The 57,671-nt window shown below is 69.8% G+C and carries 47 protein-coding genes (2 of these 47 cut by a window edge); 28 read left to right on the forward strand and 19 right to left on the reverse strand.

Annotated elements, in window-relative coordinates:
• Positions 1-418 carry the beginning of an ABC transporter substrate-binding protein gene (locus QIS96_RS05960; protein WP_282541309.1) on the reverse strand. 932 nt of this gene lie to the left of the window's left edge, so 418 of the gene's 1,350 nt are visible here — the first part of the coding sequence; the start codon lies at positions 416-418; the stop codon falls past the left edge of the window.
• Positions 419-871: 453 nt separating this feature from the next.
• Positions 872-1,777, reverse strand: a complete 906-nt coding sequence (locus tag QIS96_RS05965) for a LysR family transcriptional regulator (RefSeq protein WP_282541310.1) — start codon at positions 1,775-1,777, stop codon at positions 872-874.
• 126 nt (positions 1,778-1,903) lie between these two features.
• Here QIS96_RS05965 and QIS96_RS05970 point away from each other — a divergent pair, with 126 nt between their 5' ends.
• From QIS96_RS05970 to QIS96_RS06000, 7 genes are all read left to right on the forward strand, one after another.
• Positions 1,904-2,815 (forward strand): pseudouridine-5'-phosphate glycosidase, encoded by a 912-nt coding sequence (locus QIS96_RS05970; protein WP_282541311.1) that lies wholly within the window; start codon positions 1,904-1,906, stop codon positions 2,813-2,815.
• 20 nt (positions 2,816-2,835) lie between these two features.
• Positions 2,836-3,717 carry a carbohydrate kinase family protein gene (locus QIS96_RS05975; RefSeq protein ID WP_282541312.1) on the forward strand — a complete coding sequence of 294 codons (882 nt, stop codon included), beginning with the start codon at positions 2,836-2,838 and terminating at the stop codon, positions 3,715-3,717.
• A gap of 172 nt (positions 3,718-3,889) precedes the next feature.
• Positions 3,890-5,269, forward strand: a complete 1,380-nt coding sequence (locus QIS96_RS05980; RefSeq protein WP_282541313.1) for an MFS transporter — start codon at positions 3,890-3,892, stop codon at positions 5,267-5,269.
• Positions 5,270-5,307: 38 nt separating this feature from the next.
• Complete coding sequence (locus QIS96_RS05985; protein ID WP_282541314.1) at positions 5,308-5,916, forward strand: phosphoribosylanthranilate isomerase; 609 nt, start codon at positions 5,308-5,310, stop codon at positions 5,914-5,916.
• A gap of 154 nt (positions 5,917-6,070) precedes the next feature.
• Complete coding sequence (locus QIS96_RS05990) at positions 6,071-6,874, forward strand: DUF1868 domain-containing protein (RefSeq protein WP_282541315.1); 804 nt, start codon at positions 6,071-6,073, stop codon at positions 6,872-6,874.
• Positions 6,875-7,241: 367 nt separating this feature from the next.
• Complete coding sequence (locus QIS96_RS05995; protein WP_282541316.1) at positions 7,242-9,008, forward strand: sodium:solute symporter family transporter; 1,767 nt, start codon at positions 7,242-7,244, stop codon at positions 9,006-9,008.
• A gap of 16 nt (positions 9,009-9,024) precedes the next feature.
• A complete protein-coding gene (locus QIS96_RS06000) occupies positions 9,025-9,156 on the forward strand; it encodes a putative transporter small subunit (RefSeq protein WP_282541317.1) in 132 nt (43 codons plus the stop codon).
• Positions 9,157-9,277: 121 nt separating this feature from the next.
• On the opposite strand, the gene speB is transcribed toward QIS96_RS06000, so the two are convergent.
• Positions 9,278-10,276, reverse strand: a complete 999-nt coding sequence (gene speB / locus QIS96_RS06005; protein WP_282541318.1) for an agmatinase — start codon at positions 10,274-10,276, stop codon at positions 9,278-9,280.
• A gap of 12 nt (positions 10,277-10,288) precedes the next feature.
• A complete protein-coding gene (locus QIS96_RS06010) occupies positions 10,289-11,656 on the reverse strand; it encodes an MFS transporter (RefSeq protein WP_282541319.1) in 1,368 nt (455 codons plus the stop codon).
• A 163-nt stretch (positions 11,657-11,819) separates the two neighbouring features.
• On the opposite strand from QIS96_RS06010, the gene QIS96_RS06015 reads away from it, so the two are divergent.
• Positions 11,820-13,295, forward strand: a complete 1,476-nt coding sequence (locus tag QIS96_RS06015; RefSeq protein ID WP_282541320.1) for a PucR family transcriptional regulator — start codon at positions 11,820-11,822, stop codon at positions 13,293-13,295.
• A gap of 51 nt (positions 13,296-13,346) precedes the next feature.
• Here QIS96_RS06015 and QIS96_RS06020 read toward each other — a convergent pair whose 3' ends face one another.
• Both QIS96_RS06020 and QIS96_RS06025 read right to left on the reverse strand, forming a co-directional pair.
• Positions 13,347-14,681: an MFS transporter gene (locus tag QIS96_RS06020; RefSeq protein WP_282541321.1), complete on the reverse strand. Its 1,335-nt coding sequence runs from the start codon at positions 14,679-14,681 to the stop codon at positions 13,347-13,349.
• Between the two features lie 227 nt (positions 14,682-14,908).
• On the reverse strand, positions 14,909-15,718 hold the full coding sequence (locus QIS96_RS06025) for a GntR family transcriptional regulator (RefSeq protein WP_282541322.1): 810 nt from the start codon (positions 15,716-15,718) through the stop codon (positions 14,909-14,911).
• A gap of 256 nt (positions 15,719-15,974) precedes the next feature.
• On the opposite strand from QIS96_RS06025, the gene QIS96_RS06030 reads away from it, so the two are divergent.
• Together QIS96_RS06030 and QIS96_RS06035 are read left to right on the forward strand one after the other, a co-directional pair.
• Entirely contained in the window at positions 15,975-17,318 is a 1,344-nt protein-coding gene (locus QIS96_RS06030) for an MFS transporter (RefSeq protein WP_282541323.1), read from the forward strand.
• 51 nt (positions 17,319-17,369) lie between these two features.
• Positions 17,370-18,377: an arginase family protein gene (locus tag QIS96_RS06035; RefSeq protein ID WP_282541324.1), complete on the forward strand. Its 1,008-nt coding sequence runs from the start codon at positions 17,370-17,372 to the stop codon at positions 18,375-18,377.
• Between the two features lie 78 nt (positions 18,378-18,455).
• On the opposite strand, the gene QIS96_RS06040 is transcribed toward QIS96_RS06035, so the two are convergent.
• Both QIS96_RS06040 and QIS96_RS06045 read right to left on the reverse strand, forming a co-directional pair.
• Complete coding sequence (locus QIS96_RS06040) at positions 18,456-19,757, reverse strand: MFS transporter (RefSeq protein WP_282541325.1); 1,302 nt, start codon at positions 19,755-19,757, stop codon at positions 18,456-18,458.
• Complete coding sequence (locus QIS96_RS06045; protein ID WP_282541326.1) at positions 19,750-21,012, reverse strand: M20 metallopeptidase family protein; 1,263 nt, start codon at positions 21,010-21,012, stop codon at positions 19,750-19,752. The genes QIS96_RS06040 and QIS96_RS06045 overlap by 8 nt, the downstream gene beginning before the upstream one ends.
• Positions 21,013-21,140: 128 nt before the next feature.
• Between QIS96_RS06045 and QIS96_RS06050 the strand changes: the two genes are divergently transcribed.
• Entirely contained in the window at positions 21,141-22,151 is a 1,011-nt protein-coding gene (locus QIS96_RS06050) for an Lrp/AsnC family transcriptional regulator (protein WP_282541327.1), read from the forward strand.
• Between the two features lie 21 nt (positions 22,152-22,172).
• On the opposite strand, the gene QIS96_RS06055 is transcribed toward QIS96_RS06050, so the two are convergent.
• The 5 genes from QIS96_RS06055 to benA form a co-directional block, all read right to left on the reverse strand.
• A complete protein-coding gene (locus tag QIS96_RS06055; RefSeq protein ID WP_282541328.1) occupies positions 22,173-24,974 on the reverse strand; it encodes a helix-turn-helix transcriptional regulator in 2,802 nt (933 codons plus the stop codon).
• Between the two features lie 277 nt (positions 24,975-25,251).
• On the reverse strand, positions 25,252-26,037 hold the full coding sequence (gene benD, locus QIS96_RS06060) for a benzoate diol dehydrogenase BenD (RefSeq protein ID WP_282541329.1): 786 nt from the start codon (positions 26,035-26,037) through the stop codon (positions 25,252-25,254).
• Positions 26,034-27,089, reverse strand: coding sequence for a benzoate 1,2-dioxygenase electron transfer component BenC (benC, locus tag QIS96_RS06065; RefSeq protein ID WP_282541330.1), 1,056 nt, complete (start codon positions 27,087-27,089; stop codon positions 26,034-26,036). Before benC ends, benD begins: the two co-directional genes overlap by 4 nt.
• 1 nt (position 27,090) lies before the next feature.
• On the reverse strand, positions 27,091-27,606 hold the full coding sequence (gene benB, locus QIS96_RS06070) for a benzoate 1,2-dioxygenase small subunit (RefSeq protein ID WP_282541331.1): 516 nt from the start codon (positions 27,604-27,606) through the stop codon (positions 27,091-27,093).
• Positions 27,603-28,955: a benzoate 1,2-dioxygenase large subunit gene (gene benA / locus QIS96_RS06075; protein ID WP_282541332.1), complete on the reverse strand. Its 1,353-nt coding sequence runs from the start codon at positions 28,953-28,955 to the stop codon at positions 27,603-27,605. Before benA ends, benB begins: the two co-directional genes overlap by 4 nt.
• 239 nt (positions 28,956-29,194) lie before the next feature.
• On the opposite strand from benA, the gene QIS96_RS06080 reads away from it, so the two are divergent.
• From QIS96_RS06080 to larC, 6 genes are all read left to right on the forward strand, one after another.
• A complete protein-coding gene (locus tag QIS96_RS06080; RefSeq protein WP_282541333.1) occupies positions 29,195-30,103 on the forward strand; it encodes a LysR substrate-binding domain-containing protein in 909 nt (302 codons plus the stop codon).
• On the forward strand, positions 30,100-31,200 hold the full coding sequence (locus QIS96_RS06085; protein WP_282541334.1) for a mandelate racemase/muconate lactonizing enzyme family protein: 1,101 nt from the start codon (positions 30,100-30,102) through the stop codon (positions 31,198-31,200). The genes QIS96_RS06080 and QIS96_RS06085 overlap by 4 nt, the downstream gene beginning before the upstream one ends.
• Before the next feature lie 36 nt (positions 31,201-31,236).
• A complete protein-coding gene (gene catA, locus QIS96_RS06090) occupies positions 31,237-32,091 on the forward strand; it encodes a catechol 1,2-dioxygenase (protein ID WP_282541335.1) in 855 nt (284 codons plus the stop codon).
• Positions 32,092-32,097: 6 nt separating this feature from the next.
• On the forward strand, positions 32,098-32,394 hold the full coding sequence (gene catC, locus QIS96_RS06095) for a muconolactone Delta-isomerase (protein WP_282541336.1): 297 nt from the start codon (positions 32,098-32,100) through the stop codon (positions 32,392-32,394).
• Positions 32,395-32,665: 271 nt separating this feature from the next.
• Positions 32,666-33,490 carry an alpha/beta fold hydrolase gene (locus QIS96_RS06100; protein ID WP_282541337.1) on the forward strand — a complete coding sequence of 275 codons (825 nt, stop codon included), beginning with the start codon at positions 32,666-32,668 and terminating at the stop codon, positions 33,488-33,490.
• A 66-nt stretch (positions 33,491-33,556) separates the two neighbouring features.
• The gene (gene larC, locus QIS96_RS06105; protein WP_282541338.1) at positions 33,557-34,828 is read left to right on the forward strand and encodes a nickel pincer cofactor biosynthesis protein LarC; all 1,272 of its coding nucleotides are present in this window, start codon (positions 33,557-33,559) and stop codon (positions 34,826-34,828) included.
• 147 nt (positions 34,829-34,975) lie between these two features.
• Here the strand turns inward: larC and uidB are convergent, their stop codons facing one another.
• Both uidB and uidA read right to left on the reverse strand, forming a co-directional pair.
• Positions 34,976-36,394, reverse strand: a complete 1,419-nt coding sequence (uidB, locus tag QIS96_RS06110; protein WP_282541339.1) for a glucuronide transporter — start codon at positions 36,392-36,394, stop codon at positions 34,976-34,978.
• A 136-nt stretch (positions 36,395-36,530) separates the two neighbouring features.
• The gene (uidA, locus tag QIS96_RS06115) at positions 36,531-38,315 is read right to left on the reverse strand and encodes a beta-glucuronidase (protein WP_282541340.1); all 1,785 of its coding nucleotides are present in this window, start codon (positions 38,313-38,315) and stop codon (positions 36,531-36,533) included.
• Between the two features lie 205 nt (positions 38,316-38,520).
• On the opposite strand from uidA, the gene QIS96_RS06120 reads away from it, so the two are divergent.
• Entirely contained in the window at positions 38,521-39,582 is a 1,062-nt protein-coding gene (locus QIS96_RS06120) for a LacI family DNA-binding transcriptional regulator (RefSeq protein WP_282541341.1), read from the forward strand.
• Between the two features lie 44 nt (positions 39,583-39,626).
• Here QIS96_RS06120 and QIS96_RS06125 read toward each other — a convergent pair whose 3' ends face one another.
• Complete coding sequence (locus QIS96_RS06125) at positions 39,627-40,955, reverse strand: lactate racemase domain-containing protein (RefSeq protein WP_282541342.1); 1,329 nt, start codon at positions 40,953-40,955, stop codon at positions 39,627-39,629.
• Between the two features lie 99 nt (positions 40,956-41,054).
• Between QIS96_RS06125 and uxaC the strand changes: the two genes are divergently transcribed.
• The 4 genes from uxaC (at position 41,055) to gndA (ending at position 46,939) form a co-directional block, all read left to right on the forward strand.
• Complete coding sequence (gene uxaC, locus QIS96_RS06130) at positions 41,055-42,476, forward strand: glucuronate isomerase (RefSeq protein ID WP_282541343.1); 1,422 nt, start codon at positions 41,055-41,057, stop codon at positions 42,474-42,476.
• Positions 42,473-43,882 carry a mannitol dehydrogenase family protein gene (locus tag QIS96_RS06135; RefSeq protein WP_282541344.1) on the forward strand — a complete coding sequence of 470 codons (1,410 nt, stop codon included), beginning with the start codon at positions 42,473-42,475 and terminating at the stop codon, positions 43,880-43,882. Before uxaC ends, QIS96_RS06135 begins: the two co-directional genes overlap by 4 nt.
• Complete coding sequence (locus tag QIS96_RS06140) at positions 43,879-45,408, forward strand: gluconokinase (RefSeq protein ID WP_282541345.1); 1,530 nt, start codon at positions 43,879-43,881, stop codon at positions 45,406-45,408. The genes QIS96_RS06135 and QIS96_RS06140 overlap by 4 nt, the downstream gene beginning before the upstream one ends.
• Positions 45,409-45,499: 91 nt before the next feature.
• Entirely contained in the window at positions 45,500-46,939 is a 1,440-nt protein-coding gene (gene gndA / locus QIS96_RS06145; RefSeq protein WP_282541346.1) for an NADP-dependent phosphogluconate dehydrogenase, read from the forward strand.
• Positions 46,940-47,157: 218 nt separating this feature from the next.
• Here the strand turns inward: gndA and QIS96_RS06150 are convergent, their stop codons facing one another.
• The 3 genes from QIS96_RS06150 to QIS96_RS06160 all read right to left on the reverse strand — a co-directional run bounded on the left by QIS96_RS06150 (position 47,158) and on the right by QIS96_RS06160 (position 50,737).
• Entirely contained in the window at positions 47,158-48,183 is a 1,026-nt protein-coding gene (locus QIS96_RS06150; RefSeq protein ID WP_282541347.1) for an L-idonate 5-dehydrogenase, read from the reverse strand.
• 19 nt (positions 48,184-48,202) lie between these two features.
• Complete coding sequence (locus tag QIS96_RS06155) at positions 48,203-49,597, reverse strand: Nramp family divalent metal transporter (protein ID WP_282541348.1); 1,395 nt, start codon at positions 49,595-49,597, stop codon at positions 48,203-48,205.
• 216 nt (positions 49,598-49,813) lie between these two features.
• Positions 49,814-50,737, reverse strand: coding sequence for an AEC family transporter (locus QIS96_RS06160; RefSeq protein WP_282541349.1), 924 nt, complete (start codon positions 50,735-50,737; stop codon positions 49,814-49,816).
• Positions 50,738-51,121: 384 nt separating this feature from the next.
• Between QIS96_RS06160 and QIS96_RS06165 the strand changes: the two genes are divergently transcribed.
• The 6 genes from QIS96_RS06165 to larB form a co-directional block, all read left to right on the forward strand.
• Positions 51,122-53,236, forward strand: coding sequence for a glycoside hydrolase family 3 protein (locus QIS96_RS06165; RefSeq protein WP_282541350.1), 2,115 nt, complete (start codon positions 51,122-51,124; stop codon positions 53,234-53,236).
• Between the two features lie 315 nt (positions 53,237-53,551).
• Positions 53,552-54,571 (forward strand): TRAP transporter substrate-binding protein, encoded by a 1,020-nt coding sequence (locus QIS96_RS06170; RefSeq protein WP_282541351.1) that lies wholly within the window; start codon positions 53,552-53,554, stop codon positions 54,569-54,571.
• Between the two features lie 34 nt (positions 54,572-54,605).
• The gene (locus QIS96_RS06175; RefSeq protein WP_282541352.1) at positions 54,606-55,112 is read left to right on the forward strand and encodes a TRAP transporter small permease; all 507 of its coding nucleotides are present in this window, start codon (positions 54,606-54,608) and stop codon (positions 55,110-55,112) included.
• A 9-nt stretch (positions 55,113-55,121) separates the two neighbouring features.
• Positions 55,122-56,435: a TRAP transporter large permease gene (locus tag QIS96_RS06180; protein ID WP_282541353.1), complete on the forward strand. Its 1,314-nt coding sequence runs from the start codon at positions 55,122-55,124 to the stop codon at positions 56,433-56,435.
• 150 nt (positions 56,436-56,585) lie between these two features.
• On the forward strand, positions 56,586-57,452 hold the full coding sequence (gene larE / locus QIS96_RS06185) for an ATP-dependent sacrificial sulfur transferase LarE (RefSeq protein ID WP_282541354.1): 867 nt from the start codon (positions 56,586-56,588) through the stop codon (positions 57,450-57,452).
• Positions 57,449-57,671 carry the start of a nickel pincer cofactor biosynthesis protein LarB gene (larB, locus tag QIS96_RS06190; protein ID WP_282541355.1) on the forward strand. The gene runs 458 nt beyond the window's last position, so only the first 223 of its 681 coding nucleotides appear in the window; it begins with the start codon at positions 57,449-57,451; the stop codon falls past the right edge of the window. Before larE ends, larB begins: the two co-directional genes overlap by 4 nt.

Consider the following 57,671-nt stretch of genomic DNA (forward strand, 5'->3'; position numbering starts at 1 on the left):
AGAGCGCCTTGTCGTAGTTGTGCGCCATCTTGTCGGCGCCGTACCGGGACAGGTCCACGAGGCCGTTCTGCAGCAGGTACTCCGGCACCGCCATCATTTCGATCTGCGCGATGTCAGGCCCACCACCGGCGGCGAGGGCGGCGTGGAGCTTCTGGTAGCCGCCTTCGTTTCCGCTCGGGATCCACGTCGCCTTCACCTGGATGTGCGGCTGCTTCGCGTTCCAGATGTCGAGGACCTTCTGCAGGTCCTTCACCCACGACCAGTACGTCAGCGTGACCGTCTCTCCGGGCGCGGCGGCGGGGAGTGCCGGGGCCTTGTTGACGGAGACGGCCCCGGGGCTCGCGCACCCGGCGACGGCGGTCGCAAGCGCGCCACCCGCGCCCAGGCCCAGCAGTCGCCTCCTCGTGAGTGGTGCCATTCAGCTCTTCCTTCCAGCTTCCAGGTTGATCCGGTGCTCCTGCCGCACGATTCGTTCGCCGCACGGTGTCGGATGAGGCGGTACGGAAGGCGAGGGCCGTCCGCTCTGCTGCATGGGGCGATCGCCCGGCGGTGACCGGGACGCCGGCATCGGCAGCGGCTCAGCGGCAAGGGTGGTTGCTGCGAGGCCTACGGGAGAGCGGGTCCCAGGCACGGATAACGCGCGAGACCCAACAGAAACTCCCCTGACCAATCAAAAACAAACAGCATCGATCATGCCGTGGAGTCTGAACCGGCGTACAGGTGATGTCAAGGGAGTGCCGGCGAGAGCGCATGCCGAAGCAACCACGCCGACGCGACGGCCAGTTGGCACACCGGCGCCGAGCTGACGGATGCGCACATGCGGTGGCGCGCACCCATCCCGGCTGAAGCGCTTCAGCGGCGAACCGGCACGCTACGCCGGGATGCTCAGGTTCCGGGCCTCGTCGAGAATCAGGTCGCGCAGGACCGCGGCAGACGGTCGCGGATCATCGCTACGCCACTGCAGCTCCAGGGGAAGCGTCGCCGGCCGGCTCAGCGGCAGAGCGCGCAGTTCGCCGGACAGATGCCCCACGGTGGACCGCGGAATCAGCGAGAACGCTCGCGACTGAGTCAGCAGGTACAGCCGCGAGCCCACGATTCGAGGCGGTCCGGGGTGAACTTCGGGTACCAGTCCGCGAGTTGCGCAGATGTCCAGGACGTGGTCGTAGTACGCGGGGCTCTGTTCTCGCGGCCACAGGAGCAGCGGCACCTCACGCAGCTGCCCGAGGTCGATCCGATCCAGGTGGGCCAGAGGGTGAGCGCGGCCGATGACCGCGAAGACCTCCTCGTCCACGACGGTCTTCCGCCGGAACCCCGCGATGTCGTCGAGGAAACGGCCGATGCCGATGTCGCCCTGGCCCGCCGCGAGTTGCTCGGACACGCCACCGGTTTCCACCGCCACGTCATCGATGGTCACGCCGGGCAGTTCTTGTTCCGCGCGGCTGATGACCGCGGGCAGAAGCCTGTTGACGACACTGGGCGAGGCGATCACCCGCACGGAACCCGCCCTGGATTCGTCGTACAGGCGAACCTTGTCCATGAGCCGTCTTGCCTGGTCGAGCAGTTCACGGCCCTCGGCGACCATGGCCACGCCCGCGGGGGTGAGCGAGACGGACCGCCGCGAGCGGTCGAAGAGGGGCAGCCCCAGCGCCCGCTCCAGTCTGCCGATCTCCTGACTCACCGTCGGCTGCGAGATGTGCAGCGCCTCGGCGGCCCGGCCGAAGTGGAGCTCATCAGCCACGGCGACGAAGATCTCGACCTGCCGCAGCGTGATTCTCATAGGCGAAGGCTATCAGTGGCCGATAACTTGCTTCTCGATGTAACCGTGGCGAACCCCTAACTTCATCGGCAGACAGCCGCCCCGTCCCCGGGTCAGGCACGTGGCCAGAGAAGGAAGTTGCACAACATGAGCACGTCCGCGATACACGTCTCCGACGAGGTCCAGGAAGCCGTACGAGACGGACGACCGGTGGTGGCGCTGGAGTCCACGATCTTCACGCACGGTCTGCCCCGTCCACGGAACCTGGAGGTGGCTCTGGAAGCAGAGGACAACCTCCGCTCGCAGGGCGTGGTCCCGGCCACGATCGGTGTGTTCTCCGGCGTACCCACGGTCGGGCTGAGCACCGAGGAGATCACCAAGCTCTCCCACGAGGAGGACAGCGCCAAGGTCAGCCTGCGGGACCTGCCCGTTGCGAGTGCGCTCGGCCTGCACGGCGGCACAACTGTCGCTGCCACCGCGTTCCTTGCCCACCACGCCGGCATCAAGGTGTTCTCCACCGGCGGCCTGGGCGGGGTGCACCACGGTGCGGCGCAGACCTTCGACGAATCCGCCGATATGACCACCCTGGCCGAAACCCCGATTCTGGTCGTCAGCGCCGGGGTGAAGTCGATCCTGGACGTGGCCGCAACGCTGGAGCGGTTCGAGACCCTGAACATCCCCGTGCTCGGCTTCGGCACGACCAAGTACCCGGGTTTCTACGTGACGGATTCCGGTCACACGATCGGCTACTCGGTCTCGACGCCGGAGGAGGCCGCGACCCTCATCGACGCGCGGGACGCGCTGGGCCTCCCGCAGGCCCTGCTGCTGGCCAACCCGGTCGCCGAGGACAAGCAGCTGCCGCCGTCGGAGCTGGACGCCATCCTCGCCCGAGCCTGGGCGGAGGCAGAGACGGCAGGCATCACGGGCAACGACACCACCCCGTTCCTGCTGGACTTCATCCAGCGGGACACCGGTGGCCGCAGCCTGGACGTCAACATCGAGGTCTACCGCGGCAACGTCGCCCTCGGCGGTCGTATCGCCGCTGCCCTCGCACACTGACTCGGACGAGAGGGAGCGCCGTGCTGGGAATCATGGGAGATCTCGTCGAAGACGTCGTGGTGTGGATGGCCGAGCCGGTACAGCACGGCACCGACACCGACGTGCAAATCTTCCGGACGCGAGGGGGCAGTGGTGCGAACGTCGCGAGTTTCGCCGCTCGACTCGGGCCCACCCGGTTCATCGGCTGTGTGGGCGATGACCACTTGGGCCGTTCGCTCGTCGCGGACCTCGAATCGGACGGCGTCGAGGTATGCGTGCAACGCCGCGGCGACACCGGCACGATCGTCGTTCTGATCGACCGCAGCGGAGAGCGAACCATGCTGCCGCAGCGCGCCGCCTGCACCCTGCTCGACAACGTGCCCGAAGCCTGGCTCGACGGCCTTGACCTTCTGCATGTGCCCGCCTACACCTTCGATGGCCGGCCGGTCGGGCAGACCGCGGTGGACGTGGTACGCCGGGCCAAGCGGCATGGCGCAATGATCTCGATCGACGCGTCCTCCACCGGCATGCTCGCCCGCTTCGGACTGCCCGCGTTCTTCGAGCTGTTGAGGGATCTGAACCCGGATTTCCTCATCGCGAACGAAGACGAGGCGGAGTTTCTCGGACTCTCGAAGGCGGGCGAGCCGGGCCGGAATCTGGTTCTGCTCCCGGACACCGTGGTCGTCGCGAAGGCAGGGCCCGACCCGACGACCGTCCACCAGCCGGGAGCGGGCCGATTCACGGTGCCGGTACCCGCGGTGACGGACATCCGCGACCTGACCGGCGCGGGCGACGCGTTCGCAGCCGGCTTCCTGTCGGCCTTCTTGAAGTCGAAGGATCTGCACAGCGCATGCGTCGGCGGTCACGAAGCTGCGGCGCGTGTTCTTGCCTCCCCGGGGGCTTCCCTCAAGGCCACCTCGTAAGGAATCCCTGGTACGGAGAACCAGCCGGTTTCCGCTGACTCCTCTGCGCAGGCGTTGATTCCGAACGATTTCACGTGCAAAAAGTGAGGAGTTGCCGATGAGTCCGTCGGTACACCAACAGGTCGCGACGGTGGGCGTCGAGCCCGCGCCGCGCCGCCGGATCGTGTCTCTCATGGTCGCCCTGCTGGCGGCGTGCACCGCCTTTCAGCTCAACGCCAGCATGCTCAGTCCGGTTCTGGTGGTCATCGGCAGGGAACTGCAGGCCGATGAAGTGACGGTGGGGCTGTCACAGACCGCCTTCTTCACCAGCACGGCACTGTTCGGGTTGTTCCTTCCGCGGTTCAGTGACATCGTCGGGCGCCGCCGGATCATGCTCCTGATGCTGACCGTCATGACCGGCGGGGCGGTGCTCGCCGCCCTGGCGCCCAACATGCCGGTGCTGATCGCCGCCCGCGCGATTCAGGGCGTGTCCGGTGCGGTCGTCGCCGTGTGCCTGATGATCCTGCGAAGCGAGATCAGGGACGCCCGGCGCTACGGGGCACTGATGGGCGTCGTGACCGCGGTGAACGGCGGCATCGCCGGCATCGACGCCCTCGCCGGTGGATTCCTGGCCACGCACTTCGGTTTCCGTCCTGTCTTCTGGGTCATCGTGGTCGTCGGCGCAGCGGCGGCGCTCTTCGCCTTCCGGTACATCCCGGAATCTCGACCGTCACACGGCGTCCGTATGGACTGGTCCGGAACAGCCGCACTCACGCTGTGCATCCTGCTGCTCCAACTGGCCGTCAACGAGATGGGCAAGGGCGCTCTGGCCGACTGGTTCCTCACAGCGGCACTCATCGCCGGTGGGGTGATGACCGCGGTCCTGTTCTGGACCATCGAGAAGTCCGTGGCCCAGCCGCTCGCCTCGCCGGCCCTGCTGAAGCAACGTGCGACGTGGGCGACTGTGCTCACCACGGTACTGACGATGGCCGGTGTCTTCGCCACGGTCAACGGACTGGTGATGTCCCTGGCCCAGAACACTCAGGTCGGATTCCGCCTCGAGGCCGACAGTGCCTCTCTGCTGCTGCTCACTCCCTACGCTCTCCTGGGCTGGCTCGCCGGGCCCTTCGCCGGGCGCCTGGCCTCGACCCTCGGCTACACGACGATTCTGCGAACCGGTCTGCTCGCCAGTGCTGGTGGCATCGTCGTCATGGCGATGTTCGGCACCGACAACCTCCCGATACTCGTCGCGGGCACCGTGTTCCTGGGCCTGACGTACGCAGGCATGGCGAACATCATGCTCAACGGCCTGGGTGTGGTGCTTTCACCGACGAGCAACCCTGGATTCCTTCCGGGCCTGAACTCGGCCGGGTTCGGCCTCGGCGCGGGGTTGAGCTTCGCCGTCCTGCCGGCTGTCCAGGCAGCTTCGCAGACGGCGGAGACCGGCTATGAACTCGGAATGCTCGCGGGCGGCGGTCTCACGGGACTTGCGTTTCTCATGTCCTTGCTGATCCCCAAGCCGGTGGGAGCCGAAGTGCGACACTCTTCGGCGTCACCACCCCCACACGCCTGAACTGCCTGAGAGTTCGAGCCGCCTGAGAGGAAAGCGCGTTGCGCCCGACGTACATCAAAATCTGTGGCCTCCGCACCGCCGAGACCGTGGAAGCAGCAGTCGGGGCCGGTGTCGACGCCGTCGGGTTCGTCTTCGCGCCGGGCAGCCCGCGGCTGATCGACGCCGGCGCGGCCCGGACGCTGGCTGCACGAGTCCCGGCGCAGGTCGAGACCGTTGGCGTGTTCCGCGCGCAGCCCATCGACGAGGTGCTGGAGACGGCCTCACGTGTCGGGCTGACGACCGTCCAACTCCACGGAGGCGAGGACGAGATGTCCTTCGAGCGGATCCGGGCGGAGGGGTTCCGGACGATCCGCGCGCTGGACATCGCCACGTATCTCGAGCGGCCGGACCCGAACCCCGCTGACCGGCTGCTGATCGACGCCATCGAACCGGGCGGCGGGAAACGCTTCGACACCAGGCTGCTGCAGGCGCGGCCGCCGGAGGGTTGCTGGCTTCTCGCCGGCGGTCTGGACCCGGACAATGTCGCCGCCGCCGTGCGCGCGGCCCGTCCGAGCGGAGTCGATGTCTCCAGTGGCGTGGAGTCCTCACGGGGCGTCAAGAGCGTCGAGTCGATCCGCGCCTTCGTATCCGCTGTGCGCGCGGTGTGACGTCGATGGGCACGAGTGCGGCCGTGGCTTCCGGACCCGCGCGTCTCGCGCGCTGCTCACTCGCTTCGCCGCGCAATTGGCTTCCGTCCACTCGGTGTTCAGGACGGACGGATACGTTCCGCTTATTCTCAGCCCCCTTCTCAACTGGAGCGACGTGTCCATCCTCAACCGCCGCAGCGTTCTCTTCGGCGCTGCCGGTACCGCCGCCGGCCTCACCTTCGCCCCGACCGCGAACGCCACCCCGGCAACCGCCGACCGGAGCCCCGGGCGACGGGAGCCGCTGGCGGCCGGCCCGGGTAAGAAGTGGGACCTCGACGGCAACGCGCAGCGTTTCCGCGGCAACACGTTCGTGTGCCCCGTACCGCAGGACTCCGCCTTCTTCGAGGCTGAGACCGAAGCAATGAAACTCATGCGGCGGTCGTCTCTGGCCGATCAGTACGCGTGCCTGCCACACCAGAGCATGCACATGACCGTGTTCGACGCGACCACGCAGGACGCGATCACCAAGAACCAGCTGCCGGGCTGGCTGGCCGACTGCAAGGACGTCTCCGAGATCTCGCAGCGAATCCTGGCGCGGCTGCAGCAGTCGGAATTGACGCCTGTGGGGCCGATCAGGATGAAGGTCAAGGGATTCCGCCCCTTCGACGCCAACTTCACCATGGACCTCACCCCGGCGGACGACGCGACCTTCAACACGCTGTGGACCACCCGCCGTGAATTGAGCGCGCTGCTCGACATCCGCGCCTCGAACTTCGACACCTATCAGTTCCACTCGACCATCGGCTACCGTCTGGTCAAGCCGCTGGACTCGGACGTTCCTCCCATGGAGCGGCTCGCGGCAGAGTGCACCGCACTGTTCACCGGCGACGCCGCGACCGTGACCATGGAGCACCCGGCGTTCAACCTCTTCGACGACATGCTGGCGTTCCCGCAGCTCTGGCTGCTGCCGAAGGCCTGACGCGAAGAGAGGCCCTCCCTCGCTCTCCCGCCCCGGTCACGGAACGTCAGGTCCGTGACCGGGGCGAGACGTGCCTCGTGCCCCACCGAAAGGTAAAGGCCCGGCAAACTCGGACCTTAAGTGCCTCACGGTGCGAAACGCCCGCCATTAGTAGGTGGCCGTTGAAACTGTTAACCTGCCGAAGGTTTGCGGGCTCGAATCGCCCGCCTTTTGTGAAATTTCCCGGCGCAGCGATGACGCTGCCGTGTCCGGGTCGGAGCAATTTCTGCCGCGCGCTGTGACGAGACGCGCCCCACGGGTCCCCGGTCGGCATGCCGGGTGATGTGGCTGATGCGGCGGCTCCGCGAGTCGTGAGGAGGTGGTGCGTGTGGACGGGACGGAAACGTTCCAGTTCAGCGCCTTGGTGGTGGTAGGTCTGCTCGTCTTCTTCTACGGGGGGTCCTTCTGGATGTCGACCCGTATCGGCAAGAAGGACGAGAACGCCGATGGGTACATGACCGGCGGGAACAACATCGGTTTCGGCATGTCCGCCGCCAGCATGACGGCCACCTGGATCTGGGCGGCCTCGATGTACGCGTCCGCGACGTCGGGGTACACGTACGGCATTTCAGGCCCCATCCACTACGGGCTCTGGGGCGCCCTGATGATCCTCTTCATCTACCCCTTCGGTAAGCGCATCCGCTCCGTCGCCCCGAAGGCGCACACGCTGGCCGAGGTCATGTACGCCCGGCACGGCCGCTCCAGCCAGCTCATGCTCGCCGGCTCCAACGTCGTCGGCAGCCTCATCAGCCTGATGTCCAACTTCATCGCCGGCGGTGTGCTGATCTCGCTGCTGTCACCGTTCAACTTCGTGCAGGGCGTCTTCGCCGTGGCCGCGGGCACCCTTCTCTACGCCGTGTGGTCGGGCTTCCGCGCCTCCGTGCTGACCGACTTCGTGCAGGTCCTCGCGATGCTCGGCGCGGTGGTCGTGATCGTCCCGGTCATCTTCTTCGCGTCCGGCTTCCCGGCGGCGTTCGAGACGGGTGCGCACCAACTGACCGCGCAGCAGGGCGACTTCTTCTCCAGCGAGGCGTTCATGAACCAGGGCGCCCCCTACATCGCCGCGGTGCTCGCGTACGCCATCGGCAACCAGACCATCGCGCAGCGGCTCTTCGCAGTGAAGGAGAGCCTGATCAAGCCGACCTTCATCACCGCGACCATCGGCTACGGCGCCATGGTCATCGGCGTCGGCATGCTCGGTGTGCTCGCCCTGTACCTCGGCTACGACCCGGGCAGCGACCTGAACAACCTGATCCCCGGCATGGCCGCGACCTACCTGCCGCCCGCGTTGCTCGCACTGTTCTTCATCATGATCATCGGCGCGCTGTCCTCCACCGCGGACGCCGACCTCTGCGCCCTGTCCTCGATCACGATGACCGACTTCTACGGCCAGGCCGCCGCCGGCAAGGAGAAGGCCAACCCCAGGACGATGCTGCTGGTCGGGCGCATCACCATGGTGGTGGCCACCGCAGCGGCCGTCGCCTTCGCCAGCATGCGGCTGAGCATCCTCGACCTGCTGGTGTTCGTCGGCGCGCTGTGGGGAGCCCTCGTCTTCCCGGTGCTGGCGAGCTTCTACTGGGAGAAGGTCACCAGCAAGGCGTTCACCAGCTCGGTGATCGCAGCGCTCGTGGTCTTCCTGCCGGTCCGTTTCGGCTGGATCCCGACGGACGGTGCGTTCGGCATCTTCGTGGACGTGGTGTCGGTCATCGGCATCGGTGTCGTCCTCGGTTTGATGACGTTCGGCTTCTTCGGCATCAAGGCAGCGAAGGTCGTCGGTGTGCTGGCCGCAGTGCTCGCCGCGCCGTTCGCCATCGGGCACCTGCACGAGCACGCGACGCTGTGCGGCTCCCTCGTGGCCTACGCCGTGAGCACCGTCGTCTGCTGGGCGATGTCCGTGCGGAGCGGCAAGACCTTCGACTTCTCCGTCATCGCCCAGCGCACCGGTGACTTCGACGACGCCTCAGCGCACGCGGCCGCCGTCTCCGCCGACGACGGAGACAACGGTGGCGACGGTGGCGACGACGGCAAGGCGGGCGTCCCGCAGCAGGCCGTCTCCACCGACGAACGGCCCGCGTCCGCCGCAAGCGCCAAGTGAACGAACAGGAGGCACAGTGAACACCCTCGCTCTGAGCGTGTACATCCTGATCTGGCCCGTCATCGTGGCCGGAGTGCTGTACACGATCTGCCGCGGTTTCGTCCGTGAGTGGCTGGAGGCCCGCCGTAAGGGACAGCGTCTGATCTGAGTGCGTGCATGCCGCGCCCGCCCGACAACGGGTATCGCCACCGCAGTTGGCGATACCCGTTGTTGTTTCGCTGACGGTGCCGCTCGCGGCGCCCCGTCACCTGCGCCGCCGACCGCTCACGTCAACCGTGCGTCGCGGACACCGGTACGGGGACGGCCGCCTGATTCTTCGTCATGAGCGTGATGAGGTCGAACACCACGGTGGCGGCGGCGAGGCAGGTGATTTCGGCGTGGTCGTACGCCGGTGCGACCTCGACCACGTCACCGCCGACGATGTCGAGTCCGTCGAGGCTGCGGAGCAGGCGCAGCAGCTCCCGGCTGTTGAACCCGCCCATCTCCGGAGTGCCCGTCCCAGGAGCGAAGGCCGGGTCGAGCACGTCGATGTCGATCGAGATGTACACCGGCGCGTCGCCCACGCGTCGTCGTACGGCATCCGCCGCGCCGTCGATCCCGATCACGTCGAGATCCCCGGCACGGATGGCGCGGAAGCCGAAGGCCTTGTCGTTCACGAGATCCAGCTGGTCGTAGAGCGGCCCGCGGATACCGAGGTGGATGGACTTGTCCTCGGCGAGCAGCCCTTCCTCGAAGGCGCGGCGGAACACCGTGCCGTGGGTGACCGGAGAGTTGAAGTAGGTGTCCCAGGTGTCGAGGTGGGCGTCGAAATGGACCAGGGCGAGCGGACCGTGCTGGTCCCGCGCCGCGCGGAGCATGGGCAGCGCGATGGTGTGGTCGCCGCCGATGGCCACGATGCGCCGGTCGGAGCGGCCCGCGACGTCGCGGGCACAGCGCTCGATCTGGGCGACCGCCTCATCGATGCTGAAGGGCGTACAGGGGACGTCACCGGCATCGACGGCCTGGACGGTTTCCAGCGGCGCGGTGTCGAGTTCGACGTGGAACCTCGGCCGCAGGTGGCGCGAGGCCTGACGCACGCCCATCGGTCCGAAGCGCGCGCCCGGCCGGTACGACGTACCTCCGTCGAACGGCACGCCCAGGACCGCGATGTCGTAGTCGTCGACCGAGCCGATGTCGGGAATCCGGGCGAAGGTGCCCAGGCCGGCGAAGCGCGGGACCTTCGTGGCGTCCTGTGAGCCGATCGGAGTGGGCCGGTTGTCGTGGTGCATCACGGTCTCCCTTCAGTTCGTGGTGGTGGTGGGGGTGAGGGCCGGGTCGGCGGGCTTGACCGGGCGCTCGGCTCCCGCGGCGGTGTCGCTGAGTGACCGGTTCCGGGTCTCGACGCCCCAGGCCAGCGTGGCCAGCAGCCCGACGACCGACACGACCGCCCCGATGAGCAGCGGCAGATTCCGGCTCTCGGCCAGGGCGAACGGCATCAGGTAGGTGGCCGCTGCCGCCCCGATGCGGGAGAGCGCGGTCCCCACACCGACGGCGGTGGCGCGGACCTCGGTCGGGAAGAGTTCGTTGGGGTAGACCACCTCGAGGAAGCTGGAGCCGCCCGAGGCGAGCGCGAAGACACAGACCGCGGCGAAGGAGACCCAGCTCGGCAGACCGGGCATCAGGCCGGGGACAGCCAGGGCGACCGCGATGATCCCGAAGGACCAGAGCAGCAACGCCCGTCGGCCGATGCGCTCGACCAGCCAGAGTCCGGGAATGCCGCCGATGACGAACAGCGCGGCGAGGAAGACCTCCGCGGCGGTACCGCTGATTCCCATGCCCGCCAGCAGGTCGGGGGCGAACGAGTAGAGAGCGAACAGCGGGATCACCTGCGCGGTCCAGAAGACGCCGACGAACAAGGTGCGCCGGAGATACGGGGCGCGGAACACCGTGCTGTAGCCGGCCTCGGCGACCGCTGGTTCCTCGGCCACGTCCGCCACGCCGTACCGCGGACCGAACACCTTCTTGACCGCCCGGTCGGCCTCCTCCGTACGGCCCTTGCTGAGCAGCCAGCGTGGCGACTCCGGCGTGCCGAGCCGCAGGAACAGGGTCATCACGGCGAACACCGCGGGGCTGGCGAGCATGAAGCGCCAGGCGTCCGCACCGAGTCCTTCGATGCTCACGCCCACGACGTACGCGGCGGCGGCGCCGAGCGCCCAGACCACGAAGGTGGCACCGAGCAGCCGGCCGCGGAACCGGCGCGGGAGATACTCCGCCAGCAACGACGTGGCGATCGGATAGTCGGCGCCGATGGCCGCGCCGAGGAGGAAGCGCAGCAGCGTGAGCTGCCAGACCTCGGTCGCGAAGGCGGACAGCACCGAGAACAGCGCCAGCGCCGCGAGGTCGGCGATGTACATGATGTGCCGGCCGATCTTGTCGGTGACGTATCCGAAGACCGCCCCGCCGAAGAAGATGCCGACCAGGCTGGCGGCCGCGACCAGGCCCTTGTCGCCGGCGGTCATGTCAAGGGCCGGCGTGAGTGTCGTGAAGGCGACACCGATGATCGCGATCGCGTACCCGTCGATGAACGGTCCGCCCGACGAGTAGGCGGTCAGTTTCTTGTGGAAGCGCGTGAGCGGTGCGTCGTCGATGAGATTCGATCGAGCAGTCATGGAGGAGTCCCTGGCTCGCGGTGGCCATGCCGAGGTGCTGCACCAGGTGTACGTCGGTTTCACTCACGTCGTGCAGCTGCACAGCGCTCAAAGTTCCCCGGCCGGCTTGTCCATTCGCTCAACACTCCTGTACGGACGGTCAGGCTCGGCCTATCGTCGTCCCATGCCGATAGCGGTGGGTGAGTTGCTGGAGATGCCGCACCTGCGGCTGCAACTCCACTCGGGGGCCGGGGCGTTGGACCGGACCGTCGCGTGGACGCATACAACGGACCTGCCCGAGCCGTGGCGTTGGGTCGCGGGCGGCGAGCTCCTCATGACGAACGGCATGCCGATTCCGCGGAGCGCGTCCGGCCAGGAGGAGTTGGTCCGGCAGCTGGTCGAGCACGGTGCCGCGGCGCTGGCCATCGGCGAGCGGATGTACGCCCCGCCGCTGACCAGGCGGCTGGCGCGGACGAGCGAGGAACTGGGCTTCCCGGTGCTCTGGATCGCTTACCCCATGCCGTTCGTCGCGATCTCCCGCGCGGTCGCCGAGGCGACACTCCTGGAACAGTCCCAGCGCCTGATCCGCACCGAGCGGATCTACCAGGCGCTGCAACAGATCTCCTCGCAGACCGCCGGTCTCAGGATGTTGACCGGTGCGCTCTCCCGCGAGCTCGGCTGCGAGGTCCGGGTGTGCGACCGGGCGACCGGCTGCGACTGGTACCCGGGCGTCGCACCGCTCTCCGCGCGGATCCGCACCGCCCTGACCGGGCGTCACGGAAAGCTGCGCGCCGGCGTCGTCGCAGCCCCGCTGGGCGGGGACCGTCGGGCGCTCCTGGTCGATGTACCGACGCACCCGGACGCGGTGCTCGTCGCCCTTCCCGAGCCCACCGAACAACCGGACGCGCTGCTGCTCCAGCACGCCGCGACCGTGTGTGCCCTGGCGCTCTCCCAGGCCCGCTTGACCATCGAGCACGACCGCAGGACCGGTGCGGAGCTGCTGCTCCAGATCCTCGATGCCCAGCTGGCCCCGGCCGTGGCCGAGCGGCAGCTGACAGGGCTCGGCCTCGCACTCGATGAGGTGGTGTGCGTGGTGGCACGGAACGACGAACCGGACCTGCTCAGAAACATGCACCTGAACCTGTGGCGGGCGGCCGTCGAGCACACCACGGTGCACCGCGGCGGGGGCACCTCGCTCACGCTGCTGCCCGAGGCTGCCGTGCCGGTGCTGGTCCAGGCGCTCGGGCCAGGCGGCCGGGCGGGTGTCAGCGATCCGGCAGTCCGTGCCGACCGCATCAACGACGCTGTACGAGAGGCGACTTGGGCGCTCGACACTGCCGAGGACGAGGGCGTGCCACTGCTGCGTTACGCCGATGCCGATCCGCTCCTCGGCCCGCGCAACCCCGTCGAGGCACGCGCCCTCGCCGATCGCGTACTCGGTCGTGTGCTCGCACTGCCGTCCGCGCAGGCCGACGAACTGCTGACGACCCTGCGGACGTTCCTCGCAGAGGGCAGGTCCTGGCAGCGCACGGCCGAGGCCCTGCACGTGCACCGGCAGACCGTGCGCTACCGCATTCGGCGCATCGAGGGCCTGACCGGGAAGCGGATCTCCGACACCGGTGATCTGGCCGCGCTCTGGCTCGCGGTGAAGGCCGTCTGAAGGCTCGCCTTCCGGCGACCGCGGGGGTAGTGCGCCCCACGGCCGTGGGGCTCAGAGTCCGTTCCCTGCGCCGTCCGCGCTGCGGCGACGTTCGCTCCAGTGGTTCGTCAGGCCGGCCAGGATCAGCGCCGCGGCGGTGGCGGCGGACAGCAAGAACCCGGCTGTCGAGCCATGGGCCTGGCTGATGCTTCCGCCGAGGGCGGTCCACAGCGCCTGGCCGACGACGAGGGCGCAGGCGAGCGTCGTCATGAGGGTGGCTGTCCTGCCCTGCGGGGTACGACGGCCGGCGATGACGAACAACGTCACAATCACGCCGCCGACCCCGCATCCCGCACAGGCCAGGGCCACCGTGACCGTCACGACCGAGGTTGCGGCGACGAGCGCGCCCGAGGCAGCGAGGACGATCGCAGCGCACAGCAGCCAGCGGGTCCGCAGGGACAACCTCTCCGGGACGAAGACGATCAGGATCGCGGTGGCGACCGAGCCGATGCTCATCCCTCCGTAGACGATCCCTGTCGACAGCTCCATGCCGCGATCCCGCATGAACAGGGTGAGCGCCGTCAAGGTCGACCCGAAGAACGCCCCGACCAGAAACATGCCCAGCGGGAGGATCATGATCCGAGGACGGAGGAGGCTCCGCGCGGCTGCCGGGACCGGTCCTGCTGCCGCCTCATGGTGCTGTGGCAGAGCCGCCGTCCGGTGAAAGGCGAACGCCACCACGAACACGGCGGCGATCAGGCCCGCGGCGAGCAGCGGGGCCCCGGCGCCGAAAGCCGTGGCCAGCAGGCCGATCACCACGGGGCCCAGCACGAACGCCGATTCGTCCGCCACGGACTCGTAACTCATGACAAGTGACAGGAGCGGGTCGCGCCGGCCGTCGGCGGGAGTTCGGGCGGTCACGTGAGTGATCAGGCGTGTCCGCGACAGCGGCGCGACCTGCGGGGCGCTCGCACCGACGAGGAATCCGACGGCGGCCACCCAGATGATCGACACCGCCGAGTACGTCATCAGTACGAAGCCGACCAGAGCGGCGACATTGACGCCGGAACCGATCAGCAGGACCCGGCGCTGACCGTACCGGTCGGCGAAGGAGCCGGTCATCGGGCCGAAGACCGCCGTGCCGATGCCCGTCATCGCTGACACCGCACCGCTCTGGGCGAGTGAACCCCGCACGTCCGAGACCAGCGTGAGTGTCCCGACCACGGTCATGGCGAACGGCAGCCGGCTGACGAACGCGAGGGGGAAGAATCCGTATCCGACGAGATCCAGCAGGGCGCGGCCCCTGGACCGGGATCCCCCGCTCGGGACGGGACTCGGGGTGGGCGACGGGGCTCCGGTCGTGCTGCGGCCGTCGCGCGCGGCGGACTCCGGCCAGGAAGTGCTCAAGGTCGACTCGCTATCGGATCGTCGGGCGTCGGGAGGGCGCACGCTGACGTGCTCCGACCGCACCACCGGCAGCCCGGCACCGCACGACTGTGCGGCGGCCCCGTACGACGCTATGAGCAGCGCCGATTCGGCATCAACAAGCAAAAGGCGAGCGGCTCATAGCCTGTGCCTATGTCCCTGCCTTCACCCCTCCGTGGGGTGGGCGAGCCCGCTGGGGAGCGGCCCGGTCACGGGAGGCGCAGGAGGCGTTCCAGCAGCTCGGCGTCGTAGCGGGCGACGAAGGCGTCGACCTCTTCGAGGAGCCGGTCGAGGTGGGCCCGCATGAGGTCGGCGGCTCGCTCTGCATCGCGCCCGGCCATGGCCTCGATGATCGAGTCGTGTTCGGCCACGCTCACGGCGCTGTGGTGGTGCGCTTCCAGGATGACGTCCAGCGCAGCCTCGACGTGGTCATGGCTGTCGTCGAGCACGATGGCGATCATCGCCTGCACCAGAGGGTTCTGCGCCGGAGCCGCCAGCAGGCGGTGGAACGTGAGCGCGATGTCCCTGGGGGGCCGTTCCTTGGCCCTGGCCCGCTCGTGATGCTCGGCCACCACCTTGCGCAGAGCAGTGAGTTGGGCGTCGGAGATGTGCGCGGTGGCGTCCCGTACGGCCTCGGGTTCGATGGCCCGCCGGGCCTTGAGCAGATTGAGTACGTCCTGGGCGGTGTGCACCTCGGACGCCGACACCAGGCTCGCGCTCCTCGAGGTACGCCGCAGGCGCTCGACAGCTCGGCTTCCCGCGGGGGTGAGGACCCGCCCCTTGCCCCCCACCTGCAGCGTCAGGCCCTCCGCATCGAGCTGGCGCAGTCGCCGCGCCACGGTGGATTCCGACAGGCGCTGTCCCTGGCCGACCAGTGCGGCACTGATCTGCCGGGCGCCCACGGGGATACCGGCCTCGTCGATGGCGATGAGCAGTGCGTCGCCGACGGCGTCGGCCGGCCGGCCCGGCACCGCGCGTACGTCACCTGCGTCACGTACTGCACGTACTGCTTCGTTCACAGCGCTCCTCGCGGGGCGGCGGTGTTCGGCGAACCGCCGCCAAGTTCTCCAGGGTCCTGGATGAAGTCTGCCATGCATGAGGGTCCACCATCACAAACGACCTAGGTCCGTCACTATTGACGGACCCCTGTCGTCGGCGGCACACTCCTCGCAATCGATGAGCCGCCGGCTCTGCGCGGAGACGCAACCGGGTGATCGTCCGGCGTCGGCACGGCACACGTGGCGGCTCGGGCTCAGGTCTCCAGGAGGAGATGCGATGACCGCTTCCGCCGGGGCTGCCGCCCCACCGAAGGAGCGCCGCTCCCGCGTCAGATGGGTCATGATCTGGCTGGCCTTCGCCGGCCTGACCATCGCCTATGTGGACCGGGCCAACCTTTCGGTCGCGCTTCCGTACATGACCGAAGAACTCCATATCGACCCCGCGCTCTCGGGCCTGTTGCTCGGCGCGTTCTTCTGGACGTACTCGCTGTTCCAGATACCCATGGGCTGGCTCGTCGACCGCTTCGGCAGCCGGGTCCTGTACGCGGCAGCCGTCGCCTGGTGGTCGCTGATCACCGTCGCCATGGCGGCCGTACGCGGGGCCGGTTCGCTGATCGGCGCCCGGCTGCTGCTCGGAGTCGGCGAAGCGGCCGCGTTCCCGGCGTGCACGAAGGTCGTGGAGCGGTGGTTCCCCCGTCAGGAGCGGGGCACGGCGTCGGGCATCTACGACAGCGGGGCGCGCGGCGGCACCCTCCTGGCCACCCCCTTGGTGACCGCGCTGATCGCGGCGGTCGGGTGGCGTGGCTCGTTCATCATCACCGGTGCGCTCGGCCTGATCTGGGTGGTGTTCTGGCTGAAGATGTACCGCGATCCGCGCCAGCATCCGAAGGTCAACGAGGCGGAGCTCGCCTACATCGAGGCAGGCCAGAAACAGGACGCTGACGCACCGGACGACGCACCACAGCTGCGCTGGCGCGACCTGTTGCGGTACCGGACGGTCTGGGGGATGGCGCTGGGCTTCTCCTGCCAGTCCTTCGTCATCTACTTCTTCATCACCTGGTTCCCGTCGTACCTCGTCGAGGCACGCGGCTTCTCCCTGCTCACGCTGGGTGTGTTCGGCATGATCCCCGCGATCGTCGCCTTCCTCGGCAACTTCGCGGGCGGCTGGGCCTCGGACGCACTCGTCCGGCGCGGCCACACCCTGACGTTCGCCCGCAAGTCCTGCATCATCGCCGGGATGCTGGTGTCCTCGCTCATCGGCCTGGCCGCCGTGGTCGACAGCAGCATGGTGGCCCTGGCGTTGCTGTCACTGTCCTTCGGCGGGGTCACCTTCGCCACGTCGAGCATCGTGACGCTGCCCGCCGACATCGCGCCGCTCTCCACACGGTCGTGGGCGTCCACCATCCAGGGCGTCCAGAACTCCGTGTCCAATCTCGCGGGCGTCGCCAGCCCGTTCGTCATCGGCCTGATCTACAGCAGCACCGGCTCCTTCGTCGGCGGGCTGCTCGCCGCTGCCGGCGTAGCCATCGTCGGCTGCCTCATCTACCTCTTCATGGTCGGAGAGATCGAGCCACTCGACATCAAGGCCCAGCCGGACACGGCCGCAGCGTCTGTCCACTGAAACCACTCACTCGCTCACACCCACCGCTGACAAGCGCAACGGAGAAACACCGTGTCCGAAGCCAAGCTCAACCTTCCTTTCACCGGCATCCCGTCCTTCATGCGGGCGCCGATCGTCGGTGACCTCGACGAACTCGACGCCGACATCGCCATCCTGGGAGTGCCCAGCGATGAGGGCTCGCCCTGGTACCCCGGCGCCCGCATGGCACCGCGCCAGGTCCGGGAGATGTCCGTCCGGTACGCGGAGTACGGTCCCACGCAGCGGCACGGTGGCTACTACGACCTCGACGAGGACCGCCGTTACCTGGTGCACGAGACCAAGAACAACCGCATCGCCGACTGCGGCGACGTCGACATCGTCTACACCAACCCCGAGCAGACCATGGACAACGTCACCCGCTCGATCCGCAAGATCCTCGACGCGGGCGCGTTGCCGGTCGTCTACGGCGGCGACCACGCCATCTCCTACGGCGTCGTCCGCGCCTACCAACAGCCCGTCATCCTGCTGCACTTCGACGCGCACCTCGACTTCCGGCCGTTCGTGCACGGTGCCCAGTACGGCAACGGCAGTCCGGTGCGCAAGATGTCCTCCCTGAACCAGGTCGGCCAGATGGTGCAGGTCGGTATGCGCAGCATGCGGATGAGCCAGGACGACCTCGCCGACGCCCGACGTCACGGCAATGACGTCATCACCATGAAGCAGTACCGCCGGCACGGGCTTGAGCGCCTGCTCGACAAGATCCCTGCGGGAGCCGCCGTCTACGTCAGCATGGACATCGACGTCCTCGACATGCCGCTCGTCCCGGGATGCGCGTCGGCGGAGCCCGACGGGTTCGGCTACGAAGAGATGAAGCAGACACTCTTCGGCATCGCTCGGCACGCCGATGTCGTCGGCTTCGACATCGTCGAGATCAACCCGATGATCGATGTCCGGTCCAACAACACCTCACTGCTCGGGGCCCAGTTGGGCGTGGAGTTCATGGCCCGGGTGGCTGACAGTGAGCCGTATCTGCGCAGGAACGGCCGGCTCCCGGCTGCCGACCCGGCGCACGCGGCCTAGGCCCTGTCGTCAATCTCCCGCCTGCCCCGCAGCTGCGGGACGGGCGGGTGGGCGTACGCCCTGCGGTGCGAGCCGTGTTCACCGCAGGGTGCGGCCTCTGGTTTCGGGGAGGGTGGCGACCACCGCGGACGTGATCAGGAGCAGGACGACGACGTACCCGGTGAAGTAGGCGTCACCGAGTTCGGCGCCCATCCAGGTCTGCAGGTACGGTGCGGTCCCGCCGAAGGCGGCGACGCAGAAGGCGTAGGGGACGGCGACGCCGACGGTGCGGATGTGGGTGGGGAAGAGTTCCGCGTAGACCGCGGGGACGATCGAAGCGCCGGCCGCAACGAAGATCATCGCCACAGTCATGGCTGCGCCGAGCTGCCAGGCGTGCGGGCCGATGAAGGCGTTGAGGGGGAAGATCACCGCTGCCATGCCGATGCTGCCGATGAGCAGCACGGGTTTGCGGCCGATGCGGTCCGACAGCGCGCCCCACAGCGGCAGGGCGACGAGGAAGACGGCGTTGGCGGCGAGCCCGGCCCACAGGGCGCCGGCCGGGTCGAGGTGGCGGCTGCTGATGGCGTACTGCGGTGCGTAGACCGCCCAGGCGTAGTACGCGACGGTGAGACCGACCGTCATGCCGATGACCTGGAGGGCTTGTCTGCGGTGGGCCACGATGGCCGGCCACATCCTCGGCCGGTCGGCTCCCGTGTCGTCGGCGGTCTCCTCGAAGGCCTCCGTCTCGGGCATCCGCCGCCGCATGACGAGGGCGTAGAGACCGAAGAGACCGCCGAGGAGGAAGGGCACACGCCAGCCCCAGGCGTCCATCTGCCCGGGGGCGAGCAGCGAGGTCATGACGGCGCCGAGCGCGGTGCCCGCCATGATGCCGATGGTGCCGGAGACGTAGATGAGACTGGCCCACAGTCCGCGCCGCTCGGTCGGCGCCGTCTCCGAGATGTAGGTCTGCGCCGCGGGGAGTTCACCGCCGTGCGCGAGGCCCTGGACGAGCCGGGCGACCAGCAGGATGAGCGAGGCCGCCGCGCCCGCGACGCCGTATGTGGGCGAGATGCCGATCAGGATGCTGCCCGCCGCGGCGCCGCCGACCGAGAGGGTCATGGCGTAGCGCCGGCCCTTGCGGTCCGCGATCCAGCCGAAGAGGAAGCCGCCCAGCGGCCGCGCGGCGAATCCGACCGCGAAGACCGCGAGGGTGGCCAGGATCGCCGACAAGCCGTCCGACTTGCTGAAGAACTGGGCGGCGAGAAACGGGGAGAAGATCGCGTAGATGTTCCAGTCGAACCACTCAAGGGCGTTGCCGACGCCGGTGCCGACGACCGTCTTCAGGCGGCTCTGCCGGGCCACCGGCCGCTGTGCGGTCACGGTGTCCTTGATATCAGCCATGAGCGTCTCCGGTCCGCGTCGAGGTGCTGGCCGGAACTGCCGAGCCGGTGCCGTTCATCAGGCGCTGCACGGCGAGTTCCGCGTAGAGGGCGGCGCCGTCGGCGAGCACGGCGTCGTCGTACCGGGCGTACGGGGAGTGGTTGAAGGGGGCGCGGGCCGGGTCGAGACCGGTCGGGACCGCCCCGAGGCCGACGAAGCTGCCGGGCACCGCCCCGAGCACGCGCGAGAAGTCCTCCGAGCCGCCGAGGGGATGTTCCATGGAGCGGTACCGGTCGGCGCCGAAGAGTTCGCCGACGGTCCGTTGGACGTGCGCGGTCTCGTCGGCGTCGGTGACGGTCAGCGGGTACTCCGCCACGTAGTCGACGTCGACCCCGACACCGTACGCCGCGGCGATCCCGCGCAGCAGACGCGGGGCGGCCTCCATCATGCGCTCGCGGGCGGCTGCGGAGAACGTGCGGACCGTGGCTTCGAAGGTCGCGGTCTCGGGGATGACGTTGCGCCGGGTGCCGGCGTGCAGGGAGCCGACTGTCACCACGACCGGGTCGAAGATGTCGAACTCCCGGGTCACCATCGCCTGCAACTGGGTCACCATCGCGCTGACCGCGGTCACCGGGTCCTTGGCCAGGTGCGGCGTGGAGCCGTGTCCGCCCGCCCCGACGACCGTCACGTACAGGGCGTCCGAGGCGGACATGACCGTCCCCGGCCGGGAGACGAACTGCCCCTGCGGGACCAGCCCGGAGAAGACGTGCAGGGCGTACGCCGCATCGACCGGCCGGCCCGCGGCCTGCAGGACCCCCTCGTCGAGCATGACGCCCGCGCCGTCCCATCCCTCCTCTCCGGGCTGGAACATCAGCACGACGTCTCCGTGCAGCTTGTCCCGGTGCTGGACGAGCAGACGGGCGGCGCCGACGAGCATGGAGGTGTGCAGGTCGTGGCCGCAGGCGTGCATGGCGCCCTCGACCTTGGAGGCGTAGGGCAGGCCGTCGGCCTCCTGTACGGGCAGCGCGTCCATGTCGCCGCGGAGCAGGACGACCGGAGCGTCGGGTGCGCTGCCGCTCGCGGTGCCGCGCAGGACCGCGGTGACCGAGGTCGTGCCGGTGCCGGTGCTGATCTCCAGCGGCAGCCCCTGAAGGGCGGTCAGCACTTTCTCCTGGGTGCGAGGCAGGTCCAGGCCGATCTCCGGCTCGGCGTGCAGAGCGTGGCGCAGCGCGGCGAGTTCGCCGGCCATCGCGTGCGCGTCTTCCAGCACAGTCATCTCGCAGACACCTCCGGTTGTGATGTGAGTCATGCCGTTGATGAGTGGTTGACAGTGTGGGAGCGTGATTACATCTACGGCCCAGATCGATTGATTCGCTCAAGAAGTCCACTGAGAACCGAGGATCCGTGACATCAGGACTCGATGAGCAGGACCTTGCGCTCATCAACACGCTGCAGATCTCCCCACGGATCGGCTGGGCTGAGGCCGCTCGCGTGCTCGGCTCGACGCCGGGCACCCTGGCCGCGCGCTGGCAGCGGCTGAGCGAGGAGGGCCTCGCCTGGGTCACCGCGCACCCCGACGCCTCCCGGAATCTGGTCGTCGCCTTCGTCGAGGTGGACTGCTCCCCCGGTGCCCGCGCCGCCGTCGTGCGCGCGCTGTGCCAGGACCCGCGGGCCGTCACGATCGAGGAGTCGGCCCGTGGGCGCGATCTGCTGCTGACGGTCATGACGCCGGACCTGCCCGCGCTGACGGCCTTCGTGCTCGACGACCTGCCCCAGGTGGAGGGCGTGCAGCGCTATCGCACGTATCTGGCGAAGGAGGTGCACCAGCAGGGCAGCGACTGGCGGCTCGACGCGCTCGACCGGCAGCAGCTCGTGGCGCTGGAGACCACGGCCCGGCGCCATCGCCCCGAGAACCGGGTGGAACCGCCGCCCGGCGCCTGGCCCCTTGTCGAAGCCCTCGCCGCGGACGGCCGGCGTACCGCGGCGGACCTGGCGAGGATCACCGGGCGCAATCCGGCGACGGTACGCCGACAGCTGGCCCGGCTGCTCGCATCGCAGCTGCTGTCCTTCCGCTGCGAGGTCGCGCAGGTGCAGTCGCACTGGCCCATCTGCTGCACCTGGCTGGCCCGCGTCCCGGCGCTGGAGCACGAGCGCACGGTGGCCGCTCTGCGGACCCTGCCCGAGCTTCGGCTGTGCGTCTCGACCACCGGCGACACCAACATGATGTTCATCGTGTGGACCCGCTCGCTGGCGGATCTGCTGCGCCTGGAGCGTCTGCTCGGGGACCGGCTGCCGTGGCTGAACCTCGTGGACAGCGCGGTGTCGTTGCGTTCGGCGAAGCGGATGGGCTGGCTGCTCGACGCGAGCGGTCGCACCACCGGTGAAGTCGTCGTGCCCAGCGCACTGCATCCCTGAGCGAAGCTCGCCCGGAGCGGCTCAGCGGTCGGGCTCCGTCGGCAACTCCCGGAAACGGGCCGCCAGTTCACTGCGGGAGCGGATGCCCAGCTTGGAGTAGACGTGCGTCAGGTGGTACTGGACGGTCTTGACGGAGATGAACAGCTCCAGGGCCGCCTGCTGATTGGTCGCGCCCGCCGACACGAGGCGGGCGACGGCCTGTTCCTGCGGCGTGAGGCGGGCCATGCCGGGGCGCGCGGTGCGCAGGCCGCCGGCCTTCAGTTCGCGATCGCAGCGTTCGACGTAGGCACGAGCGCGGAGCGCGGCGTAGGCGTCGCGGGCGTTCTTCAGGACGGTGTCGGCCTCACGGCGTTTCCCGGCACGGCGCAGTGTCTGGCCGTAGGCGAAGTTGACCCGGGCGCGGTCGTACGGCAGGGGAAGGTGTTCGAGGTGGGCGAGGGCCTGCTCGAAGACCTCGCGTGCGGGGTCGATGTCGCCTCGGGCGGCGGTGAGCCGCCCGCGGGCCACCCCGAGCCGGGCCATGGCGGCGCGCCGTGTGCGTCGGGCGGCCAGTTCCTCGTGCGGGGCGAGGAACGCGTCGGCCTCGTCGAGTCGGCCCGTCATCACCAGGGCGTTGGCGTACACGTCCGGCCACGGCCAGAAGCCGGGCTCGTCGACCGAAAGGCGCTGCGGGAAGTGCACGACCGGTGACAGCGCCTCCACCACGCGTTCGTAGTCGCCACGCGCCTCGGCGACCTGGGCACGGGCCAGGCAGGACGGGATCAGCATGACCTCGTAGTGGTGCGGGGCCGCGAGGGCCTCACCCACGTGGCGCTCGGCCGCCTCCCAGTCCCCCCGCAGGGCGTGGATCTGCGCTCCGGTCCAGTGGACCAGCGGGCGGGACAGTTCGATCCGTACGTCGACCAGGCGGACAGCAGCCCGCTGCACGGTCTCCAAAGCCTCCGGCCAGGCGCCGAGCGCGAACTGCGTACGGGCCAGCCACGCTTGTGCCCACAGGGAGATGCGGGTGGAGCCCATCCGGTAGCCGGTGGGCACGGCCGCTTCGAGTCGCCGGCGGGCGGCCTCCGGGGCGTCCAGGGCGAGGTCCACCCAGCCGCGGCCGAGCTGGAAGCGCTGGGGCTGCGCCCCGCTGGGGAGTTTGGCGGCGGCCGACTCGTAGGCGGCGAGGGCTTGTTCGGGGCGCCCCGCCATGGCCAGTCCGAGCCCGAGCACGGCTTCCGACTCGACGGCCGAGGGGTCGTCGGGGTCCGCGAGGTCGATGGCCCGGCGGGCCCAGGTCACCACGTCGTGGCCGTCGAACCGGCCCAGCGCGTGCAGGACACGCCGCTGGCAGATCCTGGCCATCAGATCGGCGTGCCTCGCCGGATCGCACCGCTCCCAGGCCTGGGCCAGGAAGGACTCGGCCTCGGCCGGGCGGCCGCGCACGATGGCCAGATAGCCGAGGACCACGTCCCGCAGGATGCCCGCGGGAAAGCTCTCCAGTTCCGCGGCGAAGGCGGTTGCCTGCGGCACGTCACCGGCCCCGGTCATCGCGTCGACGGCCCGCAGCAGCCGGTCTTCGCGTACGGCTCGCGAGGTGCTGAGGCGGCCGGCCCGCACCAGGGCGTCGGCCACCGCGGACCACTCGCCGGCGGAGCCGCACTCGGCGGCGTACGCGTCGAGTTCGTCGGCGAGCGCGTCGTCCGCCGTGCTGGTGGCGGCGACCCGGTACCCCAGTTGCCTGCCGCGGTCCGTGGTGCACTCGGCGGCGCGTTGGTGCAGTTCGGCGCGGTGGGTGAGCGTGAGGCCGGTGAGTACGGCGGCCCGCACCAGGGGGTGGGTGAAGGCCAGCTGGGTGCGTCCGGGGTCGATGGTGGGCGTGAGCAGCCCCGCCGCCCGTGCTTCGTCGACCGCGGGCAGGGCGTCGCCGAGCCCGGCCAGTTCGGTGGCCTCGGACAGCGCGGCGTCGTCGCCGAGTACGGAACACGCCTCCACCAGTCGACGGGTGCTCTCCTGGCATCGGGCGAGCCGGTGGCGTACGGCTGCGGCGTAGCGGCCTGGCGCGGGCAGTTCGGGTCGCCAGTCGTGCCAGGTGTCACGGGGCAGTTCGCGGAGCAGCTGCGTGAGGTGGCGAGGGTTGCCGAGGGTGTGGCGGCACAGGTGGCGGGCCGCGGCGAGATCCAAGGTCAGTCCGTGGACCTCGCGGGCGAGTGTCCGGACGTCTTCGGCGGTCAGCGGCCCGAGTCGGACAGCGACGTCTTTGCAGCCGTCGAGGAATTCCAGGGTCCGCAGGGCCGAGAGCGGCAGCTCCTCCTGGCCCCTGCGCGCGTCGTACAGCTCGTACGGTTCGTCCCGCGCGACCAGGAGGAGGAGTACCCGCTCGTTCGACATCCGGCGCATGGTGGAGCGGGCGGCGCGCAGGCTCTCCGCGTCCGCCCAGTGGGCGTCGTCGACGATCACGACCAGCGGCTCCGTCTTCTGCACGGACGTCCACTGCTGGTGCAGGATCCGGGAGGTCCGGAGTACGGCGTCCGGGGCCGCCGGGTCGGGCATCGGGATCCCGTCGCCGTGGGCGCGGACGAGCTGGTCGGCGACGCCGAGCGGCAGGTCCGATTCCCAGGCGACCCCGGTGACGCGCAGGACGTGGGGCACGGGCTCCTCGGCTCGGCCGCGCTGGGCTTCCAGTACCTGATCGACCAGAGTCGTCTTGCCGATCCCCGCCGGACCCTCGACGAGTGCCAAGCAGGGGTGCCCCGCGCGGGCGGACCCGGTCAGGCGGGTCAGAGCGGCGACCTCGCCGACCCGCCCGATCAGCGTTCGCTGCAGCTCAGGGCCGTTGTTCATGGGCCAGCACGCTAGCAGCGTCGGCCTTCAGCGGGCCCGGGACGGGGGCTTCTTGTCTTTCGGCGGCCGGCTCGCTGGAACGGCGGGGGACGAGGAAGGACACCAGGGCGCCGACAACGGCGACGATCCAGCGCAGGCCGGCGGGCTGCCGCCGGTCGGCGGGTCTGTGGAGTGGACTGTTCATCAGGCCCCCAAGTGCGGTGAGCGGACGGGGAGTTGCCGCCGCCCGGCCACGAGAAGGGGAGGAGGCCGGGCGGCGGGGCGGGCGGGTGAACGGTCAGCCGAGGTCGCCGCCGGCCACGGGAAGCACCGTGCCGGTGATGTAGGACGCCTCGTCGGACGCGAGGAAGCAGATCGCGGCGGCCTGCTCGTCGAGCGTGCCGTAGCGCTTCAGCAGGCTGGCGGCGAGGGTCTGGTCGATGTGGGCCTGGAACCAGTCCGCTTCCCGGGCGGTTCGTGGTGTCGGGGTGCCGCGGGAGATCTTGCGCGGGGGCGCCTCGGTGCCGCCCGGTGCGGTCGCGACGACACGGACCCCGGCGTCGGCGTACTCGAAGGCGAGCGACTTGGTGAGCGCGTTGATGCCGCCCTTGGCCGCGGAGTAGGGGATGCGGTGGATGCCGCGGGTCGCCGCCGACGAGACGTTGACGATCACGCCGCGCCCCTGTTCCGTCATCGACGGGAGCACCGCGCGGCAGGACCACAGCGTGGTGAGCAGCGATCGCGTGATCTCCGCCGCTATCTCATCGGCGGTGAACTCGGTGTACGGCTTGAAGTTGATCGCTCCGCCCACGTTGTTGACCAGGACGTCGATCCGGCCGTGTTCCGCCAGCGCGGCGGCGATCGCGGCTTCCGCTCCGGCGTACGACTCCAGGTCGGCCGTCACGGCCTGCGCACCGAGCTCCGCGGCCGTCTCGCGGACGAGTCCGGACCGGTCGACGAGGGTCAGCCGGGCCGACTCGGCCGCCAGCCTGCGGGCGACCGCGAGGCCGATGCCCTGGGCCGCGCCGGTGACCACGACGTTCTTGCCGGCGAACCGGTCCGCGTGGACGGTGGCCGCGCTCACGCCGCCGCCTCCGCCGTCTCCCGCGGTTCGGGTGCGGCGGCGGGGGTGAACTTCTCGTAGTGGAAGCTCGCGGGAGCCACACCGAGGGACGTGATGTGACCGCGTACGGCCTCGACCATGGCGGGCGGGCCGCACAGGTAGACGTCCCCGTCGCCGTCGTGGAGGGTTCCGGCGTCCATCAGGCCGGTGGCGAACCCCTTGTTGCGGGCGGTACTCGCGGGGTCGGCCACGCAGTGGTCGAAGGTGAAGCCGGGGACGACCTTCGCGTAGTCCTCCAGGTTGTCCAGGTGGACGAGGTCCTGGTCGGTGGTCACGCCGTAGATCAGGTGCACCGGGTGGGCGGACGGCTGTCGCGTCATCCGCTCCAGCATCGAGAGGAGCGGCGCGAGGCCGGTGCCGCCCGCCAACAGCAGTGCGGGGCGGGTGAGTTCGCGCAGATAGAAGCTGCCCATCGGACCGGTGAGCTCAAGGCGGTCGCCGACCCGGGCGCGCTCGGTGAGGTAACCGGACATCGCTCCGCCCGGCACGATCCGCACCAGGAAGGAGAGCCGGCGCTGGTCGGGTCCGGAACTGAAGGAGTACGAGCGGGTCTGGTCGGTACCGGGGACCGCGATGTTGACGTACTGGCCGGGCAGGAAGTCCAGCGCGTCGCGGTCGTCGAGGTCGAGGGTGAACCCGACGGTGGTGGCGGAGTGGTGCGTGACCTCGGCGACGGTGGCCGTATGGGTGGCGGCGGCGGTCTTGGCCGCCGCGGAGGAGGACGGGATGCTCAGCACGAGGTCGCTGTGCGGGGTCATCTGGCACGGCAGGCAGTAACCGTCGGCGGCCTCGTCGTCGGAGAGCGCCTCGTCGATGTAGTCGCCGCCGTCGTAACTCCCCGACTCGCACAGCGATTTGCAGGTGCCGCAGGCGCCGTCACGGCAGTCGAGCGGGATGTTGATGCGGGCCTTGTAGGAGGCTTCGGCGACGGTCTCGTCCGGACGGCACTCGATGAACCGGGTGATGCCGTCCTCGAAGTTCAGGGCGACCTGGAAGGACATGCTCGGGCTCATTTCAGACGTGGTAGATGTCGACGACGTGGTGCACGTAGTCGTTCTTCAGGACGACCTTCTTGGCGACGATCAGCGGCTCGGGGCCGGAGACGTCGAGCCGGTAGAAGGAGGTGCCGAAGTACGTGTCGGTCGTCTGGTAGCGGTAGTAGAGCGTGAACCAGTTGAAGCGCACGTCCAGCAGGTCGCCGTCGCGGCCGGTGATTTCGACGTTGGTGATGTTGTGGCCGGTGCGCGGCTCGGGCAGGCTCGTGGCGCTGGAGCGGTCGGTGCGGATGCGGAAGACGCGGTCTTCCAGGCCGGCCCGGTTCGGGTAGTAGACGAGGGAGATCTCGCGCTGCGGGTCTCGGGTGAGTCCGTCGTCGTCCGCCCAGGCGGGCATCCAGAACTCGGCGTCCGGGTGGTAGCACTCCAGCCACTTCTCGAACTCGCGGTCGTCGAGGTGGCGGGCCTCCCGGTAGAGGAACCGGCGGACTTCCTCAACGGCGTCGAGGGTCAACTCTTCGACTGCTGCGGTCACTTCGCCACCTCCATGTCCAGGGCCTTGCGCATCGTGTCGAGCCAGTAGCCGTGCTGGACGGAGTAGAGGCCCTCGTCCTCCGTACGCACACCGCTGGAGACCGGGTTGATGCCGATCTTCTGCGCGTCCTCGTCCGGGCCGTCGATCTGGTGCACGGCGCCACGGCTCAGGTCGTTCCAGGGCATGGACTCGGCCAGATACGTCTTCTGGCAGGAGCGGAACTCCTCCAGGTCGTCGGGCGTGGCCATGCCGGTGGCGTTGAAGAAGTCCTCGTACTGCCGGATCCTGCGGGTGCGGTCGTCGGCCGGCTCGCCCTTCGGGGCGATGCAGTAGATGGTGACCTCGGTCCTGTCCACGGAGATCGGCCGGAAGTGCCGGATCTGCGAGCTGAACTGGTCCATCAGGTAGACGTTCGGGTACAGGCACAGATTCCGGGACACGCCGATCATCCAGTCGGCCTTCTCCTCCCCGAATTCAGCCGCCAACTCGTCCCGCCGCTCGAACAACGGCCGGTTGGCCGGATCGAGCCACTTCGTCCACAGCAGCAGATGGCCGTGGTCGAAGGAGTAGTAGCCGCCCTGCTGCTTGGACCAGCCGCCCGCGTCCATCGTCCTGGTGTCGTTCTTCGACTCGCCCGAGGTACGGCGGGCCTGGGTGGCCGCGTAGTTCCAGTGCGTGGCGGAGACGTGGTACCCGTCGGCGCCGTTCTCGGCCTGGAGCTTCCAGTTGCCGTCGTACTGGTACGTCGAGGAGCCGCGCAGCACCTCCAGGCCCTGCGGTGACTGGTCGACGACCATGTCGATGACGACGGCCGCGTCGCCCAGGTGCTCGCGGAGCGGCTTGACGTCCGGGTTGAGACTCCCGAAGAGGAAGCCCCGGTAGCTCTCGAAACGCGCGACCTTCCTCAGGTCGTGCGAGCCGTCGGTGTTGAACTGCTCCGGGTAGCCGGCCCCGCGCGGGTCCTTCACCTTCAGCAGCTTGCCGCTGTTGTTGAAGGTCCAGCCGTGGAACGGGCAGGTGAAGGTGGTGCGGTTGTCGGTCTTCCGCCGGCAGAGCATCGCGCCGCGATGGCTGCACGCATTGATCAGGCAGTGCAACTCGCCTTGTTTGTCACGGGAGATGACGACGGGCTGGCGTCCGATGTACGTCGTGAAGTAGTCGCCGACCTCGGGTATCTGGCTCTCGTGCGCGAGATAGACCCAGTTCCCCTCGAAGATGTGCTTCATCTCAAGCTCGAAGAGTTCCTCGTCGGTGAAGACGCTCCGCCGCACCCGGTACACACCGTTGTCGGGGTCTTCCACGAGGGCGTCTTCGAGGATGGTCCGCGCTCGGCTGAAGTCCTCGGCCATGATCCCGTCCCTTTCGCCTCGGCCGATCCGCCTGAGTGGCGGCGTCGTTGCCAGTGCTTTTCAGCACCATGACAGTGCGGTGAAGAGTCGGCCCCAGACATTCCCCCAGGGTTGACCCAGGGGGGTATTGATATCGGCAGCGTCTCAATAGCCTGAATTCAAGTATTTGTGGTGTATGGGATTCGCTCCCTACGCTGGGGCTCATTCGAGGGCCCCGAAACAGGAAAAGGGGCAGCCCGATGGAGCTCAGGCACCTCCGGTATTTCGTGGCCGTAGCCGAGACACGTCATTTCGGAAAGGCCGCGGAACGCCTGCACATGGCCCAGCCGCCGCTCTCGCAGGCGATCCGCCGGATGGAGACGGAACTGGGGGTGGAACTGTTCACCCGCACCACCCGCCAGGTCGCCCTCACCGGCGCCGGCGAGGTGTTCCGTACCGACGCGGAGCGCATCCTCACGGCCGTCGACGAGGCGGTCGCCCGGGTCGCGCGCTTCGCCTCCGGCGCGGAGGGGGTGCTCAGGATCGGCCTGACGGGCACCGCCTCGTACCGCCAACTGCCCGCACTCGCACGGCTCGTGCATCGCGAGATGCCCCAAGTGATGCTGGAGGTGCACACCGAGATGCTCACACCCGGACAGGAAGCGGGGCTGACCGAGCGCCGCCTCGACATCGGACTGCTGCGCCCGCCCGTCCGCCAGGAGGGCATCGCGCACCGGCCCGTCGCCACCGAGCCTCTGGTCGTGGCCCTGCCCGAGCAACACTGGCTCGCCGAGGCGGACTTGGTCCGTGTCGAGCAGCTGCGGCACGAGGACTTCGTCATGTACGGCGCCACATCGGGCTCCGTCGTCCATGACGCCGTGGTCCGCGGCTGCCTGGCCTCCGGCTTCTACCCGCACCGCGCCTACGAGGTCACCGAGACCTCCGCGGCCCTGGCGCTTGTGGCCGCCGGCCTCGGCATCGCCCTGCTGCCCGACTCGGTCCGCTCCGCACCCCGTGAGGGCGTGGTGTGCAAGGAGATCGAGGACGCGCTGGTCCTCAGGCTCGACCTGGCCTGGCGTGCGGACGACACATCGCCGCTGCTGCACAACCTCCTCGAGGTGCTGGAGCAGAACGACATGTTCATCGAAGTGCCCGAGGGAGCAACATGAAGATCGTCAGGGTGGAGGCCGTCCCCTTCGCCGTTCCGTATGCGAAACCGCTGAGATTCGCCAGCGGTGAGGTGCGCACCGCCGACCACGTACTGGTCCGGGTGCACACGGACGAGGGCCTGACCGGCACCGCCGAGGCGCCGCCCCGCCCGTACACGTACGGCGAGACCCAGGAGTCCATCGTCGCGGTGATCGACAAGATCTTCGCGCCCCAGCTGACGGGACTGACCGCCCTGGAGCGGGAGGCCGTCCACGAGCGCCTCGATCGGACCGTGGGCAACCCGACCGCGAAGGCCGCCGTCGACATGGCGCTGTGGGACATCCTCGGTCAGGCCGCGGGCATGTCGGTCTCCGGCCTGCTCGGCGGCTACACCGACCGCATGCGGGTCAGCCACATGGTGGGGTTCGCGCCGGCCGAGGCGATGGTCGCCGAGGCCGAACGCATCCGTGACACGTACGGCATCACCACCTTCAAGGTGAAGGTGGGGCGCCGGCCCTACACGCAGGACGTGGCAGCCTGCCGGGCGCTGCGCGCGGCCATGCCGGACGCGGAGCTCTACATCGACGGCAACCGCGGGTGGACGGCGTCCGAGTCCGCCCGTGCCCTGCGGGAGTTGGCGGACCTGGGGCTGACCTTCGCCGAGGAGCTCTGCCCCGCCGACGACGTGCTCGGCCGGCGCTGGCTGGTGGCCCGGAGTCCGGTGCCGTTCATCGCGGACGAGAGTGCGACCCGGGCGGCCGAGGTGACGCGTGAACTGCTCGGCGGCTCCGCCACTGCCATCAGCATCAAGACCGCCCGCACCGGCTTCACCGCCTCCCAGCGCGTGCTGCACGAGTGCGAGGGGCTCGGTGTCGAGGTGGTGATGGGCAATCAGATCGACGGCCAGATCGGCACGTTGTGCTCGGTCGCCTTCGGCGCGGCCCACCGCACCACCGCACGCTACGCGGGCGAACTCTCCAACTTCCTCGACATGACCGACGACCTCCTCGCCGAGCCGCTGACCATCACCGGCGGCACCCTGCGGATCCGCGAGGGCGCCGGACTCGGCATCCAGATCGACCCCGACAAGCTGGCGCGCTACCGCCAGGACCGCTGACCCACCTCAACAGCCTTTCCAGGGACGGGATTCACCATGACCGACATCATCACCGAGCAGGCCACCGCCGCCGCCTCCGGAGCCGCCGCCACCGAGAAGTTCCGCGGCAAGCAGCGGACGGAGGGCGCCGACGTGGACACCAGGCGCGTCGACACCCTGGTCTCCGAACTCCTCGCCGCCGCGCACGACATCATCCGCCGCCACAAGGTGACGTACGCCGAGTACGACGCGCTGAAGTCCTGGCTGATCCAGGTCGGTCAGGACGGCGAGTGGCCGCTCTTCCTCGACGTGTGGCTGGAGCATGTCGTGGAGGAGGTCGCGGGCGAGGACCGCGAGGGCAGCAAGGGCACGATCGAGGGCCCCTACTACGTCCCCGACTCCCCGCGCCTGCCTGCCGAAGCGACCCTTCCCATGCGCGACGGCGAGGAGGGCACGCCGCTGCTCTTCCAGGGCCGGGTGACGGGTGTGGACGGCACCCCGCTGGCCGGAGCCCTGGTCGAGATGTGGCACGCCGACAACGACGGTTTCTACTCGCAGTTCGCGCCCGGCCTGCCCGAGTGGAATCTGCGGGGCGCGGTCGTCGCCGACGACCAGGGCAACTTCAAGATCCACACCATTGAGCCCGCGCCGTACCAGATCCCCACGGACGGCTCCTGCGGCCGCCTCATCGCCGCCGCGGGCTGGCACGCCTGGCGGCCCGCCCACCTCCACCTCAAGGTGTCCGCTCCGGGCCGTCAACTCATCACCACCCAGCTGTACTTCAAGGGCGGCAGCCATGTCTCCGACGACATCGCCTCCGCCGTCAAGCCCGAGCTGATCCTCGACCCCGGCCCCGCCGCACACGGCGCCGGCCGCGAGGTGACGTACGACTTCGTTCTCGACAAGGCGTGATGCACGATGCTGTTCGCGGTGCGTATGGACGTCGACATCCCGCGCGACCTCGACCCTGAGGTCCGTGCGGAGCTGGTGGCCCGGGAGAAGGCGTACTGCCGGGACCTGCAGAAGACGGGGGAATGGGCGCACATCTGGCGGTGCGTCGGGCAGTACGCCAACATCAGCGTCTTCGACGTCGCCGACAACGAGGCGCTGCACCGGATCCTGTGGAACCTGCCGCTGTTCCCGTACATGACGGTCGAGGTCACGCCACTGGCACAGCACCCGTCCGACCTGGCGGCCGGGGAAGTCTCGGTGTGAGGGAGACCCCGCCTTGACCGACGCGGGCGGTCCGCGCCCGGTCGGCCGTCGCGACGGCCGGCCGGGCGACATCAGGTCCAGCCGGCCCTTCCCACCTCAGGGGCCCGGTCCGCCCGAGCCCTCGACCGTCAACTCCCCTGTCAAGGCAGTGAAGTTGGCATCGGAACCTTCTCCGTCGGCGTGCGCCAGAGCCTCGCCCTCGTCCACGCCCACACCCTCCTCCACGCCCCCGCCCCCGCCCTCAGCACCAGTGAACCGTCCAGGAGTCGCCGTGCCCGCCTCTCCCCTGCTGCACCACCACGTCGCCGGACCCGCGGGCGCCCCGCCCCTCGTCCTCGGGCCGTCCCTCGGCACCTCCGAGGCGGTCTGGGAACCCCAACTCCCCTCCCTGGCCCGCCGGTTCCGTGTGCTGCGCTTCGACCTGCCCGGCCACGGCGGTTCCGCGTCCGGTGTGCTGCCCGACCCCGAGCCCGGCCGTACGACGGTCGGGGACCTCGCGTCGCTGGTGCTCTCCCTCGCCGACCACCACGGCTGGGACCGGTTCCACTACGCGGGCGTCTCCCTGGGCGGGGCCATCGGGGCCCACCTCGCCGCCCGCCGCCCGGACCGTGTCGCGTCGCTGACTCTGGTCTGCTCCTCCGCGCACTTCGGACCTGCGGAACCATGGCACGAGCGGGCCGACCTGGTGCGGCTCAAGGGGACTGCTCCGCTCCTGGACACCAGCCCGGGTCGCTGGTTCGCCACGGACGACTTCGCCGCAACCCCCTTCGGCCGCCGGCTGCTCGGCGACCTCGCCGACGCCGACCCGGTCGGCTACGCGGCGTGCTGCGACGCCCTCGCCACGTACGACCTGCGCCCCGACCTCGCGGCGATCAGAGCCGCCACCCTCGTCGTCGGCGGCACGCTGGACACGGCCACCCCGCCGGCCCACGCCCGCGAACTCGCCGAGGGCATCCCGCACGCCGAGCTGAAAACGCTGGTGTGCGGACATCTTGCCGCCGAGCAGCCCCAGGCCCTGGAGCGATTGCTCACCGCGCACTTGAGCTCGGCTCGTGGCACCGCTGACCCGTCGCTCCGCCGAGCAGACTCGACGTGACCCGCCCAGGACCGTCCGGGGACGGGCCCTCGGGAGCCGGGCATCGCCCCTTTGTAAACTGCTGACATGCCCGTTTCCGCTGCTCAACCGCCTCCGACTCAAGCGGCGAACGCCCGTCCCGAAGAGGTGTGGATCGACGCCACGGCCGGTGTGGCGGGCGACATGCTGCTCGGCGCGCTGATCGATGCGGGCGCCGGGCTGCCGGTCGTGCAGGCAGCGGTCGACGCCGTGATTCCCGGCACCGTCCGGCTGTCGCAGGCAACGGTTCGGCGCGCCGGACTGCGCGCCACGAAGGTGGCGGTGGAGCCGCTGGCCGAAGACCATCCGCACCGCACCTGGCGGACCATCAAAGACCTGATCGCGGAGGCCGGTCTCCCCGCTCCGGTACGGGACCGGGCGCTGGCCGTGTTCGGCCGGCTGGCCGGCGCCGAAGCCCGGGTGCACGGTGTGCAGGTCGACGAGGTGCACTTCCACGAGGTCGGTGCCTGGGACTCGATCGCCGACGTCGTGGGTGTGTGTGCCGCCCTGCACGACCTCGGTGTCGGCAGGCTCACCGCGAGCCCGGTCGCACTGGGCTCCGGCCGGGTGCGCGCGGCGCACGGAGACATCCCGGTGCCGGTGCCGGCGGTACTCGAACTGTCCGCGGGCTGGCAGGTGTTGAGCGGCGGCGAGGGCGAGCTGGCCACCCCGACCGGCATGGCCCTGGTGACCGCGCTGGCCGAGCGTTGCGGAACCCTCCCGGCCATGAACGTGCAGCGGACCGGTATGGGCGCGGGCACGAAGGACACGCCGGGCCGCGCCAACGTCGTACGCATCGTGCTCGGCACTCCGCTGCCGGCCGCCCCGGACAGCAGCCGGGAAGCCACCGATGTGGTCCTGGAGGCCAACATCGACGACCTGGATCCGCGGTTGTGGCCCGGCGTCCTGACGGCCCTCCTCGCTGACGGGGCATCGGATGCTTGGCTGGTGCCGATCCTGATGAAGAAGGGCCGCCCGGCGCACACGTTGCGCGTGCTGGCCCCGTCGGCACAGGTCGCCGTGGTGCGTGAGCGGATGTTCCGCGAGACGAGCACGATCGGCGTACGTGAGTGGGCCGTGCACAAGACCGCCCTGGAGCGTACGTGGGTGCCGGTCGCCGTACTCGGAGAGGGGACCGTGCCGGTCAAGGTCGCCCATCGCGGCGGAATCATCGTCCAGGCCACGCCGGAGTTCGAGGACGTGGCCGCGCTGGCCTCGGCGCACGGGCTGCCGGTCATCAGCGTGCTGGACGCCGCCGACGCGGCCGCAGCCGCGCAGGGACTGGTACCGGGTGCGGCCCTGCCGTCGGACACCGCCTGACGCGACGTCGTCGACGCAGCCGGACAGGCAGCCGGGCCTGACCGGGTCCCTTGCCCTGCTCCCGTAGAGCGGCAGCGAGGCGAGGGGAGGCGTGGATTGCCGTCGTGGCGGTGGCGCCTCCGTCGGGGCCGGCGCCACCGCCGAACTTCACTGCGCCGTACTGGAGGTGGGGGTTGCGGCGGGCGCCGCGTCCCGTGCGGCGCTCCGGGCCGCGCCGTCCTCCTCCCCCTCGGCCTGCTGCTCCCGGCGCTCGGCCACCTCGCGGACGATCTCCTGAAACCTGCTGTCGGTCAGCGGGTACCGCCACATGATCGCGATGGCGAGCAGTGCCGTGATCGCGGGCACGGCACCGGCAGCGAAGCGGATTCCCATGAGGGCTCCGTCGGTCAGGTGCGCTGCGCCGGCCTCGTACCCGCCGATCGCGAGGGCGTACGAGGCGACGGCCGCGCCGATGGCCTGGGAGATCTTGCGGGTGAAGGAGAACACCGCGTAGGTGGCGCCCTCCGTGCGGATTCCGCTCTTCCATTCGCCGTACTCCACGGTGTCCGCCTCGAACGCCCAGAGCAGGGCACCCACGATGGCCAGGCCGAGGCCGTGCAGAGCCCAGGCGGCGAGGGGCAGCACCACCGGAGTGGCGGGCAGCAGAAACGTGCCGAGGCCGCCGACGACCGTGAGGCCGCCTGCCGTGAGGTACGCGTTCCGCTTGCCGAAGGCCCGGACGATGCGCGGCATCAGTGGCGCGACGGCGAAGTTCATCGCGGCGCTGATGAGGAAGAGCAGGATGTAGAGGCTCGGGTCGCCGAGCACATCGCGGGCGTAGAAGGCGCCCGCGGCCTGCAGCGCGAACAGGCCGCTCAGGACCACGACCGTGTTGGCGCAGAGGACGTAGAGCGGCCGGTTGCCCTTGAGCGCGGCCAGGGTCTGGCGGAAGGAGACCTGGGTGACGGTGCGCTCGACACGCTCCTTGGCTGTGAGGAAGGTGCACAGATACAGCACCGCGCCGGCGGCGACGAAGATCCAGGTGATGCTCGTGAACAAGCTCTGCAGGCCACTGCCGCCGCTCTTGAGGGCGGGGGAGATCGCGATCACCAGGATGATGATGACCGCGTTGGCGCCGACTCCGCGGATGGCGGCGAGCTTCGCGCGTTCGGAGGGCTCCTGGGTCATCGCGGTGGCGAGTGAGCCGTACGGGATGTTGACCAGGCTGTAGACGAGGCCGAGCAGGGCGTAGCTGACGTATGCGTAAGCCAGTTGGGCGCCCTGGGACATGTCCGGGACGTTGAAGACCGCGACGTTCAGCAGCAGCAGCGGCACCGCGCCGAACAGGATGAAGGGCCGGAACTTGCCCCAGCGGGAGGTCATCCGGTCCACCATCCGTCCGGCGAAGATGTCGGCGAAGGCGTCCCAGATGCGGACGAGGAGAATCAAGGTGCCGACGGCGGCGGCGGAAAGTCCTACGACATCGGTGTAGTAGAGCAGGAGAAACATGCCGGAGAGGCTGAAGGCGAGATTGTTCGCCGCGTCACCGGCTCCGTAGCCGAGCACGGTGGAGACGCGAAGCTTCATGCTGTTGCTCCCTGAGTGAGCAGGCATCGTTGCCTGACGGGACGGGGGAGGTAGGGACGCCGACGCCCTCCGCGGAAAGCCGACTGGCCGGTCCGCGGAGGGCGGAGCAGCGCGGGACGCGCCTTGGGGAGAGCGGTCAGGCGTCCTTGTTCCAGCGACGGCGCAGGGTGAACGCCGTGCCCTTCGGGCGCCGCTCGCGGGTGAACACACCCTTCTTGTTGCCGTCGACGCGGAAAATGCCGGGCGAGGTGGCGAAGTCCGCGAAGTTCCAGATCTGTTCGCCGACGACGGCGTCGATGCGGTCGAAGACGCGGTGGTACATCGCCAGCAGCCTGTCCTGGTACTCCTCGCTCCAGGGCATGTCGACGACGGAGTGCAGGCCGGAGACCGTGTCCGCGCCGTACTCGGTCATGATGATCGGCTTGCCCTGGCCTTCGGCCCAGGCACGCAGCTCCTTCTCCAGCTCGGCCTCGGCGGTCTCCAGGTCACCGGTGTTCACGTACCAGCCGTAGTAACGGTTGACCATGACGACGTCGGCGAGGTCGCTGACCAGGCACTTCCCGGCCGGTGCCAGCATGACGTTGACGAAGCCGAGCGGGCGGGTGGGGTCGAGCCTGCGGGCCTCGGCGAACAGCGGCTCGAAGTACTTCCGGGACTCGGGGGTGTCCGACTCCGGCTCGTTGGCGATGGACCAGAGCACGACGCTGGGGTGGTTCTTGTCCCGCGCGATGAGTTCGCGGATCGCCTGCAGGTGGGTGCGCTGGAGCGGCTCGCCCATGGTCTCGTCGGAGAAGGTCACGCGCTTGACGTCGTCGAAGATGCCCCCGGCGAGGCCCAGGTTGATGCCGACCGCGGCGGTCTCGTCGATGACGACGACGCCGTGCCGGTCCGCGTAGTCCAGGACTTCCTCGGCATAGGGGTAGTGCGAGGTGCGGAAGGAGTTGGCGCCGAGCCATTCCATCAGCTCGAAGTCGTGCACCATCAGCGCGTCGTCGTGCGCCTTGCCGCGGATCGCGGCGTCCTCGTGCTTGCCGAAGCCCGTGAAGTAGAACGGTTCGCCGTTGATGAGGAAGCGGGTGCCGTCGACCTCCACGGTGCGGACGCCGACGCTCTGGTGGTAGCTGTCCACGACCGTGCCGTCGGACGCGACGAGGGCGGCCTCCAGGTCGTAGAGGTATCCGTCGCCCGGAGCCCAGCGGTGCACGTCCTCGACGCGCAGCGTGCCCTCGGCGCCCTCGCCCTCGGCGACGGTCACCCCCTCCGCGTCCCGCAGCGTGACGCGCACGGCCTGGTCCGCCGCGCTCTCGCTCGCCACGGTGTAGTGCACCGTGCCCGCCGCGCCCTCCAGGCCGGTGACCGCGGTGATGTCGCTGACGTGGGCGGCGGGAGTGCTGTAGAGCCACACAGAGCGGTGGAGCCCCGCGTAGTTGAAGAAGTCGTGGTAGTACTTCTGCTTCCGGCCCCGGGGGGTGTCCTCGATCCTGCCGGGCGGCACTGTCTCCCAGGTCAGCTCGTTGTTGACGACCACGGTGACGCGGGCCTGCTCGCCGGGCGTGACGTGCGCGGTGACGTCGGCCTCGAAGGGTGTGTAGCCGCCCTCGTGGCGTGCGACCTCGGTGTCGTTCACCCAGACCACGGCGCGGTGTGTGGCGGAGTCGAAGCGCAGGACGACGCGCTCTTCGGCCCAGCCCTTCGGGACCCGCACCGTGGTCTGGTACCAGGCGTCGCCCACATGGTCTCGGACCTCGAGGTCGGGGACGATGTCGTTGTAGCTCGCCGGCACCGGCATCTCGCGCGCGGCCGGGAGTCCGTCCCGCCACCAGCCCGCCGACCGGCCCGCGCCCTCGGCGTCCAGTCGGAAGGCCCAGAGGCCGTTGAGGTTCTTGCGCTCTCGCGTTGCGGTGTCCTGGGGCCTCAGCATCCCGTGCTCCTGACTCTCCTGCAGCATCGCCGCGGCGGTGTGTGGCGGGTATAACGTTCAATTAATTGATCGCGAGCAGGAGCTGGACGGCAAGCGATTGCCATCTATTGCCCCAGCGCACGGAACACCCCGCCGACCCGCTCGGCACCGCCCTGCGCGCCCTCGCCCGTCGACCCGACAGAACCTTCACCACCAGGAGCTTTTCGTGACGGACAGACCGTCTCCGCAGGGAGGCGCCTCGCGTTCGCCGACCATCTACGACGTCGCGGCGGCCGCAGGCGTGGCGCCGTCGACCGTATCCCGCGCGTTCTCTCGCCCCGGCCGCGTGAACGCCGCCACGGCGGAGCGCATCCGGCAGGTCGCCGCGGAACTGGGATACCACGCGAACCCGCTGGCCCGCGCACTGCCGACCGGCCGTACGACGCTGATCGCCTGCGTGATCGCCGACATCGCCAACCCGGTGTTCGCGGAGATCGTCATCGGTGCGCAGAAGGCCGCACGCGAGGCCGGCTATCTGATCCTCCTGGTGGACGCCCAGGAGTCGGACCAGCTGGAGCGCGAGTCCCTGGAGCGGACGCTGCCGGCGGTGGAGGGGATCGTGCTGGCCAGCTCCCGCATGTCGGACTCGGCGATCCGCATGATCGCCAAACAGCGCCCGCTGATCGTGCTGAACCGTGTGGTGAGCGACGTGACGAGCTTGGTCAACGACGACATGGACGGTATGCGCCAGGCCGTGCAACACCTGAGCGAGCTGGGCCACCGTACGATCACGTACCTGTCGGGGCCCGAGGCCTCCTGGGCGAGCGGGGTGCGCTGGCGCGCGCTGCACGAGGCGGCGTCGGAACTGGGCGTGCGGGTGCACCGCACCGGTGCGTACCCTCCGACGGTGGCAGGTGGGCTGCAGGCCGCCGCGGAGCTGGGCCGGCCGAAGTCCTCGGCGGTCATCGCGTACAACGACCAGATGGCCATCGGCCTGATGCGCGGGTTGCAGGCTGCGGGCATCCAGGTGCCGCGCGAACTCAGCGTGGTCGGGTTCGACAACATCAGCGGGTCCGAACTGGTCACCCCGGAGCTGACGACCATTGCCGCGCCGGCCCGTATACAAGGCCACACCGCGGTCCGCACACTCCTCGCGGAGGTGGGCGACTCCCAGGCCCATCCGGGCAAGTCGGCGATCCTGCCGACCCGCCTGGTGGTACGGCAGTCGACGGCGTGCCGGAGGCGGACGCCTCCGGCCGCGAGGGCCTGCGAGACTCCCGCCCCCTGACCTCGCGCGGGCCGCTGTGACCCGCTGTGACCCGCTGTGACCCGCTATGACTCCTTGCGATCTGCCCTCAGCCGGTACAGGACCTCGCCGGCCTGAGGGACGACCAAGGTGTCCGGATCGGCCTGGTACGCCGCGATGTCCACCGAGCCGGGGTCGAGGTAGTCGAGGTTCGCCGCCCGTACGACCTCCTCCGGAATGCCGGTCGCGAGCGTGACGGTGACGCGCAGACGCTCACCGTCCACCTCGTCGTACGTGCCGGCGCCGCGCAGATGAGTGGAGTGGGCCAGCACGCCCCAGTGCAGATCCTTGAAGCGGTCCCACTGCTTGGTGAAGTAGTCGCGGCAGTGGTAACCGATCTCGGCGATCTCCGGGTGCATCTCGGAGATGGTGGTGACGTGCGGGGCGTAGAGGATGACCTCGCCGCCGTCGGCGACCACCGGCTCCAGCTTGTAGAAGCCCTTGGCGGCGGTCCAGATGTCCTCGTACTTGTCCGGCATGATCGACAGCACCCGCTCGACGGGGGCGTCGAGGTAGCGCACGTGGGTCTCGGCGGAGACGTCCGCCGCTGCGGCCCAGGCGGCCTCGGGCGTGCCGAAGGAGGCGGAGTGCAGCGCGCCGGAACCGGACTGCGCGACGACGCAGAGCGCGATACGGCGGCCCGGGATGAGCGCCGCGGCCTCGTTGATCAGGGCGCGAACGGGGGTGATGCCGCGGGTGCCGATGATGCCGGCGCTGGTGATGAGGGCGCCGAGCCAGTGCGAGAGGTCGATGATGTCGGCGCCCGCGACGCCGGGGAAGAAGTACTTGTTGCCGCCGGAGAAGCCGACGACCTCGTGCGGGAAGACCGGGCCGAGGACGAGGGTGGTGTCATGCTCGACGACGGCGCGGTTCAGGCGGACGTCGACGGCGTGGTGCAGCAGTCCGCCGGAGAGTTCGCCGATCCGGTCGGCGGAGATGGTGCCGAGCGAGGCGAAGGTCTCCGGGTCCCACCACTCGTGGTTCAGAACGGTCATGCCCGGGTACCGGGCCGCCAGTTCCCCTTCGGGGTAGCCGAGGTGCTTGGCCAACTGGGTCTCGTCCATGGCCGCATGGGTGCCCAGCGCGATCAGCACGGTCAGCCGGCTCACCCGCCCGGCGAGCGCGCCGTGCACGGCGGACAGCAGCAGCGGCAGCGGGCAGCTGCGCGTGGCGTCCGGCACGACCACGCAGACGCTCTGCCCGTCCAGGCCGGCGCGGGAGAGCTGCTCGGTGACGAACTCGGTCACCTGGGCATCGGTGAGGACCGTGTCCGGCCCTCCGACATGGGCGGCCGGCGGAGCCTCCGGGGTGGTACGGGGGAGCTGTCCGGCCGTCGCGATCGCACTGTCATCCATGACCGCACGATGGCGTTCCGGTAGCAGCTGCGCAAGGCAGCGGGACAACTTATGGCAACCGATTGCCAAAGCCCTTCCGGCATGCCGAGACTCCTGGGTATGCCGCGTTCCACATCTCCTCTGCAGCCGCACCCCGACCGTCTCTTCCCTGCCGACCCGGGCGTGCGCGCCATTGCGCGGCGGTTGTACGAAGCCGTGCGCGAGCTGCCGATCATCTCGCCGCACGGGCACGTCGATCCCCGGCTGCTGCTGACCGACGAGCCGTTCCGCGATCCGGCGAGCCTGCTCGTCACCCCGGACCACTACGTGACCCGGATGCTGCACGCGAGCGGGGTACCGCTGGCCGAGCTGGGCGTGGGCCGAGGCCCGCTGCCGGAGCCGGAGGCCCGTGTGGCCTGGCGCCACCTGTGCGCCAACTGGGCCGCCTTCCGCGGCACTCCGGTCCGCTACTGGTTCGACGCCGAGCTGTCGGAGATCTTCGGCATCACCGAGCGGCCCGACGCCGGCAACGCCGACCGCCTGTACGACCAGATCGCCGAGCAGCTCACGCAGGACAAGTTCCGGCCGCGCGCGCTCTTCCAGCAGTTCGGCATCGAGGTGCTGGCCACCACGGACGACCCGTGCGACGACCTGAGCGCACACCGTGCGCTGGCCGACGACCCCTCCTGGAGCGCCCGCGTCATCCCGACCTTCCGCCCGGACCGGTATCTGGAGCCGGCCCAGGCGGGCTGGCGGGACGCCGTCACCCGGCTCGGCGAGGTCTCCGGCGTGGACACCGGTACCTATGTGGGCTTTCTCTGCGCTCTGGAGGCACGCCGACGGCACTTCGTCGAGCACGGCGCCACCTCCGCCGACCACAGCCACCTCGATGTGCGCGCCGAGCCGCTGCCCGCCGACGAGGCCCAGCGGATCTACGCGGCCGCGCTGGCCGGCACCGCGACCGCTGCCGAGGCCACGGCGTTCCGGCGCAACATGCTGTTCGAGATGGCACGGATGTCCACCGAGGACGGCCTTGTGATGACGCTCCACCCGGCGGTGCACCGCAACCATCACACGCCGACCTACGAACGTTTCGGGGCGGACACCGGCCACGACATCCCGGTCCAGGTGGAGTTCACGCAGGCCCTGCAGCCGATGCTCACCGCCTTCGGCACGCACCCGGGCTTCCGACTGGTGCTGTTCACCCTCGACGAGACGGTGTTCTCCCGCGAGATCGCACCTCTGGCCGGCTTCTACCCGTCGGTGTACGCGGGCGCCCCCTGGTGGTTCCTGGACGCGCCGGACGCGATCCGCAGGTACCGCAGGGCCGTCACGGAGACCGCCGGGTTCTCCCGTACGTCCGGATTCATCGACGACACCCGCGCGTTCTGCTCGATCCCGGCCCGGCACGACATGTCACGCCGACTCGACAGCGGCGTGCTGGCAGAGCTCGTCGCCGAGCACCGCCTGGACGAGGACGAGGCGTTGGAGACCGCCGTCGCCCTCGTCGCCGACAATCCGCGAAAGGCCTTCAAGCTGTGAGCGCCACCTCGTCCGTGGTCCGCCGCCTCTCCCGCGCGACGCACGACGGCCGGCCCACGGCCCCGGTCCGCGTTCTGCACATGGGTCTGGGCAATTTCTTCCGCGCACATCAGGCCTGGTACACCGACCGGGCGCCGGACAGCGCGGAGTGGGGCATCGCGGCCTTCACCGGCCGCCGCCCCCATGCCGCCCAGGCCCTCGGCGCACAGGACGGTCTCTACTCCCTGATCACTCGCGGACCGGACGGCGACCGCTTCGACGTTCCGGCGGCGCTGTCCGCCGTCCACCCGGGGGGCGACCACGCGGCATGGCTCGGCTACTGGCGGCAGGAAGCGCTCGCGGTAGTCACCCTGACCGTCACGGAAGCGGGTTACACCCGTGGCGCGGATGGCTCCCTGGCCGTCGACCGCGATGACGTACGTGCCGACATCCACGCACTGAGCGAGGACCCCGACGCACCCGTCCGCACCGCCGTCGGCAAGCTGGTGGCCGGTCTGGAGGCGCGCCGCGCCGCCGGGCTCGGCCCGGTCGCCCTGGTGCCCTGCGACAACCTGCCGGGCAACGGCGCGGTGCTGGAGCGGCTCGTGCGCGAGCTGGCGGAACGGACAGGCCGCCCCGAACCGGTCGAGGCCGCGGACAAGGGGGCCGCGTACGTCACCACCATGGTCGACCGCATCACCCCGGCCACGAGCGACGAGCATCGCGCCGCCGTGCTGGCCCACACCGGACTCGTGGACTCGTCCCCCGTGGTCACCGAACCGTTCAGCGAGTGGGTGATCAGCGGCGAATTCCCCGCCGGACGCCCCCGCTGGGAGGACTCCGGCGCGACGTTCACCGATGACGTGACGCCGTATGAGGAACGCAAGTTGTGGCTGCTCAACGGCGCCCACTCGCTGCTGGCCTACGCGGCCACGCTGCGTGGCCACGAGACGGTCGCCGAGGCCGTCGCCGACCCTGTCTGCCACGAGTGGCTGGAGGAGTGGTGGAACGCGGCCTGTCTCCATCTCACGCTGCCGCAGGAGGAGTTGGACGCCTACCGGGCCGCGCTCCTTGAGCGGTTCGGCAACCCCCGGATCAGGCATGCGCTCGCACAGATCGCCGCCGACGGTTCGCAGAAGCTGCCCGTCCGCATCCTCCCGGCGCTGCGCCGGGAGCGTGCGCGCGGTGCGCTTCCGCTGGGTGCGACGCGGGTGCTCGCCGCCTGGGTGTGCCACCTCCGGGGCTTGGGCGCACCGGTGCAGGACGCCGCCGGAGCTGCGCTGCCGCGGATCGACGGCTCGCTCCCCGACGCCGTGCGCGCCGTGCTCGGCCACCTCGATCCGGCACTCGCCGCCGACGTTCCCGTGGTGGAGGCAGTTCTGGCGCAGGCCGCCGAGCTGAGCGGTGAGGAGCTGACCGCGTCATGACGGCCTCCGCGCCGGACCGCTCCCCCGGCGAGGTCGTCATCGGGCTCGACGTGGGTACGACCGCGGTCAAGGCGGTGGCGTTCGGTGTGGGGTCCGCGTGGCGTCGTACCGCCGTCCGCGAGTACCCGCTGCTCACTCCGCGGCGCGGCCGGCAGGTGCAGGACCCGGACACGATCGCCGCCGCGGTCTTCTCCGCCCTCCGCGCGTGTGCCGAGCAGTGCGCCGGCTCGCGTCTCCTCGCCGTCTCCGTCAGCGCGGCGATGCACGGCCTGATCGGTCTGGACGCCGGTCACAAGCCGCTCACCCCGCTGGTGACCTGGGCGGACGACCGTGCGCGCGGGGAGGCCGCGGAGCTGCGGGCCGCCGGACGCGCCGCCGCGCTGCACCGTGCCACGGGCGCTCCGGTGCATCCGATGACACCGCTGACCAAGCTGATGTGGTTCCACCGGGCGGAGCCGGAGCTGTGTGCCGAGGTGCGCTGGTGGGTGGGGCTCAAGGACTACGTGCTGTGGCTCCTGACGGGCTCCTTGGTCACCGAGCTGTCCTCGGCGTCCGGCACCGGCCTTCTGGACCTCTCCACCCGGACCTGGCATCCGGCGGCAGTGGACCTTGCGGGTGTCGCACCGGGGCAGTTGCCGGACGTCCTGCCGACCACGTCCCTGCTGCCGCTGTCCGCCGCGGCGGCCGGGGAGAGCGGCCTGCCGTCCGGCACCCCGGTGTGTGTGGGCGCCGCCGACGGGCCGCTGGGAAACCTCGGTTCGCAGGCGATGGAACCCGGCACCGTGGGCCTGTCCCTGGGCACCAGCGGCGCGGTCCGCGCCATCGTGCCCGAGCCGTTCGTCGCTCCGGGCGGCAGGCTGTTCTGCTACGCGCTCACCGACACCGCATGGGCAGTCGGCGGCGCGGTCAGCAACGGCAGCGTGGTGATGCGCTGGGCGGGCCGTACGTTCGGCGACGGATCCGGTGACGACGCGCTGTCCGACGAGGCCGTTCTCGCGCTCGCCGCGAGCGTGCCGGCCGGCTGCGACGGCCTGGTGATGCTGCCGTACCTCCTCGCGGAGCGGGCCCCGCTGTGGGACCCCGATGTGCCCGGCGCTTACCTCGGAGTGCGGCACTCGCACACCCGCGGCCATTTCGTACGGGCCGCCATGGAGGGGGTGGCCCTGCAACTGTCCACCGTCGTCGACGAGTTGGATCGCATCGAGCCGGTCAAGGCCGTGCAGGTCACCGGCGGCGCGTTCCGCTCGCCGCTGTGGACTTCGGTGATCGCCGCCGTGCTCGACCGGCCTGTCCACCTGGTCGCCGACGCCGAGGGTTCGGCGCTGGGCGCCGCGGCGCTGGGTCTCCATGCGCTGGGCCGGGCCCCTCGCCTCGCAGACGCACCGGCGCTGCTTGGCGCTCCTGCGCCGGAGAACGGCGTTCCCGTCCCCGCCTCCCCGGCCGACACCGAGCTGTACCGCACCGTACGAGCCGCGATACCGCGACTGCTCTCCTCCTACACGGCCGTCGCGGACCTGTTCGCATAGCCGCCCGCCCCGGCCGTTCCGGCCTCCTGGGCGCGGCCCGGCCCGATCTCCTCCCGATCTCCTCCCGACCAATCGATTGGATGCAGTCACCATGCCCACCCATGCTGATGTAGGCGTGATCGGCCTGGCCGTGATGGGCCGTAACCTGGCCCGCAACTTCGCCCGTCACGGCTGCGCGGTAGCGCTGTACAACCGTTCCGAAGCCAAGACGCGTGCCCTGGTCGACGAGTTCGGGCACGAGGGAACCTTCGTCCCCACGGAGTCCCTGACCGCCTTCGTCACCGCCCTGGCGCGACCCCGCCGCCTGGTCATCATGGTCCAGGCCGGCGCGCCGACCGACACGGTGATCGAGCAGCTCACACCGCTGCTCGAGCCGGGCGATGTGATCATCGACGGCGGCAACGCGCACTTCGCCGACACCCGCCGCCGCGAGGCGGCTCTGCGCGAGCGGGGCATCGAGTTCATCGGCGCCGGCATCTCCGGCGGCGAGGAGGGCGCGTTGAACGGCCCATCGATCATGCCGGGCGGTACGGCCGCCGCGTACGAGAAGGTCGCACCGCTGCTGACCGCCGTCAGCGCACACGTCGACGGCACACCGTGCTGCACGCACGTGGGACCGGACGGCTCGGGCCACTTCGTGAAGATGGTGCACAACGGCATCGAGTACGCCGACATGCAGCTCATCGCTGAGGCGTACGACCTGCTGCGACGGGCCGGCGGTCAGGAGCCGGCCGCGCTCGCGGAGACCTTTCGCCGCTGGAACGGCGGCCGGCTCGCCTCCTACCTGATCGAGATCACCGCCGAGGTCCTCGGCCACACCGACGCCGACACGGGCGGGCCGCTGGTCGACGTGATCGCGGACCAGGCGGGCCAGAAGGGCACCGGCCGCTGGACCGTGCAGACCGCGCTCGACCTCGGCGTCCCGGTGTCCGGCATCGCCGAAGCGGTCTTCGCGCGCTCCCTCTCCGGCCACGCTCCGGTTCGAGCGGCAGCGCGGGCGCTGCCCGGCCCGACGCCGCAGGCACTCCCGCCCGAGGACGCCGCCCGGTTCACGGAGCAGGTGGAGCAGGCCCTGTACGCCTCGAAGGTCGTCTCGTACGCGCAGGGCTGGCACATGATCGCGGCCGCCGCGGAAGAACACGGCTGGGACATCGACCTCGGCCGGCTGGCGACGATCTGGCGCGGCGGCTGCATCATCCGCGCCGACTTCCTGAACCGCATTCGCGCCGCATACGCCGCGGACCCGCGTCTGCCGTCACTGCTCGCCGACGAGGAATTCGCCAAGGAGCTGGGCGCCGCGCAAGACGCCTGGCGCGAGGTGATCGCCACCGCCGCCCGGCTCGGCATCCCCACCCCCGGCTTCTGCGCCGCGCTGGCTTACTACGACGCACTGCGCGGCGGCACCCTGCCGACAGCGTTGGTTCAGGCACAGCGGGACTATTTCGGAGCGCACACCTACCGCCGCACGGACCGGGAAGGCAGCTTCCACACCCGGTGGGGCGCCGACCGCTCCGAAGAACGGATCGGGTGACGCTCCGCGTTCCGCGTTCCGCATTCCAGGTGGGATTCCACCAGTGACCGGACGCATCCGGGTGCCCCGCAGACGTCCTGCGCCCTGCGGGGCACGAACTCTCCGGCGGCCTGGCTGCTCGGCGGGACCTGCACGCAGCGGATCAACTCGCCGAGGACGCCGTGGCCTTGGCCGGGAATCCGCTCGCAAGCGAAGGTCCCCTGTCGGCCACCGGGCGCTCAGGCCAGCCGGAGCATGACCTTGCTGGAGCCGGAGTCGCGGTCCGCGGCCACCGCGAACGCCTCCTGCGCGTCGTCGAGCGCGAAGCGGTGGGTCATCAGCGGAGAGACGTCCACACCGGATTCCATGAGCGTGATCGCGTCAGTGATCTCGTCGACGAACCGGTAGGAACCGCGGTAGTCGATCTCCCTCGTCACGATGTTGCCCAGCTCGGCGGCGACTTCACCGGCGGGGAGGTTGCCGACCTGGACGAGCACGCCGCCACGGCGCACCGCGGAGATCACACCGCCGAGGGCCCGTGCGGCGCCGGAGGCCTCGATCGCCACCTCGACATCGGCGGGCAGCGGCTCTCCGCCGGCCAGGGAGATCAGGGCGTCCGCGCCCATGGCACGGGCGACCTGCAGTGCGTTCGCGGACGGGTCCGCCGCGTGGACCCGGCCGGCGCCCGCCGCCTTGGCGGCCGCGACGGCGAGTGCCCCGATGGGGCCGCAGCCGTTGACGAGGACCGTGCGCCCGGAGACGTCACCGGCACGTCGCACCGCGTGGATCGCCACCCCGAACGGCTCCGCGAGGGCTCCCTCCTTGGTGCTCACCCGGTCGGGCAGCGGCCGCAACTGCTCGGGGCGTACGGCCCGCAACGAGCTGAATCCGCCCGGCTCATGGGGCTGGAAGGCGGCGGACCCGAAGTAGCGCACCTCGGGCCACAGGTTGGTCCGGCCGGCGTTCTCCTCGGGCATGGTGTGGTCGCCGACCAGGGTCGCGGGGTGCACCGTCACGCGCTGCCCCACCTCCACCCCGCTGACCCGCGATCCCACCTCGACGATGTGCCCGGCCACCTCGTGCCCGAGGATCAGCGGGTCCTTCAGCACGGCGGTGCCTGAGGTGCCGGTCTTCCAGTACGCCGTGTCGGAACCGCAGATGCCGCCCCACTCCATGGCGACGATCACCTGGTCCGGCCGGCACTCGGGGTCCGGTACGTCCTCGACCCGCAGGTCCTTCGCAGCGTGGACCACGACAGCGCGCATGTGGGTGTTCTCCTCTTGCTCAGATGTCCGTCAGGCCGATGAAGCCGACCGCGAAGATCGCGACGGCCGATATCACCAGCAGAACCGTGAACGGCTTCCCGTCCTTGACCCGTGGGTCCGTCTCGGTGCGCGACAGGTGGAGAGTCGCGACGGCCACGCCCATGAGGAAGAGGGAGTTCAGGATCCCGGCGATGACGACGAGGGTCAACGGCGCCTGGACAGCGACGGCGAGCAGGCCCCAGGTGATGGGCAGCACGACCATGATCACCCGCATCCACCGGTCCCGCCGGCGCATGTCGGTCCAGTCGAAGGCGCCGAACACCGCCAGGGTGTTGCCCACCTGGCGGCCGAGGCTGGGCACGTTGGCGATGATCGTCTTGAACAGCGCCACCCCCGCCCCGACGAGGAACACCGTGCCGCCCCACTGGCCGACCGTCGAGGTGAAGATGCTGGAGATGACCCCCATCACCTCGGGCCCCTCGGGGCGCAGTTCGGGCTGCGGGTGCAGCACCGCCGCACCGAGCATGTAGAGCGCCGCGGTGGAGACGGTGTAGACGACCCAGGCGACCCAGGCGTCCAGCTTCATCACCCGGATCCACCCACGCGCACGCCGCACCCAGGCCTCGGACCCGTCGTTCGGGCCCGCCCACGCGGCGTACCCCTTCTCCACACACCAGTAGGTGTAGGCGGTGATCTCCCCGGCGCCGACCCCCGTCATCCCGAACATCGACAGGGCCACCCCCATCGAGCCGGCGGAAACCTGGAACCGCAGCCCGTCGCTGACGTCCGCCACGCTCCACTGGAACTCGGTGAACTGGACGAGGAACACCATGACGACCGCGAACGCGGTGACGAGGACGACCAGCACCGTGGAGATCGACTCCACGAGCTTGTACCGGTTCACCACATGGATGGCGATCGCGATCACCACGAGAATGAGAACCCAGACCGCGATCGAGGTCGTGGAGAACGGATCGCCCCCGATCGGCAGCAGCGTGGAGAACGCCAGCGCGCCGGCGCCGATCACGCCGGCCTGCCCGATGAGGAACTGCAGGAACATCAGCAGCACCAGCCAGGCCATCCAGCCGCGACCGGCGATCTTCGGTGGGACCTGGTTGTATCCGGTGATCGCGGCCTTGCCGGTCGAGATGGACCAGCGCGCCAGCTCCACCTGCACCCACACCTTGACGAAGGTGGAGACGAAGACGAGCCAGAACAGCATGAAGCCGACCTCGGCTCCCAGCGTGGTGGCCGTGAGCAGCTCACCGGACCCGACGACCGCCGCGCTGGTGATCATGCCGGGCCCGAGGAAGCGCAGTCCGCCTCGCCAGCCCTTCGGAGGCTCCTTGACCATGGCCGGGTCGAGGACGTACGGGTCCTTCTCCTGGTCGACCGTCATCGTCCCGTCGGCCATCTCTGCTCCCTTGCTGCCACAGCGTGCCCGGCCCGTACTGTCACAGCGCGGCGCATGCTGCCCTCGAACGGCGCCGACTTGCCTCGGAACACTGCCGACTCATCAGCAGGCGAGGCCGCGCCGGGAGGATTACCGCACCTCTCGGCCGGTTTCAGCAATCGGTTGCCATAAGTTGCCCTCGCCGGGCACGGTTCCCCTGCGTACGCGTCGTGCTCCTCACGCCAGGAGGGTCGCGACGGCGAAGAGTGCGGGCACGGAGAGGACCGTGGAGAGGAAGACGCAGTCGCGGGCCGGTACGACGTCGACGCCGTAACGGCTCGCGTGCACGAACACGTTCTGAGCCGTGGGCAGGGCGGCGATCACCGTCACCGCGAGGACCGTCGCCTCGTCCAGGCCGAGCGCGTAGCGGGCCAGCAGGAACGTCACGAGAGGCTGCACGGCGAGCTTCAGGAACACGGTGAGTCCCGTCCGCGCCAGGCGTCCGCCCTTGCCCGGCAGCGGGCCGAAGCGGAGCGAGAGTCCATAGGCGAGCAGCATCGCCGGGATCGCCATACCGCCGATGAGCTCCAGGGGGTCCCGTACCGGCGCGGGAAGCCGCACGTCCGTGAGGGCCAGCAGCACCCCTACGAGCGAGCCGATCAGCAACGGGTTCGTGAAGGGGGTCGTCACGACCGTGCGCCAGGTCCGCGGCCGGTCACCGGTGCTGAGGTCCAGCACCGTGAGCCCGACGGGCTGGAGCAGCAGGAGCTGGGTGAGGAGCATCGGCGCCACCAGTGAGGCGTCGCCGAGTACGTAACCGGCAATGGGCAGGCCGAGGTTGCCCGCGTTGGCATAGGCGGCGCAGAAGGCGCCGATCGTCGTCTCCGCCGCCGAGCTCTTCCACACGTACCGGGACGCCGCGATCTGCAGGCCGGCGGCGATCGCGACGCCCCCGAGGGACGCGGGAAGCCCTGCCGAGAGGACGGTGGAGATATCCGTTTCGCCCAGCACGGTGACCATGAGCGCCGGGTTCGCCACGTAGAACGCGAGCCGCGAGAGCAGGCGTTGGGCCTGCACGTCGAGGACGCCGAAGTGCCCCAGCGCCACGCCCAGGACGATGATGGCTCCGATCGTGCTGAAGCCGGTGAGTATTCCGCTCATCCTTCCCTCTCGACAGCCGGCCGACGGCCGGCGACCTCCGGGATCATCTCAACATCCCCGCAGCTGCCCTCACCCGCCCGAGGCCCACGGCAGGGCGGGCATCCCCATGGCTGCCTGAGAGCCTCCCGCACCGCGGAAAATCCACGCCGAGCCCCCCGGAAAGCACGGCAACTCCTGGCAACTGATTGAGGCCTCGCGCGGACTCCTGGATGGTTAACGCCGCGGAGATTCCGGCTTGAATTCTGCAGAGCTTTTTCATGCCCTGACATTCAGGAACCATCCGGCCGAAACATTTCCGACATTCAGCCATTCTCTGTTCAAGGGAGTACGCAGATGGCCCCAGGCGCCCGGCCCTTCCGAAAAAGAACGGCCACTACGCTCGCGGTGGTCCCGCTGACCTTGGCGCTTCTCGGCACCGCCACCGCGGCACCGGGGGACAGCTCGCCGACCGGCGCCGCGGCAGCCGGCCCCGCCGGTTCGCCCGAGGTCGAGTCACGGGTGAAGGACATCATCGAGACCGGAGGCCTGCGCTTCCGGGACCTCAACGACAACGCCCGTCTGGACCCGTACGAGAACTGGCGCCTGCCCACCACGACGCGTGCGGCCGACCTCCTCTCCCGGATGACCCTCCAGGAGAAGGCCGGCATGATGCTGATCTCCTCGCACTACATGGGCACCAGCGACAACTGCGGCGACGGCGGAGGGACCGCGCTGCTGTGCGAACACGACCGGTGGGAGGAGACCAACTCCTGGGACGGCAAGCCCTACGACAAGCCGGTGCTGTCCGCCTCGGGGGCCACGAAGGGCATCGGCGAGCGCCATCTGCGGCACCTGATCGTCCGGGACGATCGGGAGGCGAAGGATCTGGCCCGCTGGACCAACGCCCTCCAGGAAATCGCGGAGGGCAGCCGGCTGGGCATCCCCGTGGTGATGGCCTCCAATCCGCGCAACCACCTCAACTCCGACCGGACCTTCGGCGTTTCCGAGGCCGGCGGCAAGTTCTCGACCTGGCCGGGCGAGCTCGGCCTGGCGGCGACCCGCGATCCCGGCCTGGTCCGGGAGTTCAGCCGGATCGCGGCCCGGGAGTGGCGCGCGGCGGGCATCCACAAGGGCTACATGTACATGGCGGACACCGCCACCGAGCCGCGCTGGACCCGGGCGAGCGACACCTTCGGCGAGGAGCCGCAGCTCGCAGCGGACATGATCAAGTCGATCGTCGAGGGCTTCCAGGGCGATGAACTCTCCGCCGAGAGCGTCTCACTGACCACCAAACACTTCCCCGGCGGCGGCGCCCGCGAGGACGGCCGGGACCCGCATTTCTCCTGGGGTAAATTCCAGCCGTATCCGAACGAGGGCAGCCTGCAGCGCTATCATCTTCCGCCTTTCCAGGCCGCCGTCGATGCCGGCACGACCTCGATCATGCCGTACTATTCCGCACCCCGGAACGAGGGCAGTGCACCGCAGCTGCCGAAAAAGCTGTGGCAATCCGAGGATCAGCAATTCGAAGAAGTCGGATTCGCCTACAACGGTGCATTTCTTCAGGGACTGCTCCGCGACGAAATGGGTTTCCAGGGCTACGTCAACAGCGATACGGGAATCACCACCGCCCAGCCCTGGGGCGTGGAGGAACTGAGCTCCACCGAGCGCTACGCCAAGGCGATCAAGGCGGGTACCAATATCTTCTCCGGTGAAGCGGACCCGAAGGACCTGATCCGGGCGGTCGAGGAGGGCCTGGTGAAGGAGTCCGAGATCGACCGGTCGGTGAGCTTCCTCCTCACCGAGATGTTCGACCTCGGCCTGTTCGAGGACCCGTACAACGATCCCCGGCGCGCCCAGACGATCGCCGACGACCCGGCATCCCAGGCCAAGGCCGACGCGGCGCACCGGAAGTCCGTCGCGATGCTGCGCAACGAAGGGCAGGCGCTGCCCCTCACCGACCAGGACACCGAGGACGTCCGCCTCTACGTCGAGGTGTTCACCCGGGACGACGCCGCCGAGCAGACCGCCGGCCTGGCCAAGCGCATCGCCGAGCACGACCCGTCGATCACCCTGGTCGACCGGCCCGAGGAGGCCACCCACGCCTTCCTCTGGGCACGGCCGAACCTGAACCTCCGTGACGACACCGAGACCAGCCGGCTCTCCGTCGAACTCGACGAGAAGACGGGCATCGACGTGGCCCGGATCCGGCAGATCCAGGAGGAGGTCGACACCAACATCGTCGGCATCAACATGACCAACCCCTGGCTGGTCGGAGAGATCGACCAGGACGCCGACGCGACGCTCGCCACGTTCGACGTCACCCCCGAGGCGGTCGTCGACGTCATTCGGGGCAGGACCGACCCCACCGGCAAACTGCCGGTCACCGTCCCGGCTTCCCTCGACGCCGTGGACGGCAACGCACCGGATGTCCCGGGCTACGACGAGGGCCCCGGCTACGCCTATGTGAACGGCTCCGGCGACGCCTACACCTTCGGCTTCGGCCTCGGCTACCGCCGCTGAGCCGCCGCCGCCCGCACCGGGCCCACCGGTCTCCGCACGTGCCGGGACCGGTGGGCCCGGTGCGCGCACCCACACGTGACACAGCAACATCTGGCAACCGATTGCCACCGCCGCACCGACCTGGATGAATACATGGCGACATCCACGCAGCCATGGCGTTTACGAGCCACGCGGCGAGATGCGTCCCGGATCCCGGCACAACTGCCCGGCTCTGCTGTGCCCGCCCCTGCTCCTCCAGGGTCGGGCGCAGGAGAGCCGGGAGGCGAAGGGCGGCCGGGAGCTCAATGACGAGCGTGACGAGCGAAGAGGGAGCACATGAACAGGACGACCCTTTCGGTCGCGGCCGCGAGCAGCGCCATGGCGCTGCTGGCCGGGTGCGGAGCCTCCGGCGGCGGGGGTGAGGGCGGCGCCGGTGCCGGCAGGGGAACCACCCTGCGGCTGGCGCTGAACCAGTCCGAGGACCACCCCTCGTTCGTGGCGCTCGACCACTTCGCGGACCGGCTCACCGAGTCCACCGACGGCCGGTGGAACATCGAGGTCTTCCCCAACGAGAACCTCGGGGCCCAGCAGGAGGCGCTCCAGCTGACCAGCGACGGCAGCGTCGACCTCGCGATCGTCTCCGGGACCCAACTGGAGGACCTCAACAAGGACTTCGTCGCCTTCAACCTGCCCCACGTCTTCGACTCCGTCGACCACCAGATGAAGGTCATCAACGACAAGAAGATCGTGGGCGGGCTGTACTCCTCGCTCGAGGACCGGAACGACCTCACCGTGCTCGGCGGGTTCACCCAGGGCACCCGCAGCATCTACGCGGACAAGCCGGTCACCAAGCCGGCCGACCTCGCCGGCATGAAGGTCCGGGTGCAGGAGAGCAAGGTGCACATCCGGATGATCGAGCTGATGGGCGGCGCCGCGACGCCGATGTCCTACGGCGAGGTCTACACGGCCCTGCAGTCCGGCGTCCTCGACGGCGCCGAGAACAACGAGGTCTCGTATGTGACGCAGAAGCACTTCGAGGTCGCCAAGCACTGGTCCAGGACCGACCACCTCGTCGGCCTCGACTATCTGGTCGGGAACACCGGCCGGCTGGAGTCGATGTCCGACCGTGACAGGGCCGCGTTCGACAGGGAGTGGGCCGCGGCGATGAAGGAATTCACCAGGCTCTGGAAGACCGAGACCGCACAGGCCGTCGCCGACGCCAAGAGCGCGGGAGTGCAGTTCCACGACGTCGACGAGAAGGCGTTCCGTAAGGCCCTCGCTCCGCTCACCGACGAGGCGCTGACCACCGAGACCGCCCGAGAGGTGTACGAGGCGAGCCGGAGGGCCGCCGGATGAACCGACGAACAGCCAGGAAGGCGAAGGGCCCGACATGCTCGCAGTGAAGAAGTTTCTGGACCGAGTGCTCGCCGCGGCCTGTGTGGCGCTCTTCGCGGTCCTCGTCCTCACGGTGTCGTGGCAGGTCTTCAGCAGGCAGGTGCTCAACGCTCCCAGCAACTGGTCGGAGCAGCTCGCCAAGTACGTGTTCGTATGGCTCGGCATGTTCGGGGCCGCTCTCGTCTTCTCCGAGCGTGGACACATCGCGGTCGACTTCCTCATCCGCAAATGCCCCGCCGGCGTGCAGCGGGGAGCCGCGGTCGTCGTGCAGCTCGCGGTCATCGCCTTCGCCGCACTCGCGCTGATCTGGGGCGGATCCAGGATGGTGCTGCTGACCTGGGACCAGAACCTCACGGTGCTTCCCACCCAGGTGGGCCCGCTCCACCTGGTCATGCCCGTCACCGGCGTGATCATCACGCTGTACGCGGTGTACCACCTGGTCTCGGTACTGCGCGGCGAGGAAGCCGCGATCGAGACCGACGATTCGACCGAAGCGATCTGAGGGGCAGTGATGGATCCAGCCACGCTCGCAGGGCTCATCCTGCTGGTCGGAATCGCCGGCCTGATACTTCTGAGCGTCCCGATCGCCGTCGCCGTCGGGCTCTCCGCCACCGTTGCCACCATCGCCGTGCTGGGCCTCGACAACGCCGTCCTGGTGTCGTCCCAGCAGATCTTCACCGGCACCAACTCGTTCAGCCTGCTGGCCATTCCGTTCTTCGTCCTGGCCGGCGTGCTGATGAACAACGGCGGCATCGCCGCCCGGCTCGTCGACGCGGCCAAGGTCCTCGTGGGACGGGCGCCGGGGTCGCTTGCCCAGACCAACGTCGTCGCCAACGCACTGTTCGGCTCGGTGAGCGGCGCCGCCGTGGCCTCCGCAGCGGCCGTCGGGGGTGTCATGGGCCCGAGGCAGCGGGCCGAGGGCTACGATCCCGCGTTCGCGGCCTCCGTCAACGCGGCCTCCGCCCCGGCGGGAATGCTGATCCCGCCGAGCAACACGTTCATCGTCTACTCGCTGGTGAGCGGCAGTTCCATCGCCGCTCTGTTCATGGCCGGCTACGGGCCGGGCCTGCTGTGGACACTGGCCTGCATGGTGATCGTGTACGCGCGCTCCCGCAGGCGGCCCGAACTCAAGGGTTCGGGTGGCGTGACGCTCCGACAGGCGGCCGGAGTCGTCTGGAAGGCCGTGCCGTCCCTCCTGATGATCCTCATCGTCATCGGCGGCATCCTGGCCGGCTTCTTCACCCCGACCGAGTCGGCGGCGATCGCGGTTCTCTACTGTCTGGTGCTCGGCTTCGCGTACCGGAACATCAAGGTCGGGCATCTCCCGGGCATCCTGCTGAACGCGACCAGGACGACAGCGATCGTGATGATCCTGGTCGGTGTCTCCTCGGTGATGTCGTGGGTGATGTCCTTCACCGGGATCCCGGGGCTGGTCTCGGACGCGCTGCTGGGAATGAGCGACAACCCCACCGTCATCCTCGTTCTGATGATGCTCATCCTGCTGGTGGTGGGAACCTTCATGGACCCGACACCGGCGATCCTGATCTTCACTCCGATCTTCCTGCCGATCGTGCAGGAGTTCGGGATCGACCCGGTTCACTTCGGCATGATGATCGTCTTCAACCTGTGCCTGGGCACGATCACGCCGCCGGTCGGCAATGTGCTCTTCATCGCGGCCAGAGTGGGGGAACAGCGCATCGAACCGGTCATCCGACAGCTGCTGCCGTTCTTCGCGGCGCTGGTCGTCGTGCTGTTCCTGGTGGTCTTCGTACCCGAGATATCGACGTGGCTGCCGACGGAACTCGGTCTGATCAAGGGCAGTTGAGGACGCCGCAAGCACCGCGCCGGCCGCCGGGGGATCCGGCAGCCGGCGCGACGACGGTCCCAGGCCCGGAGCCACCACGGTCCTGCTCGCACACCCGTTGCGAGCAGGACCACGCCCCGTCCACCCCCACCCGGAACACAGGAGACCGGCATGACAACCAGCGCATCACAACTCCTCACAGGCGCCGACGCCGAGGCGGCCGACCGCGTCGCCGCGGCCCTGCACGGCGCGGACCCGCTGGGCGTCGCCTTCTCCGGCGGGGTCGACTCCTCGCTGCTGCTCGCGCTGGCGGTCCGCGCCCTGGGGCCCGACCGCGTCGTGGCAGTGCTCGGGGTCTCCCCCAGCCTGGCCGCTGACGAGAGGGCGGCGGCCCACGACGTCGCCGCCTTCATCGGCGCCCGCGTACTGGAGGTCGCCACCCACGAGGGCGAGCAGGAGGCGTACCGCGCCAACGGCCCGGACCGCTGCTTCCACTGCAAGAACGAGCTGTTCACCCGGATCTCCGACGAGGTCGTCAGCACGCACGGACTCGCGGCCGTCGCCTACGGCGAGAACGCCGACGACGCGCTCCGCCCCGACCGCCCAGGCAGCCGGGCGGCGACCGAGCACCGTGTGCTGCGCCCGCTCGCCGACGCGGGCCTGGACAAGGCAGCGGTACGGCGCATCGCGCGCGCCCTGGAGCTCCCCTGCGCCGACAAGCCGGCCGCGCCCTGTCTGGCGTCGCGCATCCCGCACTTCGAGGAGGTCTCGCCGGAGAAGCTCGCCCAGGTCGAGCGGGCCGAGAAGGCACTGCGTGAACTGGGCTTCTCCGACTCACGGGTCCGCCATCACGGCGATGTCGCCCGCCTCGAACTGCCCGAGGCGGAGATCGCGCGTGCCGTCTCCGGCCCGACGCGCGAAGCGGTGCTCCGGGCTGTCAGGGCGGCCGGCTTCCGGATGGTCGCAGTCGACCTCGCGGGCATCCAGTCCGGCGCCTTCACCCTTCCCCTGGTCTCAGCCACCGGAGCCTCGAAATGACCGATGACCGTCAACCGTCGCGGATCCTCGCGGACTTCGCCGAACTCGACCACGACCGGGCCGAGCGGCGCGGCTATCCCGAGGCCGTGTACTGCGAGGGCAAGACGCCCGCCCAGGTCGGCGCCATCGCCGCAGCGGTACGCGACCGCGGCGCGCCCACCCTGTTCACCCGTGCCGCCGCCGACCATGCCAAGGCGGTGCTCGCCGAGGTCCCCGAAG

Source organism: Streptomyces cavernicola, from assembly GCF_029968035.1.
In the GTDB taxonomy this organism is placed as follows: domain Bacteria; phylum Actinomycetota; class Actinomycetes; order Streptomycetales; family Streptomycetaceae; genus Streptomyces; species Streptomyces cavernicola.

What these genes read in the sequence shown, in the direction of transcription:
- QIS96_RS06055 (WP_282541328.1), bottom strand. Translation starts at nt 24,974, where the DNA reads ATGAACAACGGCCCTGAGCTGCAGCGAACGCTGATCGGGCGGGTCGGC.
- benA (WP_282541332.1), bottom strand. Translation starts at nt 28,955, where the DNA reads ATGGCCGAGGACTTCAGCCGAGCGCGGACCATCCTCGAAGACGCCCTC.
- QIS96_RS06150 (WP_282541347.1), bottom strand. Translation starts at nt 48,183, where the DNA reads ATGCGCGCTGTCGTGGTCCACGCTGCGAAGGACCTGCGGGTCGAGGAC.
- QIS96_RS06125 (WP_282541342.1), bottom strand. Translation starts at nt 40,955, where the DNA reads ATGGATGACAGTGCGATCGCGACGGCCGGACAGCTCCCCCGTACCACC.
- speB (WP_282541318.1), bottom strand. Translation starts at nt 10,276, where the DNA reads ATGCACCACGACAACCGGCCCACTCCGATCGGCTCACAGGACGCCACG.
- QIS96_RS06045 (WP_282541326.1), bottom strand. Translation starts at nt 21,012, where the DNA reads ATGACTGTGCTGGAAGACGCGCACGCGATGGCCGGCGAACTCGCCGCG.
- QIS96_RS06030 (WP_282541323.1), top strand. Translation starts at nt 15,975, where the DNA reads ATGACCGCTTCCGCCGGGGCTGCCGCCCCACCGAAGGAGCGCCGCTCC.
- uidB (WP_282541339.1), bottom strand. Translation starts at nt 36,394, where the DNA reads ATGAAGCTTCGCGTCTCCACCGTGCTCGGCTACGGAGCCGGTGACGCG.
- larE (WP_282541354.1), top strand. Translation starts at nt 56,586, where the DNA reads ATGACAACCAGCGCATCACAACTCCTCACAGGCGCCGACGCCGAGGCG.
- QIS96_RS05965 (WP_282541310.1), bottom strand. Translation starts at nt 1,777, where the DNA reads ATGAGAATCACGCTGCGGCAGGTCGAGATCTTCGTCGCCGTGGCTGAT.
- QIS96_RS06155 (WP_282541348.1), bottom strand. Translation starts at nt 49,597, where the DNA reads ATGGCCGACGGGACGATGACGGTCGACCAGGAGAAGGACCCGTACGTC.
- QIS96_RS06085 (WP_282541334.1), top strand. Translation starts at nt 30,100, where the DNA reads ATGAAGATCGTCAGGGTGGAGGCCGTCCCCTTCGCCGTTCCGTATGCG.
- QIS96_RS06010 (WP_282541319.1), bottom strand. Translation starts at nt 11,656, where the DNA reads ATGACTGCTCGATCGAATCTCATCGACGACGCACCGCTCACGCGCTTC.
- larC (WP_282541338.1), top strand. Translation starts at nt 33,557, where the DNA reads ATGCCCGTTTCCGCTGCTCAACCGCCTCCGACTCAAGCGGCGAACGCC.
- QIS96_RS06140 (WP_282541345.1), top strand. Translation starts at nt 43,879, where the DNA reads ATGACGGCCTCCGCGCCGGACCGCTCCCCCGGCGAGGTCGTCATCGGG.
- QIS96_RS06170 (WP_282541351.1), top strand. Translation starts at nt 53,552, where the DNA reads ATGAACAGGACGACCCTTTCGGTCGCGGCCGCGAGCAGCGCCATGGCG.
- QIS96_RS05980 (WP_282541313.1), top strand. Translation starts at nt 3,890, where the DNA reads ATGGTCGCCCTGCTGGCGGCGTGCACCGCCTTTCAGCTCAACGCCAGC.
- benC (WP_282541330.1), bottom strand. Translation starts at nt 27,089, where the DNA reads ATGAGCCCGAGCATGTCCTTCCAGGTCGCCCTGAACTTCGAGGACGGC.
- QIS96_RS06015 (WP_282541320.1), top strand. Translation starts at nt 11,820, where the DNA reads ATGCCGATAGCGGTGGGTGAGTTGCTGGAGATGCCGCACCTGCGGCTG.
- catA (WP_282541335.1), top strand. Translation starts at nt 31,237, where the DNA reads ATGACCGACATCATCACCGAGCAGGCCACCGCCGCCGCCTCCGGAGCC.
- gndA (WP_282541346.1), top strand. Translation starts at nt 45,500, where the DNA reads ATGCCCACCCATGCTGATGTAGGCGTGATCGGCCTGGCCGTGATGGGC.
- QIS96_RS06180 (WP_282541353.1), top strand. Translation starts at nt 55,122, where the DNA reads ATGGATCCAGCCACGCTCGCAGGGCTCATCCTGCTGGTCGGAATCGCC.
- QIS96_RS06175 (WP_282541352.1), top strand. Translation starts at nt 54,606, where the DNA reads ATGCTCGCAGTGAAGAAGTTTCTGGACCGAGTGCTCGCCGCGGCCTGT.
- QIS96_RS06160 (WP_282541349.1), bottom strand. Translation starts at nt 50,737, where the DNA reads ATGAGCGGAATACTCACCGGCTTCAGCACGATCGGAGCCATCATCGTC.
- uidA (WP_282541340.1), bottom strand. Translation starts at nt 38,315, where the DNA reads ATGCTGAGGCCCCAGGACACCGCAACGCGAGAGCGCAAGAACCTCAAC.
- QIS96_RS06080 (WP_282541333.1), top strand. Translation starts at nt 29,195, where the DNA reads ATGGAGCTCAGGCACCTCCGGTATTTCGTGGCCGTAGCCGAGACACGT.
- QIS96_RS05970 (WP_282541311.1), top strand. Translation starts at nt 1,904, where the DNA reads ATGAGCACGTCCGCGATACACGTCTCCGACGAGGTCCAGGAAGCCGTA.
- QIS96_RS06040 (WP_282541325.1), bottom strand. Translation starts at nt 19,757, where the DNA reads ATGGCTGATATCAAGGACACCGTGACCGCACAGCGGCCGGTGGCCCGG.
- catC (WP_282541336.1), top strand. Translation starts at nt 32,098, where the DNA reads ATGCTGTTCGCGGTGCGTATGGACGTCGACATCCCGCGCGACCTCGAC.
- uxaC (WP_282541343.1), top strand. Translation starts at nt 41,055, where the DNA reads ATGCCGCGTTCCACATCTCCTCTGCAGCCGCACCCCGACCGTCTCTTC.